42 protein-coding genes and 1 riboswitch (1 of these 43 cut by a window edge) are annotated in these 57,671 nt (G+C 74.3%); of the genes, 21 read left to right on the forward strand and 21 right to left on the reverse strand.

From position 1 onward, the window contains the following. Positions 1 to 735, reverse strand: partial view of a substrate-binding domain-containing protein gene (locus EV372_RS17195; RefSeq protein ID WP_130396795.1) — the start only. 1,032 nt of this gene lie to the left of the window's left edge; only the first 735 of its 1,767 coding nucleotides appear in the window; its start codon is at positions 733 to 735; the stop codon falls past the left edge of the window. Positions 736 to 1,150: 415 nt separating this feature from the next. Between EV372_RS17195 and EV372_RS17200 the strand changes: the two genes are divergently transcribed. From EV372_RS17200 to EV372_RS17220, 5 genes are all read left to right on the forward strand, one after another. Further along, positions 1,151 to 1,777 (forward strand): hypothetical protein, encoded by a 627-nt coding sequence (locus EV372_RS17200; RefSeq protein WP_486483991.1) that lies wholly within the window; start codon positions 1,151 to 1,153, stop codon positions 1,775 to 1,777. Between the two features lie 404 nt (positions 1,778 to 2,181). After that, positions 2,182 to 3,000, forward strand: a complete 819-nt coding sequence (locus EV372_RS17205) for a TrmH family RNA methyltransferase (RefSeq protein ID WP_130396797.1) — start codon at positions 2,182 to 2,184, stop codon at positions 2,998 to 3,000. Between the two features lie 227 nt (positions 3,001 to 3,227). Beyond that, positions 3,228 to 4,160: a 2-hydroxyacid dehydrogenase gene (locus EV372_RS17210; RefSeq protein ID WP_130396798.1), complete on the forward strand. Its 933-nt coding sequence runs from the start codon at positions 3,228 to 3,230 to the stop codon at positions 4,158 to 4,160. A gap of 168 nt (positions 4,161 to 4,328) precedes the next feature. Then, positions 4,329 to 6,005 carry a bifunctional 3'-5' exonuclease/DNA polymerase gene (locus EV372_RS17215; protein ID WP_130396799.1) on the forward strand — a complete coding sequence of 559 codons (1,677 nt, stop codon included), beginning with the start codon at positions 4,329 to 4,331 and terminating at the stop codon, positions 6,003 to 6,005. Between the two features lie 161 nt (positions 6,006 to 6,166). After that, the gene (locus EV372_RS17220; protein ID WP_197044273.1) at positions 6,167 to 7,333 is read left to right on the forward strand and encodes an NlpC/P60 family protein; all 1,167 of its coding nucleotides are present in this window, start codon (positions 6,167 to 6,169) and stop codon (positions 7,331 to 7,333) included. A 391-nt stretch (positions 7,334 to 7,724) separates the two neighbouring features. On the opposite strand, the gene EV372_RS17225 is transcribed toward EV372_RS17220, so the two are convergent. Further along, positions 7,725 to 9,530, reverse strand: coding sequence for a gamma-glutamyltransferase (locus EV372_RS17225; protein ID WP_130396801.1), 1,806 nt, complete (start codon positions 9,528 to 9,530; stop codon positions 7,725 to 7,727). Positions 9,531 to 9,991: 461 nt separating this feature from the next. Beyond that, positions 9,992 to 11,554 carry a hypothetical protein gene (locus EV372_RS17230; protein ID WP_130396802.1) on the reverse strand — a complete coding sequence of 521 codons (1,563 nt, stop codon included), beginning with the start codon at positions 11,552 to 11,554 and terminating at the stop codon, positions 9,992 to 9,994. Positions 11,555 to 11,809: 255 nt separating this feature from the next. Here EV372_RS17230 and EV372_RS17235 point away from each other — a divergent pair, with 255 nt between their 5' ends. Both EV372_RS17235 and EV372_RS17240 read left to right on the forward strand, forming a co-directional pair. Further along, a complete protein-coding gene (locus tag EV372_RS17235) occupies positions 11,810 to 12,772 on the forward strand; it encodes a glycerophosphodiester phosphodiesterase (protein ID WP_130396803.1) in 963 nt (320 codons plus the stop codon). A 192-nt stretch (positions 12,773 to 12,964) separates the two neighbouring features. After that, complete coding sequence (locus EV372_RS17240) at positions 12,965 to 14,218, forward strand: alanine racemase (protein ID WP_130396804.1); 1,254 nt, start codon at positions 12,965 to 12,967, stop codon at positions 14,216 to 14,218. A 150-nt stretch (positions 14,219 to 14,368) separates the two neighbouring features. On the opposite strand, the gene EV372_RS17245 is transcribed toward EV372_RS17240, so the two are convergent. Then, positions 14,369 to 15,949, reverse strand: a complete 1,581-nt coding sequence (locus EV372_RS17245; RefSeq protein ID WP_130396805.1) for a beta-N-acetylhexosaminidase — start codon at positions 15,947 to 15,949, stop codon at positions 14,369 to 14,371. A 285-nt stretch (positions 15,950 to 16,234) separates the two neighbouring features. On the opposite strand from EV372_RS17245, the gene EV372_RS17250 reads away from it, so the two are divergent. The 3 genes from EV372_RS17250 (at position 16,235) to EV372_RS17260 (ending at position 18,729) form a co-directional block, all read left to right on the forward strand. Beyond that, the gene (locus tag EV372_RS17250) at positions 16,235 to 17,101 is read left to right on the forward strand and encodes a DMT family transporter (RefSeq protein WP_197044274.1); all 867 of its coding nucleotides are present in this window, start codon (positions 16,235 to 16,237) and stop codon (positions 17,099 to 17,101) included. 12 nt (positions 17,102 to 17,113) lie between these two features. After that, on the forward strand, positions 17,114 to 18,313 hold the full coding sequence (locus EV372_RS17255) for a glycosyltransferase (RefSeq protein WP_130396807.1): 1,200 nt from the start codon (positions 17,114 to 17,116) through the stop codon (positions 18,311 to 18,313). A gap of 107 nt (positions 18,314 to 18,420) precedes the next feature. After that, a complete protein-coding gene (locus EV372_RS17260; RefSeq protein ID WP_013151635.1) occupies positions 18,421 to 18,729 on the forward strand; it encodes a hypothetical protein in 309 nt (102 codons plus the stop codon). A gap of 178 nt (positions 18,730 to 18,907) precedes the next feature. Here the strand turns inward: EV372_RS17260 and EV372_RS17265 are convergent, their stop codons facing one another. Beyond that, the gene (locus tag EV372_RS17265; RefSeq protein ID WP_130396808.1) at positions 18,908 to 19,846 is read right to left on the reverse strand and encodes a LysR family transcriptional regulator; all 939 of its coding nucleotides are present in this window, start codon (positions 19,844 to 19,846) and stop codon (positions 18,908 to 18,910) included. Positions 19,847 to 19,992: 146 nt separating this feature from the next. Between EV372_RS17265 and EV372_RS17270 the strand changes: the two genes are divergently transcribed. Further along, positions 19,993 to 21,321, forward strand: a complete 1,329-nt coding sequence (locus EV372_RS17270) for a pyridoxal phosphate-dependent aminotransferase (RefSeq protein ID WP_130396809.1) — start codon at positions 19,993 to 19,995, stop codon at positions 21,319 to 21,321. 235 nt (positions 21,322 to 21,556) lie between these two features. On the opposite strand, the gene EV372_RS17275 is transcribed toward EV372_RS17270, so the two are convergent. Continuing rightward, positions 21,557 to 22,696, reverse strand: a complete 1,140-nt coding sequence (locus EV372_RS17275) for a glycosyltransferase family 4 protein (RefSeq protein WP_486483992.1) — start codon at positions 22,694 to 22,696, stop codon at positions 21,557 to 21,559. 459 nt (positions 22,697 to 23,155) lie between these two features. Here EV372_RS17275 and EV372_RS17280 point away from each other — a divergent pair, with 459 nt between their 5' ends. Continuing rightward, entirely contained in the window at positions 23,156 to 23,410 is a 255-nt protein-coding gene (locus tag EV372_RS17280) for a DUF6457 domain-containing protein (RefSeq protein WP_013151639.1), read from the forward strand. 502 nt (positions 23,411 to 23,912) lie between these two features. Then, on the forward strand, positions 23,913 to 25,331 hold the full coding sequence (locus EV372_RS17285; RefSeq protein WP_130396811.1) for an alanine/glycine:cation symporter family protein: 1,419 nt from the start codon (positions 23,913 to 23,915) through the stop codon (positions 25,329 to 25,331). Positions 25,332 to 25,430: 99 nt separating this feature from the next. Here EV372_RS17285 and thiD read toward each other — a convergent pair whose 3' ends face one another. The 4 genes from thiD to EV372_RS17305 form a co-directional block, all read right to left on the reverse strand. Beyond that, positions 25,431 to 26,234 (reverse strand): bifunctional hydroxymethylpyrimidine kinase/phosphomethylpyrimidine kinase, encoded by an 804-nt coding sequence (gene thiD / locus EV372_RS17290; RefSeq protein WP_130396812.1) that lies wholly within the window; start codon positions 26,232 to 26,234, stop codon positions 25,431 to 25,433. Then, positions 26,222 to 26,320, reverse strand: a riboswitch (TPP riboswitch). (Overlaps the previous gene by 13 nt.) A gap of 141 nt (positions 26,321 to 26,461) precedes the next feature. Continuing rightward, entirely contained in the window at positions 26,462 to 27,157 is a 696-nt protein-coding gene (locus EV372_RS17295; protein WP_253797010.1) for a DedA family protein, read from the reverse strand. Between the two features lie 19 nt (positions 27,158 to 27,176). Continuing rightward, entirely contained in the window at positions 27,177 to 28,106 is a 930-nt protein-coding gene (locus EV372_RS17300) for a DUF368 domain-containing protein (protein WP_130396813.1), read from the reverse strand. Positions 28,107 to 28,587: 481 nt separating this feature from the next. Further along, positions 28,588 to 30,261, reverse strand: coding sequence for an acyl-CoA synthetase (locus EV372_RS17305; RefSeq protein ID WP_130396814.1), 1,674 nt, complete (start codon positions 30,259 to 30,261; stop codon positions 28,588 to 28,590). Positions 30,262 to 30,623: 362 nt separating this feature from the next. On the opposite strand from EV372_RS17305, the gene rocD reads away from it, so the two are divergent. Next, complete coding sequence (gene rocD / locus EV372_RS17310; RefSeq protein WP_019606821.1) at positions 30,624 to 31,898, forward strand: ornithine--oxo-acid transaminase; 1,275 nt, start codon at positions 30,624 to 30,626, stop codon at positions 31,896 to 31,898. Between the two features lie 30 nt (positions 31,899 to 31,928). Here rocD and EV372_RS17315 read toward each other — a convergent pair whose 3' ends face one another. Together EV372_RS17315 and EV372_RS17320 are read right to left on the reverse strand one after the other, a co-directional pair. Further along, positions 31,929 to 33,317 carry an SGNH/GDSL hydrolase family protein gene (locus EV372_RS17315; RefSeq protein ID WP_130396815.1) on the reverse strand — a complete coding sequence of 463 codons (1,389 nt, stop codon included), beginning with the start codon at positions 33,315 to 33,317 and terminating at the stop codon, positions 31,929 to 31,931. Between the two features lie 51 nt (positions 33,318 to 33,368). Then, on the reverse strand, positions 33,369 to 34,607 hold the full coding sequence (locus EV372_RS17320; RefSeq protein WP_130396816.1) for an 8-amino-7-oxononanoate synthase: 1,239 nt from the start codon (positions 34,605 to 34,607) through the stop codon (positions 33,369 to 33,371). A gap of 349 nt (positions 34,608 to 34,956) precedes the next feature. On the opposite strand from EV372_RS17320, the gene EV372_RS17325 reads away from it, so the two are divergent. Then, positions 34,957 to 36,309 carry an adenosylmethionine--8-amino-7-oxononanoate transaminase gene (locus EV372_RS17325; protein ID WP_130396817.1) on the forward strand — a complete coding sequence of 451 codons (1,353 nt, stop codon included), beginning with the start codon at positions 34,957 to 34,959 and terminating at the stop codon, positions 36,307 to 36,309. Further along, complete coding sequence (bioD, locus tag EV372_RS17330) at positions 36,306 to 37,043, forward strand: dethiobiotin synthase (RefSeq protein ID WP_130396818.1); 738 nt, start codon at positions 36,306 to 36,308, stop codon at positions 37,041 to 37,043. The genes EV372_RS17325 and bioD overlap by 4 nt, the downstream gene beginning before the upstream one ends. Here bioD and EV372_RS17335 read toward each other — a convergent pair. Beyond that, positions 37,009 to 37,494, reverse strand: coding sequence for a DUF3291 domain-containing protein (locus tag EV372_RS17335; protein WP_130396819.1), 486 nt, complete (start codon positions 37,492 to 37,494; stop codon positions 37,009 to 37,011). The two genes, bioD and EV372_RS17335, sit on opposite strands and share 35 nt — an antisense overlap. 119 nt (positions 37,495 to 37,613) lie before the next feature. Between EV372_RS17335 and EV372_RS17340 the strand changes: the two genes are divergently transcribed. Then, entirely contained in the window at positions 37,614 to 39,089 is a 1,476-nt protein-coding gene (locus EV372_RS17340) for an aminotransferase-like domain-containing protein (protein ID WP_130396820.1), read from the forward strand. A gap of 135 nt (positions 39,090 to 39,224) precedes the next feature. Here the strand turns inward: EV372_RS17340 and EV372_RS17345 are convergent, their stop codons facing one another. Then, positions 39,225 to 39,839, reverse strand: a complete 615-nt coding sequence (locus EV372_RS17345) for a superoxide dismutase (protein ID WP_013151670.1) — start codon at positions 39,837 to 39,839, stop codon at positions 39,225 to 39,227. A 777-nt stretch (positions 39,840 to 40,616) separates the two neighbouring features. Between EV372_RS17345 and EV372_RS17350 the strand changes: the two genes are divergently transcribed. The 3 genes from EV372_RS17350 to EV372_RS17360 all read left to right on the forward strand — a co-directional run bounded on the left by EV372_RS17350 (position 40,617) and on the right by EV372_RS17360 (position 45,401). Next, the gene (locus EV372_RS17350; protein WP_130396821.1) at positions 40,617 to 41,663 is read left to right on the forward strand and encodes a class I SAM-dependent methyltransferase; all 1,047 of its coding nucleotides are present in this window, start codon (positions 40,617 to 40,619) and stop codon (positions 41,661 to 41,663) included. 73 nt (positions 41,664 to 41,736) lie between these two features. Next, the gene (locus EV372_RS17355; RefSeq protein ID WP_130396822.1) at positions 41,737 to 43,749 is read left to right on the forward strand and encodes a glycosyltransferase family 2 protein; all 2,013 of its coding nucleotides are present in this window, start codon (positions 41,737 to 41,739) and stop codon (positions 43,747 to 43,749) included. Continuing rightward, on the forward strand, positions 43,746 to 45,401 hold the full coding sequence (locus tag EV372_RS17360) for a glycosyltransferase family 2 protein (protein WP_130396823.1): 1,656 nt from the start codon (positions 43,746 to 43,748) through the stop codon (positions 45,399 to 45,401). Before EV372_RS17355 ends, EV372_RS17360 begins: the two co-directional genes overlap by 4 nt. Before the next feature lie 88 nt (positions 45,402 to 45,489). Here the strand turns inward: EV372_RS17360 and EV372_RS17365 are convergent, their stop codons facing one another. The 4 genes from EV372_RS17365 to EV372_RS17385 all read right to left on the reverse strand — a co-directional run bounded on the left by EV372_RS17365 (position 45,490) and on the right by EV372_RS17385 (position 50,090). Next, on the reverse strand, positions 45,490 to 45,945 hold the full coding sequence (locus EV372_RS17365) for a MaoC family dehydratase (protein ID WP_013151674.1): 456 nt from the start codon (positions 45,943 to 45,945) through the stop codon (positions 45,490 to 45,492). 208 nt (positions 45,946 to 46,153) lie between these two features. Beyond that, entirely contained in the window at positions 46,154 to 47,311 is a 1,158-nt protein-coding gene (locus tag EV372_RS17375) for an enolase C-terminal domain-like protein (RefSeq protein ID WP_130396824.1), read from the reverse strand. 188 nt (positions 47,312 to 47,499) lie between these two features. Next, a complete protein-coding gene (gene ald / locus EV372_RS17380; RefSeq protein ID WP_130396825.1) occupies positions 47,500 to 48,621 on the reverse strand; it encodes an alanine dehydrogenase in 1,122 nt (373 codons plus the stop codon). A gap of 251 nt (positions 48,622 to 48,872) precedes the next feature. Then, positions 48,873 to 50,090 carry an amidohydrolase family protein gene (locus EV372_RS17385; protein ID WP_130396826.1) on the reverse strand — a complete coding sequence of 406 codons (1,218 nt, stop codon included), beginning with the start codon at positions 50,088 to 50,090 and terminating at the stop codon, positions 48,873 to 48,875. Between the two features lie 461 nt (positions 50,091 to 50,551). Between EV372_RS17385 and EV372_RS17390 the strand changes: the two genes are divergently transcribed. Then, the gene (locus EV372_RS17390; RefSeq protein WP_130396827.1) at positions 50,552 to 52,741 is read left to right on the forward strand and encodes a bifunctional copper resistance protein CopD/cytochrome c oxidase assembly protein; all 2,190 of its coding nucleotides are present in this window, start codon (positions 50,552 to 50,554) and stop codon (positions 52,739 to 52,741) included. A 218-nt stretch (positions 52,742 to 52,959) separates the two neighbouring features. On the opposite strand, the gene EV372_RS17395 is transcribed toward EV372_RS17390, so the two are convergent. The 3 genes from EV372_RS17395 to EV372_RS17405 are packed head-to-tail and all read right to left on the reverse strand — an operon-like array spanning position 52,960 to position 57,580. After that, positions 52,960 to 53,388, reverse strand: coding sequence for a hypothetical protein (locus tag EV372_RS17395; protein ID WP_130396828.1), 429 nt, complete (start codon positions 53,386 to 53,388; stop codon positions 52,960 to 52,962). A gap of 47 nt (positions 53,389 to 53,435) precedes the next feature. Beyond that, positions 53,436 to 56,423 carry an AAA family ATPase gene (locus EV372_RS17400; RefSeq protein WP_130396829.1) on the reverse strand — a complete coding sequence of 996 codons (2,988 nt, stop codon included), beginning with the start codon at positions 56,421 to 56,423 and terminating at the stop codon, positions 53,436 to 53,438. Beyond that, positions 56,423 to 57,580, reverse strand: coding sequence for an exonuclease SbcCD subunit D (locus EV372_RS17405; RefSeq protein WP_130396830.1), 1,158 nt, complete (start codon positions 57,578 to 57,580; stop codon positions 56,423 to 56,425). The genes EV372_RS17400 and EV372_RS17405 overlap by 1 nt, the downstream gene beginning before the upstream one ends. Positions 57,581 to 57,671 lie beyond the last annotated feature (91 nt).

A 57,671-nucleotide genomic window follows, 5' to 3' on the forward strand; every position in this document is an offset into this window, starting at 1 on the left:
GCTCCCGCCGCCGGTGCGTCCGGAGCTGTAGAAGGTGGCGAGGTCGATCTCGCCGAACGCGCTGTCGAGCTGCACGTCGCGCACGAAGTCGGTCATGGCGGTGTCGGCGCCGTCACCGGTGCCCAGGTGTCGGCGGACCGCGTGCATGACGGCCATACCGTCCGCGCCCCGGTTGGGGTCCACCATCACCAGGGGGCGTTCGCGTTCGTCGGGCAGGACCAGGGGCCACCCGGCCTCGTCGGGCTCGGGCAGGCCCTCGCCGCCCCGCGGCGCGGCCAGGACCACCGGTGAGCTGGCCAGCGAGGGCGGGTCGGTGTCGATGCGGTGCGTGCCGCTCCCGGAGACGCGGGTCAGTTCGACCCAGGCCGAGGACTCGGGCACCCACACGTGCGGGGCGATGGTGGAGTCGCCCGCCTGGCCGCCGGACAGGGCGGTCATGATGCGGTGCGGCGCGATCTCGTCCACCTGCGCGTACACGCACTCCCCGTCGTAACGGGGGCGCTCCTCGTTGAACTCGCCCGCGGCCTCGCGGAGCACGGGCGCGATGCTCTGGGTCGCCGACACGCGCAGGTAGCGGGTGTCGCCGCAGCCGAGCATGTCGAGTCCCACCGGAACCGCGACCGCGGCCACCGCGATCAGGGCGACGGCGATCGCGGTGATCCCCAACGGCGACGCGACCACCCTGCGGGTGTTCGCGGCGGTCGGTGAGGCCTGTCGGTGGCGTCCACTGGGCACGGGCACTCCGGGGGGTGAATACGGGGTCGACGCGGGCCCGCGGGGGCAGGGGTGGAGCAGGGCCCCCGCTGCGCCACGGCGCGGGCTCCGCGGAAGGAGGTGCGAACCCCCGCGCACCCGACGGCGTCACACGGTAGGGAGGACGAACAACCACACCATGAGGCGCGAACGACACTTTTCCAGGACCTTACTCGTTGGTAACGCACGAGAGGAAGCCCCTACCGACCCGACCGGGGTGATCGCTTTGTTACCGTGCCCGTCAAGGGTCACTCGGCGCTCCCCGCTAGGCTTAGGCCCCGCGTCCACACCCAGCCCACACTCCCCAGTGGACGTCCCGTGACACCGACCCCCGAGGGTTTTTGGCATGTCCCCATCGCATCGTGAACACCGGAGCCGAGGCACTCTCGGCACCGCCATGCTCGCTGGAGCGTGCTGCCTCGGCGCGGTCGCCTACGGGGCGATCGTCGGTCCGTCGATGCTGCCGCCGGACCAGCGGGACGTGCAGGCCACCACCGCGATGACCCCGGACCTGGCCCCCGACGCGGATGAGCCCGAGGAGGTCGTGGCGGAGGGGCCGAGCGGTCGGCTCCAGGTCCAGGTGAGCGACCGCGGACGCGCCTGGGTGCAGACGCTGATGTGCACCGGGAACCTGGAGGAGGACCCCGCCGCCTGCGCCGAGCTGGCCCGGGTCGCGGAGGAGTTCCACGCCGACACCGGCGAGCCGGTCACCGTCCAGGAGGAGTCGGTCGACGCCGAGGGCGGCGGTGAGGACGGCGGCGAGGACGGGGCCGGGACCGCGGAGGACGCCGAAGGCGTCGGGGACGAGGCCCAGCCGTCGGAGGCCGTCAACACGGGCAGCGCGCTGCTGTTCACCGAGGTCCGCGAGGGAACCGTGTGCACCGACAAGGTGTACGGCCCCCAGGAGGCCACCATCGTGGGCGTCTGGGAGGGCCAGGAGATCGAGACCACGCTCACCCGCAAGGGCTCCTGCGAGGAGGCGCGCTGGCAGCGCCTGCGCGCCCTCACCGAACAGATCAGCTGACGGACGCGCGGCCGGTCCCGTGACGCGGGACCCTTGTCCACAGGCAGCGATCGGGGCTTTCGGGCGCGTTGGCGCGAACGTAGGCTCGATGACGGGGGCGCCACGCGCCGCCGACGGCAGGGGGTGGTCCCCCCCGTTCTCCAGTGTCCCGCGCCGCCGACCGCGCCACCAGTCCTCCGCGGCCCCTGTGGACGGCCTCGGATCGGATCTCCCGTGAACGGTCTTGGATCGGATCTCCCGTGATCCCTGGGGAGGGCCTCGGGTCGGATCTCCCGTGATCCCTGGGGACGGCCCCGGGCCGGACCTCCCGTCAACCCCGAGGACGGCCCCGGGCCGGGGACCCCGGTGAACCCTGCGGACCGCCTTGGACCGGAACCCCCGCGGACCGGCGATAATCGTCCCCCATGGACGTCATCAAGGTCAGTGACCCCGCCGACCCGCGCCTGGCCGACTACACCCGCCTGCGCGACGTGAACCTGCGCCGCCACCTGGAGGCCGAGCACGGGCTGTTCATGGCCGAGGGCGACAAGGTCATCCGCCGGGCCGCCGCGGCCGGGTTCGAGCCCCGCAGCTTCCTGCTCACCGAACGCCGGGCCGAGGCGCTCGACGACGTGGTCGCCGCCTCCTCCGCGCCGCTGTACGTGGTCGCGGAGGACACCGCCGAGAAGCTCGTCGGCTTCGACCTGCACCGCGGCGCGCTGGCCGCCTTCCACCGCCGCGCCCTGCCCTCACTCGACGACGTCCTGGCCGGGGCGCGCACCATCGTGGTCCTGGAGGACCTGGTGGACCACACCAACGTGGGCGCCATCTTCCGCAGCGCCGCCGGTCTGGGCGTGGACGCGATCGTGCTCGCGCCCCGCTGCGCCGACCCCCTGTACCGGCGCGCGGTCAAGGTGTCCATGGGCGCGGTCTTCACCCTGCCCCACACCCGCCTGGACGACTGGTACGGCGGTCTGGACACCCTGCGCGCGGCGGGGTTCCACCTCATGGCGCTCACACCGGGGGAGGGCTCCCTGCCCCTGCGCGACGCCATGGCCGCCCTCGCGCCGGGCGACCGGGTCGGCCTCCTGCTCGGCACCGAGGGCGACGGGCTCTCCTCCCGCTGGCTGGAACGGGCCACCGCCCGGGTGCACATCCCCATGGCCGACCGCGACGTCGACTCCCTCAACGTCACCGCCGCGGCCGCCATCGCCTGCTACGAGCTCACCCGCTCCACCGGCTGAGCCGGTCGCGCCCCCGGGCGGACCGGTCCGCTCCCCAGACCGAGCCGACCCCTCAGGACGGGCCGCCCCCTCAGACCGGGCCGCCCCCTCAGGACGGGCCGCCCCCGCCCCAGCGGCCGAGCCGACACGCCTTCCGTTCCGCGCAGGTCAGGACCCGCGGCGGCGGCCTCCGCGGCCGTCCCGCTAGGGTGGCGCCTGAGACGGACCGAGGGGAAGGGCGGCGCGACATGGGCGGCCGAACGCTGGTGCAGTGGGAGCAGAACAGGGACAACGCCCCGGACTCCCTGACCGTGGACCTCTACGCGGGGGGAGCGGCGCCCGACAGCGGACTGGACGAGGTCACCTTCTACCAGGTGCCCTACACCCCCTCCACCCAGGGCGTCGACGCGCGGCTCGACATGATCGCGCGGATGCCGTCGCTGGAGGTCGTCCAGATCCTCTCCGCCGGGTACGAGCAGGTGCTCCCGCTGCTGCCGGACCACGTGACCCTGTGCAACGGGCGCGGCCTCCACGACGCCAGCACCGCCGAGCACGCCCTCGCGCTCATCCTGGCCGCCCAGCGGGACCTGCCCCGGTGGGCGCTCGCGCAGAGGGAGCACCACTGGGGCTCCGCCCAGCTGCGCTCCCTGGCCGACTCGCGCGTGGTGATCGTCGGCTACGGCAGCATCGGCCGGGCCGTCGAGAGCCGCCTGCTGCCCTTCGAGGCCGAGGTCGTGCGCGTGGCCAGCCGCGCCCGTCCGGACGAGGGCGTGCACGGCGTGGACGAGCTGCACGCCCTGCTGCCCGGGGCCGACATCGTCGTCCTGGTCACCCCGCTCACCGAGGCCACCCGCGGCCTGTTCGGCGCCCGCGAGTTCGCCCTGCTGCGCGACGACGCCCTCGTGGTCAACGTGGGCCGCGGCCCGGTCCTGGACACCGGCGCCCTGCTGGCGCAGAAGGGCCGGGTGCGGGCCGCCCTCGACGTCACCGACCCCGAGCCCCCGCCCGCGGACCACCCCCTGTGGAGCGCGCCCGGCGTGTTCCTCACCCCGCACGTCGCGGGGGGTTCGGCCGCGTTCTACCCGCGTGCCCGCGCCTTCGTGGACGCCCAGCTCGCCCGCTGGGCCGCCGGTGAGCCGCTGGCCAACGTGGTCCGCACCGGATCCGCCCGCGACCGCTGACACCGCGTCGGTGCGCTCGGCCCGGGCAGGGTGTCACCCGCCCGGGCCCGTACCGCGAGCCCCGGAAAGCAGGACCCGGGCGCCCGCCCCCGTCCTGACGGAACCGGGCAGGGTCTCCCGCGCGGCGCGTCCGCGAAACTGTCGCGGGCAGGCGGCACACTGGGGAGGATGCGGATCGCGGTGGTCGCCGACGGCGAGGGCGGCGGCTGGCTCCAGGAACTGGACGAGGCCCCCGGCCCGATCCGCCGCGTCGGCGACCTCGCCGCCGCCGTGCGCGAGGCCGAGCACGCCCGCCCCCAGCCGCCCCGCTGGGTGTGGTCGGCCGGTGAGGACGTCTACCCCGACCTCGTCCGCGCCGGGGTGCGGGTCTCGCGCTGCCACGACGCCGCGCTCACCGAGGCCCTGCTCCTGGGTTACCACGCCCGCCACGGCGAGGCCTCCTCGCTGGGCGCCGCCTGGGCCCGCCTGCACCGGCTGCCCGTCCCCGACGACCCCGTGCGCCCCCTCGGCGAGGGCGGCACCGCCCACGCCCAGCCCGCGCTCTTCGAGGCCGACCGCTCCACCCTGCCCCCGGGCACCGACCGCCTCGCCGCCCTGGTCGAGGTGCACGCCGACCAGCTGCGGCGCCTCGCGCAGCTCCCCGACCCCGCGCCCGGCCGCATGCGCCTGCTCGCCGCCGTGGAGTCGGCCGGGGGACTGGCCGCCGCGGAGATGAGCCACGACGGCCTGCCCTGGCGGCCCGACGTCCACGACGAAATCCTCACCGGCCTCCTCGGACAGCGGCCCCCCGCCGGGCAGCGCCCGCCCGTCCTCGCCGACCTCGCCGCCCGCATCGGCGAGGCCGTCGGCCGCGAGGTCAACCCCGACTCCCCGGCGCAGGTCCTGCGGGCCATGGCGTGGATCGGCCATCCCGTCGACTCCACCCGCTCCTGGGTCCTGGAGAGGATCGACCACCCCGTCGTCCCGCTCCTGCTGCGCTACAAGGAGCTCTCCCGCCTGCACTCCGCCAACGGCTGGGCGTGGCTGGACACCTGGGTGCGCAGGCGCCCCGGCCCGGACGGGACCACCCTCGGACGCTTCCACCCCGACTACGTGGTCGGCGGCGTGGTGTCGGGCCGCTGGGCCACCCGGGGCGGCGGCGCCCTCCAGATCCCCCGGTCGCTGCGCGGTGCGGTCCGCGCCGACCCGGGCTGGGTCCTCGTCCGCGCCGACGCCGGACAGCTCGAACCCCGCGTGCTCGCCGCCGTCTCCGGTGACGACTCCCTGGCGGCCGCGGCCGCGGAGGAGGACCTGTACGCGCGCCTGGCCGTGCACGTGGGCGGCGACCGCGACCGCGCCAAGATCGGCATGCTCTCGGCCATGTACGGCCAGACCTCCGGCGACGCCGCGCCCCTGCTGGCCACCATGCGCCGCCTCTACCCGCGGGCCCTGGAGTACGTGGACTCCGCCGCGCGCACCGGAGAGGGCGGCGGCATCGTCCGCTCCTGGCTGGGGCGCACCTCGCCCGCCCCCGCGGGGTGGGACGCCGCCGTCTCCGGGCCCGGCGGTGAGCGCCGCCGCCGCGCCCAGGGCCGGTTCACCCGCAACTTCGTCGTCCAGGCCACCGCCGCCGAGTGGGCCCTGGTCCTGCTCGCCTCGCTGCGCCAGCGCCTGCCGGACATGCCCGAGGGGGCGGGGATCGTCTTCTTCGTCCACGACGAGGTCGTGCTGCACGTGCCCGCCGACCTGGCGGAGGAGGCGGTGCGCGCGGTGGCCGAGGCCGAGGCCACGACCCGCGCCACCCTCTTCGGGGACACCCCGGTGCGCTTCCCGCTGACCCCCGTGGTGACGAGGAACATCGGGTGAGCACCGGGTGGCGGTCCGGTATCGGACGGCGTGGGCTTCTTGCAAACTCGTCCGGGTACGCCCATTCTTGGATCCGGAAAGTGCAAAACCGGCAACAGGCCGTACGCCGCAGGGGTCCCCCACCCCCGGTCGGCTCACTCGCAGAAAGGTGAGATCCCCCCGTGCGGAGCCGCTTGAGAACGTGTGCGGGAACCACGGCCGCCTTCGCCGTCGCCTTCACCGCCTTCGGGACCACCCCGGCCTGGGCGGAGCCGGTGGTCGAGGACCGTCCCCCCATCAGCGAACAGCTCTCCTCCGAGGCCTCCGGCGCCACCGCCCCCCGGCAGGAGACGTCCGAGCAGTCCCCCGAGGTCTCCGACTCCCAGTTGCGGCGCGACGCCCACGTCGCCCCCTTCCGCGAGGCCCGCAGCACCGAGTACTTCGCGGTAGCCCCCCGCGCCCTGCCGCGCGAGGCCGTCGAGGCGGTCCGCGGGATCGAGGGCGTCGAGAGCGTCCTGGCCGTGGACGCCGCCCGTGTCGAGATCGAGGGCGAACCCACCTCGGTGCTCGGCGTCAGCCCCTCCAGCTTCCGCAACCACGCCCCCGGGCCCTCGGCCGAGTCCGACGAGATCTGGCAGGGCGTCGCCGAGGGCCACGTCGCCCTGTCCAAGGACGTCGGCACCGAGCGCGGACTGGAGGTCGGCCGCGAGGTCACCGTCGCGGGCGGGCGCGGAGAGGTCCCCCTGGAGGTGTGGACGCACGCCACCTCCGGCATCGCCGGGATCGACGCGCTGGTCTCCCGCGAGCGCGCCGCCGAGCTGGGCATGCCCAGGGGCAACGCCCTGGTGGTCTCGGCGCCCGAGGCCGACCTGGCCGAGCTGCACGAGGCCCTGGCCGAGGCCCTCGGCGAGGACGTCTCCCTCCAGCTCGTCGCCGACTCGCCCGAACCGCTCGTCGAGGGCGAGGCCGTGACCCCCTCGGTCATCGAGCAGGTCATCGACCACGCCGAGAGCCAGCTGGGCGTCCCCTACGTCTGGGGCGGTGAGACCCCGGAGGGCGGTTTCGACTGCTCGGGCCTGCTCCAGTGGGCCTTCGCCCAGGCGGGCGTGTCCATCCCGCGGGTCACCCACGACCAGTGGAACGCCGGACAGCGCGTGGAGTTCGACGACCTCCAGCGCGGCGACCTGCTGTTCTGGCGCACGGACCCCACCGCGCCCGACTACATCTCGCACGTGGCCATCTACCTGGGCGAGGGCATGATGCTGGAGGCGCCGCGCACCGGGCTGGACGTGCGCGTCACCCCGGTGCGCACCGCCAACTACGCCGGAGCCGTGCGCGTCAACACCTGACGCCGCGCGGCCCGAACACGCACACGAAGCGGGCCTTGGCACCACCGCGCCGGTGGTGCCAAGGCCCGCTCGTTCTCCTTGTCCGAAAAACCCAGCCGGGAGGGGAGGGCAGGCCTCGGTCAGGAGGGGGAACAGGGCCGTCACTGAGGGAGGGGGAGACAGCGCACGAACCCTGATGCGGTGGTATTGAGTTCTGACGGAACGCGGTCGGGAGCTTTCCCGGAGTGCCGTCGCACAAGGTCTACATAAGCAGTGACCGGGCGATTTGGCAAGAGCCCAGATCAATGCAGGTAAGCGCTGTCAACCCCCCTGCGCCGCGCATCCCGGGCAGTGCCGCACCGCGTCGCGTGCCGTTTCGTCTTCCTCCGGTCCCCCGCGGTTCAGAGCCGGTTCAGCGGCCGACCGCGTACCCCTGCGAGGCCCGCGCGTCGGCGGCGGCGCGCAGCTCGCCGGTCTCCGGGTCGCGGGCCACGGCGGCCAGGCGCCCCAGGGTCCACTCCTGGGCTACCTGCACCCGGTGGCCGCGCCGACGGAGTTCCTCGACGGTCAGCGCCCCCACGCCCGGTTCCACGACCAGGCCGCCCGGAACCGTCTCGCGGGGGTGGAAGGAGCTGGGGAAGGCGGTGGTGTGGAACATCGGGGTGTCCAGGACCTCCTGGAGGTTCTCCACCCCGTTGAGGATCCGCAGCAGGGCGGTGAACGTCCACTGGTCCTGCTGGTCGCCGCCCGGGGTGCCGATCGCCAGCACGGCCTGGCCGTCCTCCCTGGTCACCAGGGTGGGGGACAGGGTGGTGCGGGGGCGCTTGCGGGGCGCCAGGGCGTTGGGGGAGGCCGGGTCGAGCCAGAACATCTGCGCCCGGGTGCCCAGCGGGAATCCGAGGGCGGGGATGACCGGCGAACTGCTGAGCCAGCCGCCGCTGGGGGTGGCCGAGACCATGTTGCCCCGCGCGTCCACGACGTCCACGTGGCAGGTGTCCCCGCGCAGGTCGGCGGGGTTGGCGACGGCGTCCTGGCGTACCGTGGGCTCGCCCGTGGTGCGGTCGCCGGGGGTGCGGCCCGGCACGTACAGCGGCGGTTCGAAGGGCGTGCGGCCGCCGACGGCGCCGGGGCGCTGCTCCATGCTGGCGCGCGCACCGTCGACCAGTGCCGCGCGGCGCGCGGTGTAGTCGGCGCCCAGCAGCTCCTTGAGGGGCACGTCCGTGAAGTCGGGGTCGCCGTACCAGGCCTCGCGGTCGGCGAAGGCGAGCTTGGCCGCCTCGGTCACCCCGTGCACGAAGTCGGCGCCGACCCCGTCGAGCACGTCGCGGCCGGTGCCCAGGGCCTCGGCCAGGCGCAGCTGCTGGAGCATGACGGGCCCCTGCCCCCACGGGCCGGTCTTGTGCACGGTGTGGGCGCCGTAGGCCGCGCTGGCGGGCTCCTCGTAGGAGGCGCTCCAGTCGGCCATGTCCTGTGCGGTGAGCAGGGCCCGCTGGGGTTCGCCCGTGCCGCTGGGGACGGGCGAGGACAGGAAGTCCCCGACCGCCTCCGCGACGAAGCCCTGCGACCAGGACCGCCGGGCCGCCTCGATCTGCGCCTCGCGGTCGCCTCCCGAAGCCTCGGCCTCGGCGACGATCCGCCGGTAGGCGGCGGCCAGGGCCGGGTTGCGCAGCCGGGAGCCGGGGCGGGGCGCGGCGCCGTGCGGGAGGTAGACGGCCGCCGAACCGGCCCAGTGGCGGGAGAAGACGGGGGAGAGCGCCTCGACGGCGGCGGCGATGCGGTCCAGGACGGGGTAGCCGCGCTCGGCCAGCCCGATGGCGTGGTCGAGGACGTCGCGGACGGTCATGGTGCCGTGGTCGCGCAGCAGCAGCATCCAGGCGTCGAAGGAGCCGGGGACGGTGGCGGCGAGCACGCCGCTGCCGGGGATGCGGTCCATGCCCGCGAAGGCGTCGACGGTCGCCGCGGCGGGGGAGACGCCCTGGCCGCACAGGACGCGGGGGGAGCTTCCGGCGGCCTGGAAGACGACGGGGACCTCCCCGCCGGGGCCGTTGAGGTGGGGCTCGACCACCTGGAGGGTGAACCCCGCGCCGACGGCGGCGTCGAAGGCGTTGCCGCCGCGTTCGAGCAGGGACATGCCGGTGGCGCTGGCCAGCCAGTGGGTGGAGGCGACCATGCCGAAGTCGCCGCGGAGCTGGGGGCGGGTGGTGAAACCGAGGGGCATCTGAGCGGGTCCTCCTCAGGGGGCGGTGGTGGCGGGTCGCCACCGCGGTCCGGTCCAGGCCTGCCCCCGGTGGGGGACGCGGAGGCCGGGAGGGTGACCACGGTCACCCGGACGCGGACTTGAGGTGACGTTACATCATGGGTTGTCCATATGAATGGGTTGATGTCTGGTTCGGGGGAGCGGCGTCCGGCGCCCTGGGAGGGACGGCCGAGCGGGACGCCGGCGGGACGGGTGTCCGCCCTGAGGAGGGCCGCGCCCGAGTGATCGGTGGGACCGCCGTGGGTTCTCCGGGGGGAGGGGCGGGCGCACGGCCGGGGCGGGCGCCGCGGAGTCGTCCACAGGAGGAACCCGGGGCTGGTGCGTGCGCCCGGCCCCGGGTTGACTGGATGCAGGGGGTCCTCAGGGCCCGCCCGCATCGTGCTGCCCGCCGACCGCCGCCTCGCGGCCGGAGGGCGCGGTGCTCAGGAGGTCCCGGTCGGGAAGCTCCACGGCACGGACTGCGCCAGCTCGGCCCACTCCTGGGCGCCGATCGGGTCCAGGACCTCGGCGGCGTCCACCTCCACGGGCAGGGTGGCGTTCACCTCCTCCAGCGTGCGCGCCACGTTCTCCTCGTGCGTGGCGTCGTGCTTCTCGGCCTCCTCCACGAGCACGGCGATCATCTCGCCGAGGTCGGAGATGAGCCCCTCCAGTTCGGTGCGCGACATCTGGACGTCCTCGGCGCAGTGTTCGACGGCGCCGGTCTTGACGCCCTCGTCGCCGTAGTACCAGACGGTGGCCAGCAGGCGGTCGAGGTCCCCGTCGCCGAGCCGTTCCGCGGCCACGGCCCGCTCCACGAACTCCGTGCTGGCCGGGGTCATCTCGCCCAGGCGGGTCTCTCCGGTCCCGAAGCTCACGAACCGGCTGACGACGCACTCCTTGGCCATCCGGACGCGGGTCGCCCCGGGACGCTCGGATCCCGCGGTCCCCCCGGTCTCCGCCGGTGCCTCCTGCGCGCCCTCCCCGGTGGCGGGCTGCTCCTGCGCTGTCTCTCCGCCCTGCTCGGACGGGCTCTCGGGGGTCTGTGAGGTCTCGGAGGTCTGGGCGGCCTCGGGGGTCTCCGGAGTCTCGGGCCGTCCGACCGGGGAGGTGCCCACCGGAGTCCCGTCGGCGGAGGAGGTGCTCTCGTCCGCACCGGCGGGTTCCTGCGACTCCTTCCCCCCGGTCGCCCCGGACGCCGCCTCCGCGGACTCCTGCGGGCTCTCCGCCCCGGCGGGCTCCTGCGCCGCCTCGGCACCGGCCTCGCCGCCGGAGTCACCGTCCGACGCGGCTCCGCCCGTCTCCCCGCCGGACCCCTCGGCGCCGTCCGCCTCGCCGCCGGACCCCTCCTGCGCGGGCTCCTGCGCGTCCGGCTCGTCCTGCGCGGGCTCCTCGGCCGCCGGCTCCTGCGACCCGGGCCCCTCAGGGGCGGGCTCCCCGTTCCCCTCCGCGGGAGCCTCCTCCTTCCTGGTCAGCGACTCCGCCATCCTGACCAGTTCACCGCTGCTCCACTTGTCCGGCTGGAGGTACAGGGCCACGGCCACCCCCGGCTCATCGAGCCAGAAGAGGTCGCCGGTCTCCGGCGACAGGTAGGCCTCACTGCGCAGCGCCTCACCCGAGTCCAGGCGCTCCAGCGTCCTCTCGGGAAGGTGGCCGTACCGGCGCTCGCGCAGGTCGTCGAGCTGCCGCATGCTGTCCGAGCGCAGGATCGAGACCCTGCCGAGCAGCTGGTCGGGTCCGCGCATCCAGGACAGCTGCGACTGCCTGTTGCCCAGCCGGTCGGTCGTGGTCGAGGCGTGTATCCCGTGCCGCTCCAGCTCGGCGGGCAGATAACCGATCTCGTAGCCGTCCAGGCTGTACGAGGAGACGCTCTGGCTGATCTCCGGCCACGCCAGTGTCCGCATGTCCTTCTCGTCGGCCGCCACCGCCCCCGGGAGACCGGCCAGTCCCGACGACGCGATCGCGGCGGCGCCGAGCAGCGCGACCCACCTCTTGTGGTGCTTGCGCATCAGTGTTCCTTCCCATCGACTACTCATAGTGATGTTCGCAGCCTCTGAGTAATCGCTCACGGGCTCGGGGGTCAAAAACCGTACATGAAGTGACCAAATGGATGCATTAAGTGAGAATGTCGTCGAACTGTCGGACACATCACCAGATGATGGGCGGCGGATCACCGGCTGCTCCGCAGACGGTAACCACGGGGTCACCATCCGCACCCAACCTGGGGAAGCAGCCGACAAGTTCACGCGCACTTGGGAGGTCCGGTGCAGCGCATCGGCATCGTCGTCGCAGCCGTGTCGTTCTTCGTCGTCACCGGCGCGAGCGCATCGTCCGCGACACAGGACGCCGACCCCCGGTGGTCGGACGTCACCAGATCCGCAGTCATCGAGTACACGACGACATCCGGACGCCCGCTGATCGCCGTCTCCCACCGCGGAGCCTCCGGTCACGCGCCCGAGAACACCCTGGCCGCCCTCGACGCGGCCGACCGGCTCGGAGCCGAGACCGTGGAGGTCGACGTCCAGCGCACGAAGGACGACGTCCTCGTGCTCATGCACGACACCACCCTCGAACGCACCACCGACGTCGAGGAGGTCTTCCCCGACCGCGGCTCCTACGAGGTCGGAGACTTCACCATGGAGGAGGTCCGCAGGCTCGACGCGGGCGCGTGGTTCGACTCCTCCTTCGACGGCGAGCCCGTCCCCACCTTCGCGGAGGGGCTCGACCGCATGGAGCAGCTGGACCTCAACCTCTTCCTGGAGCTCAAGGAGCCCGGACTCTACCCCGGCATCGAGCAGGAGATCGCCGACGAGCTGACCGAGCGCGGGACCTGGCTGGAACCCAACCCGGACGGTGAGCCCCGCCGCCTCGTCCTGCAGAGCTTCGACTGGGAGGCGGTGCGGCGCTCCAAGGACCTGCTCCCGTCCGTGCCGCACGCCCTGCTCGGGCGGGTCCCCGAGAGCAGCATCGACGAGCACGACTGGGCGCAGATGATCAACCCCAACCACACCACCATCGACGCCGCCTACGTGGAGCGGGTCCACGAGGCGGGGATGGAGATCATGCCCTACACCATCAACGAGCGCTCCCGGATGGACACCGTCCTGGGTTGGAAGGTCGACGGGTTCATCACCGACTACCCCGACGTCGGCCAGGAGGCCATCGCCGCCCAGGCCAAGCGGTCCCGGCCGGTGGTCAGGATCCCCACGCTGCCCCTGCCCCGCTGACCCGCGCCGGTCCGGGAACCGCGTCCGTCCCGCAGGGGGGCGGCGTCCCCGGACCGTGTCCGGAGCGCTCCCTGGCCCCGGGCGGTGTCAGGTGGGATGATCGGTCCGACCCACACGAGGACCCCGCTTCCGGGGAGGCCGCGCCGCGGTCTCCCCGGAAGCGGGGCGTTCGGACCAGGAGGCGGACACCACGTGAGCGATCGGCTGACCATCCCCCGGGAACACGTCGACTGGCGCACCAAGGGCCTGTGGTGGACAGACGCACCGATTCCCCTGGAGGAGTTCGCGGCCCGCCGCGACCACCTGTTCACCGGCCCCTTCACCTGGCCGCTGATGGTCCTGCGCGCCTCCGCGCTGGACCGCAACATCGCCGCGCTCGCCGACTTCGCCGAGCGCCACCGGCTGCTGTTCGCCCCGCACGGCAAGACCTCCATGGCTCCGGCCCTCATCCAGCGCCAGCTGGACGCGGGCGCCTGGGGGGTCTCCGCCGCCAGCGCCAACCAGGTCCTGGACTTCCGGCGGTTCGGCGTGCGCCGGATCCTGCTCGCCAACGAGCTGCTCGACGGCCGGGTGCTGCGCTGGGCGGCCGGTGAGCTGGACGAGGACCCCGACTTCGAGTTCCTCTTCTACGCCGACTCCGCCGAGGGGGTGGCGGTCGCCGCGGAGGCGGCCGCCGACCGGCCCGGGGGAGGCCCCGCAGGGCGGCCCCTGCGGGTGCTGGTCGAGCGGGGGGTCCCCGGCGGGCGCACCGGCTGCCGCACCCGGGAGGAACTGCGCGCGGTGGCCGAGGCCGTCGCCGGGGCGCCGGGCCTGGAACTGGCCGGGGTGGCGGGCTACGAGGGGTCGCTCGGCGACGCCGACGGTGTGCGCGGCTTCCTGCGCGACCTGGTCGGCGACGCCGCGGCGCTGGCCGCCCGGCACGGCCTGGAGAGGCCGGTGCTGTCGGTGGGCGGCAGCGCGTGGTTCGACCTGGTCGCCGAGGAGCTCGGCGGACGCGGGGACGTCCTGCCGATCCTGCGCAGCGGCGCCTACGTGGTCCACGACGACGGACTGTACCGGCGCACCACGCCCTACCGCCGCCTGCCGGAGGGCCCCGACGCGCTGGCCGGAGCCCTGGAGCTGTGGGCCCAGGTGACCTCCGTCCCGGAGGAGGGGCTGGCGATCGTCGGCATGGGGCGACGCGACGCCAACCACGACCAGGGGTTCCCCGTGCCGCGCCGCCTGCGCCGCGCGGACGGCGCCACCGTGGAGGCCGGGGGCACGGAGGTGACCGACCTCAACGACCACCACGCCTACCTGAGGGTCGCGCCGGGGCTGCGGGTCAGCCCCGGCGACCTGGTCTCCTTCGGGATCTCGCACCCGTGCACGGCCTTCGACCGCTGGCGGGTCCTGCCGGTGGTGGACGACGCCGACACCGTGGTGGAGATGGCGGCCACCTACTTCTGATCCCCGGGGACGGCCCCGGGCCCGCGGGGCCCGGTCGCCGCCCCTGTCCGGGGCCCGCAGGCGTCCTCCGCCGCAGGAGCCGGGCCTCCCCGGGCGTGCTCTCCGGGCTCCGGCGCCCCGGGAGCGCCTCCGGCTCCCGGGGCCGCGGGGTCACCCCCAGCCCACCACCCCCGGGCGGGTGTGCCACGGGCGCGGCCCGTCCAGCGGCCGGTACTCCACCCCGGCCGCGTCGAGCCGCTCCAGGTGCCGCCTCAGCCGGGGCTCGAACTCGGCGTAGTCGCGCTCACCGGACGACCACACCTGCTCGGCGAAGGCCGACAGCCTGGGGAAGACCATGTAGTCCAGCCTGCGCGGCGAGTCGATGTGCTCGGTCCACACGTTCACCTGCGCGCCCAGCACGTGCCGGGCCTCCTGCTCGGTCAGCCCCGAGGGGACCGGCTCGGCCAGGTAGACGTCCTCGGTCCGCAGCAGCGTGCCCACCGGGACGGGCTCGTCCCCGGACTCCGACTGCCGGTAGTCCAGGTAGGAGGTGCGGGTGGGGCTCATGACCACGTCGTGACCGGCCCGCGCGGCGGCGACACCGCCTTCCTCGCCGCGCCACGACATCACGGTCGCTCCGGGCGCGAGTCCTCCCTCCAGGATCTCGTCCCAGCCGAGCAGGCGGCGGCCGCGCGAGGTCAGGTGCTCGTCCAGCTGGCGGATGAACCAGCTCTGCAACTCGTCCTCGTCGGCCAGCCCCTCCTCCTTGATCCGCCGCTGGGCCGACGCGCTCGCCCGCCACTGGGTCTTGGGGCACTCGTCGCCGCCCACGTGCACGTACGTGCTCGGGAACAGCTCGATCAGCTCGTCCAGGACGTTCCGGTAGAACTCCAGGACGTTGTCGGTGACCGCGAGGACCTCCTCGAAGATCCCCCACTGGTCGCCGACCGGGATCGGTCCGCACTCGCCCAGCTCGGGGTAGGCGTGGATGGCGGCCTGCGAGTGGCCGGGCACGTCGATCTCGGGGACGACGGCCACGTGCCGGGCGTCGGCGTAGGCGACGATCTCGCGGATGTCGTCCTGGGTGAAGAAGCCGCCGTGCGGGCGCTCGTCGAACACCGGCGGCTTCGCGGCGCCCACCTGGCTCCGGGTCCGCCAGGAGCCCACCTCGGTCAGCTTCGGGTAGCGGCGGATCTCCACGCGCCACCCCTGGTCGTCGGTCAGGTGCAGGTGCAGGACGTTGAGCTTGTGCATGGCCAGCAGGTCGATGAACCGCAGTACCTCGCGCTTGGGCACGAAGTGCCGGGCCACGTCCAGCATCACGCCCCGCCAGCGAAAACGCGGCGCGTCGGTGACGCTCACGGCGGGCAGGGCCCACTCCGCGCCGCCCAGCGGGGCGTCCCGGTAGGCGTCGGCGGGCAGCAGCTGCCGCAGGGTCTGCGCACCGTAGAACACCCCGGCGGGGTCGTTGCCCACGATGATGGCTCCCTCGGCGTCCACGATCAGCCGGTAGCCCTCGCGGCCCAGGCCCGCCTCGGGGTCCACGCTCAGCCGGATCTGCGCGCTGGCCTCGTCGCCGGCGGCCAGGGGGAGGCCGGTGGCCGCTCCGAGTTCACGCTGGAGCCACGCGAGCGTGCCCCGGGCGTCGGGGTCGGCGGACACCCTGGTCGAGGCGGTCAGCGTGAGGCCCCCGGCGTCTCCCGGAGTCGAGGAGTGGGGACGGGGGACGAGGGAGGGGGAAGCGTCGGGCACGGTGAACCGCTCCTATCCGGTCTAGACCAATACCGGCCATAGTGTCACGTGGCTCCCCACGGGCACACCCCCCACGGACAAACGGTCACCCGTACCCCCAGGACGACGGGGTACCGAAATCGGGTCCGGGTAGGTGCGGACGTGGTGGGGTTACCACCACGACGGATGGGGGGCTGGCGTTATCGCCGTGACGCGGGGCCCGTCCGTACCGTTGCCGAGACGGCGGGACACAGGGGGTTCGGCGATGCTCAGGAGGCGGGGGACACCCGTGGGGCGGTGGCGCTGATGCTGGTGCCGATCCTCATCGCCGTGGCCGGGGCGTTCACCCTGGCACTGGGTTCGGCCCTCCAGGAGCGCGACGCCGTCCGCGCCCCCGGCGGCCGGGTGGCGAAGGCGGGGTTCCTGCTGCACCTGCTGCGCCAGCCCCGCTGGATGATCGGCAGCATGGCCGCCGTCCTCGGCGCGGGACTGCACCTGGTGGCCCTCAGCGGCGCGCCGCTGACCATCATCCAGCCGATCGGCGTGACCGGCCTGCTGTTCGCCATCGTGCTGTCGGCCCTGTTCAACCGCCGCCGGGTCAGCCCCTCCCAGATCATCGCCGGAATCGCCGTCATGGTGGGCCTCACCGGGGTGATCTCCCTGTTCCCGCACACCGCCGACAGCCCCGTCATGAGCACCGGCACGGCGCTGGCGCTCACCGGGGTCGTCCTCGGCGCGGGAGCCGTCGTCCACTTCACGGCGCACCGGATGAACAACGGGACCCGGGCCCTCCTGCTCGCCCTGGCGGGCGGGGCGGCCATGGGCACCACGTCCGGCCTGGCCCGCGTCCTGGCCGCCAACGCCGTCGGGGACTGGACCAGCCTGATCAGCTGGCTGGCCCCGCTCGCGGTCGCCGCGGCGGTCTTCGGCGCCCTCCTGATGCAGAACGCCTACCGCACCGGGCACTTCACGGCCGCCTACGCGACCCTCCTGATCACCGACCCCGTGGTCGGCGTGGCCATCGGCGCCCTCCTCCTGGGCGAGGGCGCGCCGCGGACCCTTCCCGCCCAGATCGGCGCGCTGGTCTTCGCCTGCCTCGCCGTCGCCGGGACCATCGCCCTCGCCCAGGCGCGCCACCGCAACCCCGAGGTCGTCGCCGACACCGAACGCTAAGGAGAGACCACCATGGCCGAACGCCCGCTGCGCGTCCTGATCGCCAGCGACACCTATCCCCCCGACGTCAACGGGGCCGGATACTTCACCCACCGCCTGGCCGAGGGGCTGGCCGGGCGGGGGCACCGGGTCCACGTGGTGTGCCCCTCCGAGCGGGGCGAACCCCACGTCGCGGTCAACGGCTCGGTGACCGAGCACCGTCTGCGCTCGGCCCCCATCCCCTTCATGCGCGCCGCCGTCCCGCTGGGGATGGGCGGGCACATCGCCAGGGTCATCGAGCGCCTGGACCCCGACGTCGTGCACGCGCAGAGCCACTTCCCGCTCAGCCGCTCGGCGATGCGCAGGGGCCGTGCCGCCGGTGTCCCCGTCGTGCTCACCAACCACTTCATGCCGGACAACCTGTACGCGCACGCCCGGATCCCCGCGCCGATGCAGGAACTCGCGGGCCTCCTGGCCTGGAGGGACATGGTCCGGGTGGCGGGGGAGGCCGACCACGTGACCACGCCGACCCCGCGGGCGGCCCGGCTCCTGCGGGAGAAGGGGTTCACGCGAGGGGTCGAGGCCATCTCGTGCGGGATCGACCTGGAGCGGTTCCGCCCCCACGAGGACCCCGCCGCGGCGCGGCGGCGGTTCGGTCTGCCAGACCGGGACACGATCGTGTTCGTGGGCAGGCTGGACGCGGAGAAGAGGATCGACGACACCATCCGGGCGCTCGCGCGGATCGTGCCCGAACGCGACGCCCAGCTGGCCCTGGCCGGGACCGGCCAGCGCGAGGAGGAGCTGCGCGCGCTGGCCGCGGAGCTGGGGGTGGCGGACCGGGTGTTCTTCCTGGGGTTCGTCCCGGACGAGGACCTGCCCCTGGTCTACGCGGCGGGGGACGCCTTCGCCATCGCGGGTGTGGCCGAGTTGCAGAGCATCGCCACCCTGGAGGCGATGTCCACCGGTCTGCCGGTGGTGGCCGCGGACGCGATGGCGCTGCCGCACCTGGTGGAGGAGGGGGGCAACGGGTTCCTCTTCCCGCCGGGCGACCCCGTGCGCCTGGCGGACCGGCTGCTCCTCGTGCTCGGTCCCCGTCGGCGCGCGCTGGGCGAGGCCAGCCGTGAACTCGCGCGGCGGCACGACCACCACCGGTCCCTGGAGCGGTTCGAGGAGGTCTACACCCGCCTGCGGGGCAGGGCTCCCGCGCGGGTGGAGGGGCTGGTCGCCGCCTGAGGTGTCCGAAAGAGCCGTTTGGTTGATGTTTCGATTCTTCTGCCACTTTCCGTATTCTTTGCGTAGCGACCGGTGATGTTGTCCCCGTGCGGGATACACAAGATGTTGTGTGGTTCGAAGGGATCAGTGCACAGACCGGCCGGGGCAACCCCACCGAGGGCCTCACCGATCGGCTCGTCAGCGCCGAGCGGGAGGCGGGGTTCCACGAGCGCGACATGTCGGTGTTCGAACGCGAGCGCATCGACCTGGAGCACCGGGTGAACCGGATGGAGGCCGAGCTGGAGGCACTGCGCAAAAGAAGACTGGAAGCCTACGCCCGATGGTGGAACGCCCGAGACGACCGTGACCGGGCACTCCACGTCTGCCGCAGACTGCGCCGCCGGATCGACCGGACACGCGGCAGGGAGAAAGAGTGAACGACGACGAACGTGGTCCGGCCCCGGGGGGTTCGGGCCACGCGTCGTTCCACGGCGGCCCCTCCCGGAGGGCTCGCTCCGGGGCCGGAACGGACCGTTGCGCCCCGCCGAAGGGGACCGGGCCCTCGGCGGAGTCCGGCCGCGTGACCGCGGAGTACGGACCGGTGGGAACCGGCGGTCAGGCCACCATGATCCCGGCGATCTCCCTGTTCACCTGCTGCGCGGCGTCCCTCAACGCCGCCAGCGTCACCTGCACCGCAGGCCGCCTCGCCGCCACCGACCGCACCACCGCGTACACGTGCCGCTCGGGCGCGGACACCGGCAGCTTCCGGTAGACGAGCCCCGCCGGGGCCCCCACCATCGCCAGGGCTGGGACCGCGGCGATCCCGATCCCGCGCGAGACCAGGCTCAGCACCGTTCCCAGTCCCTCGAACTCCCAGGCCGCGGAGGGCAGTCCGCCCACCTCGGACAGGAGCCGGTCCGTTCCGTAGCGCGAACGCTCGCTCTCGGGAGTCACGATCCACGACTCGTTCAGCAGTCCCTCCAGCGCCACCGGCGTCGAGGGATCGGCCAGCGCGTGCCCCCGGGGCACCGCCAGCACCATCGGGTCGCGCATCAGGTTGATGTGCCGCAGGCCGCCCTCCGGCCCGCGCCCGGGGTGCTGTCCGGACCAGTCGTCGACCAGGGCGATGTCCACCTCCCGTGAGCGCACCTGCTGGGTCCCCGTCGCCAGCAGGGTCTGGCGCAGCAGCAGCTGCATCCCCTCGTGACGGCGCAGCGGCGGCACCAACAGCGGCGCGAACGCCACGGCGGCGGTCGGGAACGCCGTGACGGTGACCACTCCCAGCGCCAGGTCGGACTGCTCGGCGAGCACCGACTCGGTCGCCTCCACCAGCGCCAGGATGTCCTCGGCTTGGGCCACCAGCAGCCGTCCGGCGTCCGTGAGCTCGGCGCCCCGCGCGGAGCGGTCCAGCAGCGCGACGCCGGTCTCCCGCTCCAGGGTGGCCAGTTGCTGGGACACGGCCGAGGGCGTGTAACCGAGGGCGGCGGCGGTGGCGGCGATGGTCCCCCGGGCGCTGAACTCGCGGAGGACGTGCAGGCGACGCAGATCGAGCATAAGAAGAGCTTACGCTCAGCATCGAAAAGACGTGCTTGTACTGATGCCCGAACCTGGGCAGTGTGTGGGGTGACGGGCCGTCTTCCCAGGTGGAGCGGCAGTCCACGCATCACCCGCATTCACGACAAACCGGAGATGAGTCCTCGATGACCGTCACTGTGTCCGCGACCCTCGCCGTCAACGAAGCGCTCGCCGAGAAGCGCCGCCAGGGAGTCCGCGTGCTCCCCCTGGGCTTCGGCGAGGCCGGACTCCCGGTCCACCCCGTCATGCGCGACCGGCTCACCGCGGGGAACGGCGCCAACGCCTACGGGCCCGTCGCCGGGTCCGCGGCCCTGCGCGAGGCCGCCGCCGGGTACTGGGAGCGCCGCGGGCTGCCCACCGATCCCGGTCTGGTCATCGCCGGGCCCGGCAGCAAGCCGCTCCTGTACAGCCTCCTGCTGGAGATCGGCGGCGACACCGCGATCGCCGCGCCCAGCTGGGTCAGCTACGCCGCGCAGAGCCGCCTGGTGGGGCAGCGGCCCGTCATGGTCCCCACCGCCACCGGCGAGGGGGGCGTACCCCAGCCGGACCTGCTGCACGCCGCCGTCACCGCCGCCCGTGAGCAGGGGCGCACGGTCAACGCCGTCATCGTCACCGTCCCCGACAACCCGACCGGCACCGTGGCCGGAGCCGACACCGTCCGGCGCCTGTGCGAGGTGGCCCGCGAACTCGACCTGATCGTCATCTCCGACGAGATCTACCGCGACCTCCTCCACCCCGCGGCCCCCGGCGAGGAGCCCGCCGAGGTGCACAGCCCCGCCGAGTACGCGCCCGAGCGCACCGTCATCTCCACCGGGCTGAGCAAGAACCTGGCCCTGGGCGGCTGGCGCATCGGCGTCGTACGCCTGCCCGACTCCGAGATCGGCCACCGCCTGCGCGGCGGGCTGCTCGGGGTGGCCAGCGAGATCTGGTCGAGCCCGGCCGCCCCCGTCCAGGAGGCCGCCGCGCACGCCTTCACCGAACCCGCCGAACTCCTCGACCACGTCGACCGCAGCCGCCGTCTGCACGGCATCGTCGCCGGGGCGGTCACGGGGGCCTTCGTCCGCGCGGGCGCGAGCGTGGCCGCACCCCGGGCGGCCTTCTACCTCTACCCCGACTTCGAGCCGGTCCGGGAGCGGCTGGCCGCCCTCCACGGTGTGGCCACCGGCCCGGACCTGACCGGGCTGCTGCTGGACCGCTTCGGGATGGGCGTGCTCCCCGCCGCGGAGTTCGGGGAGGGCACGGAGGCCCTACGCATGCGGGTCGCCACCAGCCTGCTCTACGGCGACACCGAGGAACGCCGCTACGCCGCCCTCGCCGCCACGGACCCGCTGGCGCTGCCCTGGATCCGCGCACACCTGGACCGCCTCGACGAGGTCCTGGGCGCGCTGCTCCCCACGGGCGCCGACGCCGGGGCCGTCCCGCCCCGGTCCGCCGAACCACAGGCGGTCAGCTGACCGCTCCCCGCGTCCGCCCCGTTGTAAGGGGGCGGGGCGGACGCACCGTCATCCGGCCTCCCCCGGCCGCTCCTTCCGGGGGAGGCCGGATCCCTGTCCGGCCCCGTGCGGCGGGATGCCGCGGCCCCTCCGCGGCACACCGCCCCCACACCGGCGGCACGTTCGCGCCCCGGCCCGCAGCCCCTCCGTGCTCCCGTCCGGTACGGTCACCGCGTGGGCGCCGCCGCTTCGGCGCTCACCTCGGACCCGACGGTGCGCCATCCACCCCCGCCTCGCGCGCGGCCAGTTCCGCGCTGGAGGCGATCACCGCCCGGTAGTGGTCGAGCAGCTGCTCACCGACCGCCTCCCACGTACGGTGCTCCACCGAGGGCCGTGCGCCCCGCGCCATCCGCTCCCGCACCTGGCGGTTGTGGGCCAGCCGCCCCACCGCCACCCGCAGTTCGCGCACCGAGTCCGGGGCGTACAGCAGCCCGTTGTGTTCGGGCACCACCAGGTCCAGCGGCCCGCCCGAGGCGGGGGCCACCACCGGCACCCCCGAGGCCAGCGCCTCCTGGACCGCCTGGCAGAACGTCTCGTCCGCCCCGGTGTGCACGAACACGTCCATGGACGCGTACAGGCGCGACAGGTCGCCGCCGGTGCGCTGCCCGGTGAACACCGCGTCGGGCAGGCGCCTGCGCAGGCGCGCGCGCTCGGGGCCGTCACCCACCACGACCAGCCTGATCCCGCGCAGGCGGGACACGTGTTCGAGCATCTCCACCCGCTTGTCCCTGGCCAGCCGTCCCACGTATCCCACGATCGTCTCCCCGTGGGGAGCGAGCACGCGCCGCAGTTCCTCGTCGCGGTGCGCGGGGGAGAAGCGCTGGGCGTCGACCCCGCGGCGCCACAGGTCCAGACGGGGGAACCCCCGCGCGGACAGCGCCTCCATGGTGGCCGAGGACGGCGCCAGCGTGCGGTCCACCGCGGCGTGCGTGCGCCGCAGCAGCGACCACAGGGCGTCCCCGCCGGGCAGGCGGTAGCGCCCGGCGAAGCCGGGGAGGTCGGTCTGGAACACCGCCACGGTCGGCAGCGCCCACCTGCGCGCGGTCTCCACGGCCGCCGCCCCGAGCAGGGCGGGCGAGGCCAGGTGCAGCACGTCGGGGGAGAAGGCGCGGATCGCCGCGGTCATCACCCGCCGCGCGGGCAGCCCCACGGAGAAGTCGCGGTAGAACGGCAGTGGTACGGAGGCGAGTCGGACCACCGGGAAACCCGCGTAGGAGGAGGGGCCGGGCCCGGGGGCCAGCACCAGGGCCTCGTGGCCGCGCGCGGCCAACAGGTCGGCGACCCTGCACACGGAGTTGGTCACCCCGTTGACCTGGGGGAGGAAGGACTCCGTCACGATCGCCACCCTCAGCGGGCCCCGGGCGTCGGCCGGGAGCACGCGGTCGAGCGGGGGCGTGTGGGCGGCTGGAGCCCGGTGCCCGGCAGCGGGAACGCGAGCGGACGCGTGGTCGGCCGCGGTTCGGGGCGCGGCCGGGGGCGCGGAGGGTACGCGTGCGGCCGGGGACGGGTGAGCGGCCGGGGACATGCGCGTGGCCGGAGACGTACGGTCGGTCGGGGACATGCGGGTGGCTCCCAACGCCGGGGGGACGGCTGCCTACGCCGGGGACGGCTGTCTCCGACGCTAGGCTCGTGGGATGAACCTCGGTTTGGGTGCGGGGGAACCGCGCCCGAAGACCAGGCGTGGGCAGTCCGAGCGGTCGGTGACCGTGCCCGTGTGCCCGTGTGTCCACCGGGTGACTCCCCGGTGGATATGATTGCTGAATGTAGCCAATATATTGCTCTAAGGAGTCATGCGGTGACCCTCGTGGAATGGGCCGAAGCAGTCCGAAGCGAACTGGGCCTGACCGGCACCGAACCCCTCCGCAAGGAGGACGTCGACCGGGTGCTCGACCTCGCCCGGGACGCCGCCCACTCCGTGGCCCGGCCCGCCGCGCCCCTCACCACCTACCTCCTGGGCGTGGCGGTGGGACAGGGCGCGGACCCCGACGAGGCCGCGGCGGCCCTCAGCAGACTCGCCCTGGCCCAGGCCGACGAGGAGGACCGCGCCTGACACCCCGCCGTCGTCCGCGCTGGTCGGGGCCCTCCCGTCCGTGCCGACGGCTCCTCCCGTCCGTCCCGGCCGTGCCGTCGCGGCCGCGTTCGTGAGGAACGCGGCGTCCGGAGTCCGACCCGGTCGCGGCGGATCGTCGTGGTCGTAGCGACCGGCCCTCCGTACCGACCGCACCCGACCGCCTCGCGCGGGCCGCACCGGCTCCACCGGTTCCTCCGGGGCCGCCGCCGTCCGGGCGGAGCCCCGGGACCGGGCCCCCGGCGAGCGCGGAAGCCTCCGGAGGACACCGCCCCACCCGAGCGGTACGCGGAAATGGAACCGGAGGTTCCCGAAGAAACAGGCATGTGGAACACATGTGATGTGTTCGTTACGCGTCGATGCGATTCTTTGCCGATATCGCGGGCCTCCACCAGTGCCGAAGCGATCGCGAGGGCGTCGGATCCCCCGTACTTCAGTACCGGCGGCCTTCGTCCCCACACACTCACCGATAGGGAGATCCCCTGTGGACCAACTGCTCGAAATGGCGAGCCTCGCCAGCAGCATCATCTGGGGGCCCTTCGTCCTCATCCCGCTGCTGTTCGGTGTCGGCCTGTTCCTCACCGTCCGTCTCCGGTTGCTCCAGCTCTTCCGCCTGCCGCACGCGCTGTGGCTCGCCATCGTCCGGCGCAAGGAGGACGACTCCGTCGAGGGCGACATCTCCCACTACCAGGCGCTGAGCACGGCCCTGGCCGCCACCGTCGGCGTCGGCAACATCGCCGGCGCCGCGCTCGCCATCGGCGTCGGCGGCCCCGGCGCGCTGTTCTGGATGTGGGTCGTCGGCTTCCTCGGTATGGCCACCAAGTACAGCGAGGCCCTCCTCGGCGTGAAGTTCCGCCGCACCGACGCCAAGGGCGAACAGAGCGGCGGCCCGATGTACTACCTCAAGTACGGGATCCCCGGCGGCCTGGGAACCACTCTGGGCGTGGCCTTCGCGGTCTTCGGCGCCATCGCCGCCTTCGGTATCGGCAACGGCACCCAGGCCAACGCCGTCTCGCAGCAGATCACCAGCGTCACGCCGCTGGAGCCGTGGATGGTGGGCCTGGCCCTCGTGGTCCTCGCGGGCGCCGTCATCCTCGGCGGCATCAAGAGCATCGGCCGCGTCGCCTCCGGCCTCGTGCCGATCATGATCGTCGGCTACGTGGGCATCTGCCTGGTCATCCTGGCCGTCAACTGGGCCGCGATCCTCCCCGCGCTCCAGCTCGTGGTGACCGACGCCTTCACCGGCACCGCGGCCACGGGCGGCTTCGCCGGTGCGAGCGTCATGCTCGCCATCCAGCTGGGCTTCGCCCGCGGCATCTTCTCCAACGAGTCGGGCCTGGGCACCGGGGCCATCGCCGCCGCCGCGGCCAAGACCAAGCAGCCGGTCCGCCAGGCCATGGTCTCGATGACCCAGACCTTCATCGACACCATCATCGTGGTCACCATGACCTGCCTGGTCATCATCACCACCGGCGTCTGGGACGACGGTGAGGCGGACGGCTCCCTGATGACCAGCAACGCGGTCTCCGAGGGCCTGGGGTCGATCAGCCCCGTGCTCGCCCCGGCCGGCGCCGTCATCGTGGCCGTCGCGGTGGCCGTGTTCGCCTTCACCACCCTGCTCGGGTGGTCCTACTACGGCGAGCGCTGCATGGTGTTCCTGGGCGGACGCCGTCTGGTCCTGCCCTACCGCCTGGTGTTCATCGCCGTCATCTACGTGGGCGCGGTCGCCAGCCTGGACTCGGTCTGGCTGTTCAGCGACATCGCCAACGGCCTGATGGCCCTGCCCAACCTCATCGGGCTCCTGCTGCTGTCCCCGGTCATCGTGGCTGAGACGCGCAAGTTCTTCGCCCACCCCGACTGGAGGGACCCGGACAAGGTCATGGAGGACGTGACCAAGGTCTGACCCGGTAGGGGCCGCGCCTCCACCGGAGGTCGGAACGAGGAAGGGGGGACCGGCGCGGAGCCGGTCCCCCCTCGGCGTTCCCTCCTCCGGACGCCGCTGCTACCACCAGGCGTGGAAGTGGTGCACCGGGCCCTGTCCGCCGCCCGCGTCGATCTCGTCGGCGCGCCGGATGGCCTCGGTCAGGTAGTCCTTGGCGTCGCCCACCGCGGCGGCCACGTCCGGACGCTGCGGCAGCAGGGCCGCGATCGAGGAGGAGAGCGTGCACCCGGTGCCGTGCGTGTTGCGGGTGGCCACCCTCGGGGCGCGGAGCTCGACCGGGTCGGTGTCCCGGCCGACCAGGACGTCGACGCTCTCCCCGCCGGGCAGGTGGCCGCCTTTGAGCAGGACCCGGCGCGGGCCGAGCTCCAGCAGCCGCCAGGCCTGGGCGCGCATCGACGCCAGGTCGGTCGCCTCGGGCTCCTCCAGCAGGTCCGCGGCCTCGGGCAGGTTCGGGGTGACCAGGTCCGCGCGGGGCAGGAGCTTGGTGCGCAACGCGTCGACGGCCGAGGCCTCCAGCAGCCGGTCCCCGCTCTTGGCGACCATCACCGGGTCCACCACCACGTTCGGCAGCGCGTGGCGGTCGATCGCCTCGGCCACGGCCTCGGTGACCTCCGAGGTGCCCAGCATGCCCACCTTGACCGCGTGCACGTCGGCGTCGGCGAAGAGGGTGTCCATCTGGTGGGCGACGAACCGCGCCGGGATCGGGTGGACCCCGGTGACGCCGCGCGTGGACTGGGCGGTCAGCGCGGTGATCACCGTCATCCCGAAGGTCCCGTGCGCGGAGAAGGCCTTGAGGTCGGCCTGGACGCCCGCGCCCCCGCTGGGGTCGCTGCCGGCGATGGACACGATGTTGTACGCGCTCATGGCGTTCCTTCGCTAGTGCTAACTAGGGCAGGTTCGACGGGTGTGCTCTCAGCCGGGAACGTGTCCCGGCACCCCGCGCCTGGGCGGGGCCGCGTCGGCGGCCCCGGCCGTTGTGTGGTTGTCGGTGCGTTCCGGGCAGGATACCCACACAAGCGCGAAGGGGCCCGCCCGGGGATGCGGGCGGACCCCTGGAGGGGTTCACGGGGGGAGCCCCGGGGGAAGGCGCCTCAGGCGGAGGTGCCCTCGATCCGGCGGGCCTTGGTCCGCTTGTAGACGCGGGCCAGGATGAACCACAGCACCAGCAGGCCGATGATCACGACCACGATGTTGCTGATCACGCCGCTCCACTGGGCGAGGATGGGCTCGATGGCCGGGCCGAAGACGTAGCCGAGGCCGATCCAGATCGTGTTCCACACCGCGGAGCCGATGACCGTGTACAGCGAGAACTTGAACAGGGGCATCCGCTCGATCCCGGCGGGCACCGAGATGAAGCTGCGGACCAGGGGCACGCACCGGCCCAGCAGGACGGCGACGCCGCCGAAGCGGGTGAAGAAGCGCTCGGCCTTGTAGAAGTCCTCGATCTCCAGCAGCGGGGTCTTCTCGACCAGCCAGGCCGTGCGCTCGCGGCCCAGGAGCGCGCCGATCGCGTAGAAGCCCCACGCGCCGACCAGGCAGCCGATCGTCGCCCACAGGATGGCGAGCCACACGTTCATGTGTCCGGCGTAGGCGAGGAACCCGGCGCCGGGCAGGACCGCCTCACTGGGCATCGGCGGGAAGAAGGTCTCGATGAACAGCGCCACGCCGACACCGGGTTCGCCCAGGGTCGTCATCAGGCTCAGGACCCACCCGATGAATCCCTCGTACTCGTGGGCGACGCCGACGTCCGTCGTCGAGGCCGCGGTCAACAGCGGATTCGTTGTCATGCGGTTGTCGTTCCCGTTCTCAGGCGTGGGTGGGGGCCCGGTGGAGTTCGGCCTCCTCCATCCGGAGGCGCTTGCGGCGCTCCCAGACGATGGCCGCCGCCACGATCGCGAAGCCGACCGCCATCAGGGCGACCGTCAGCGGGACGTCGGTGGGAACCAGGAATGTGCGGTCCTCGTCCTGCCAGGGCCACAGGGCGCGCAGGGAACCGGCCATCAGGCCGGTGAGGACCACCAGGGTCATGTGGTGGAAGTTCTCCAGCAGGTGCTGGAGCAGCTTCACGAACAGCGACAGGCCGGTGAGCATACCGAGAGCGAACACCGACAGGTAGGCGATGTCCATGTCCCCGACCGCGCTGATCGTGGGCTCGTACAGGCCCAGAGTGAGCAGGATGAAGGATCCGGACAGCCCGGGCAGCACCAGGGCGCAGACGGCCACCGCCGCGGCGAGGAAGACGACGACCGGGTGGGTGGGCAGGTTGGCGCCGGGCAGGCCGGTGAGGAAGAACGCGCCCGCGGCGAAGACCAGGGCGACGAGGTAGTGCCAGGCCCGCCACTTCTGGCCCGCGCCGGTGTAGGGGATCCACAGGCAGGCCAGGACCAGGCCGAAGAACAGCGCGTACGCGTACTGGGTGTGGGCCTCGACCAGCGGGGCGAGGATCACGGCCGCCATACCGAGGAAGGCCACCATGCCGACGAGCGCGGGGACCAGCACGCTCCAGTCCACCTGGCGGAACTGCTCCTGGGCGCGTTCCCTCCCGCGTCCGCGCGGGACGTCGGTGACGTAGCGCTTGACACCGCTGACCATGTGGCCGGCGCCGCCGATGAGCTTGTCGTAGAGGCCGACGATGAGGGCGACCGTGCCGCCGCTGATACCGGGAAGGGCCTCCGAGGCGCCCACGGCGCCGCCGCGCACCGCGTTGAAGATGTAGCTGCCTACTGAGTTGGGCATCTGGGTTCTTGGGCGCGCTCCGGGCGGGGCCCGGGGAGGCGCGCCGTCCTCCGTCCTAGTGGTGTCACCGCACGCGCACCGTGTGCACGGGTGGAGGGGTGGGTCAAGGTGGTCCTCGCGGTCCACGGCTTCGACCGGAGGCGAGGTGGGCCGGTCGGCCCCGGCCGGGAGTGTGCGATCCGGTCGGAGCGGGGGAGGGAAACCGTGGGGCCCGGAACCAGGCGACGCCAGTCTAGCGGTGGCGGAGCGGTCGGAGAGCGGTGGGAAACATGCGCAACCCCTGTTTCGGCTGGGTAAGTCCGTATTGACCCTGTGCCCGAAATGAAGGGTCCCGTACCGCCCCGGTGCGGAGTTCCGCAGCGGGCGGCCGTGGAACCCGGGAGCCCGGCCGCGAGCGCCGCCTCGCACACGGACCCGCCTCCGGAGTCCGGCTCCGGGCCCGTCGCGGAGCCCGGCGGGGGTCCTGGAACCCGGACCGGGCTCAGGGAAGGTTCGGAACGGCCGGAGCGGGCGCACCGGCCCCGGTGACCGACGCCGCCCACCGGTAGTCCTGCTTGCCGACCGCCGTACGCCGCACCCGGTCCACGAAGTGCACGGTGCGCGGCACCTTGAACCCCGCCAGCCGCACACGGCAGTACGCGCGCAGCTCGGCCTCCTCCAGACGGGCGTTCGCGGCCAGCGAGACCAGCGCGGTCACCCGCTGCCCGAGGTACTCGTCGGGCGAGGGCACCACGATGGCGTCCTCCACCGAGGGGTGCGCCTTGAGCGCGGCCTCCACCTCCTCGGGGTAGACCTTCTCCCCGGCGGTGTTGATCACCGCGCTGCCGCGTCCCAGCAGCGCGATCGAGCCGTCGGCGTCCCACGTCCCGAAGTCGCCCGACAGCGCCCACCGGCGTCCCTCGGCGTCGGTGGGGAAGGTGCGCGCGGTCGCCAGGGGGTCGTTGTAGTAGCCCAGCGGGATCCGTCCGGTGCGCGCGATCCGCCCCACCTCCCGCGAACCCGGGGGCAGCGGGCGCAGGGACGCGTCCAGCACCGCGATGCTGCCGCCCATGGTGAAGCTGCGGCTGCCCGCGGGCCCGGCCCCGGACGGGGCCTCCGCCGGACCGGCCGGTTCGGCGCCGGTCGCCGACCCGCACACGCCCGTCTCCGAGCCACCGTAGGCGTCGGAGAGGGACACGTCCTCGCGCCAGGCGTGCCACAGGGCGCGCACCGCCGGGGTGAGCGGGGTGCCGCCGGAGCGGATCGAGGCCAGGTCCGGGCACAGTCCCGGTTCGGTGAGCAGGTGGCGGGCCAGCGGGCGGGCCATGGCGTCGCCCACCAGTTGGAGCACGTGCACGCCCTCCCGGTGCGCCGTCTCCAGCACCCGGTCCGGACGGAAGCTGCGGTCGGTGGACAGCACCACCCGCTTGCCGCACAGCAGCATGCTCAGCGCGTTCCACTGTCCGGCCGCGTGCATGAGCGGGCCGAGGACCAGCATGCGCTGCTCGAAGCAGCGCGCGGCGCGCTCGGCCACCTCCTGCGGGGTCCGGGCGCTGGGCGTGCCCGGAGCGCGGCGCTCCAGGGCCGCGCGGAAGATGTCCGCCTGCCGCCACAGCACGCCCTTGGGGTAGCCCGTCGTGCCGCCGGTGTAGAGCAGGTAGTGGTCCTCGCCGCTGGTCGGGGGCAGGACCGCGTCGTCGGGCGCCGAGGCCAGCGCCTCCTCGTAGTCGCGGCCCCGCGTCCCGCGCGCGGAGCCGTCCGCGACGAGCAGGACGTGGCGCAGCCGGGGCAGGTCGGAGCGGACCGTGGCCACCGCCCCGGCCAGCGAGTCCTCCGCGATCAGCGCGACCGCGTGCGAGTCGGCCAGGACGTGGCGCAGCTCGCCCGCGACGTAGCGGTAGTTGACGTTGACCGGGACCGCTCCCGCGCGCAGGACGCCGAGGAAGGACTCCACCCACTCGGCGCGGTTGAACGCCAGGACGGCGACGTGCTCGCCGGGGCGCACGCCCGCGCCGACCAGGTGGCGGGCCAGCCGCAGCGAGCGCTCGTGCAGGGCGCGGTAGGTGAGCCGCCGGGGACCGGCGACCAGGGCGGTCCGGCCGGGCACGGCCTCGGCGACCGCCGCGAACAGGCGGGAGAGGGAGAAGGGGGCGTCCGGGGACGCGGAGGTGGGCACGCCTGACCTCCCGGGCACGGTCGACGGGGCCGTCCACGGCTCGGGGCTCGCGGCGGCTGAGTGGCTGTTGGTGCGACCGTACCCCTCGGGGGAGGGCTCGACCGCCGTCGGGGCTGTGGAGCGCGTCACCAGGGGCGTTATCGCAGGTCACCATGGATGTGACGACCCCGCTCAGAGGGTGTGCGCGGCGTTTCGCGGACGGGTTTTCGGGCATCGCCTCCCAGCTGTGATCTCCCCCACCCCTTGTGGGCTCACCGGATCATCTGCTCAACTCTTGGGGACCTCCCGCCGCAGGGGCGCGATCCGGCCCGACGGTGGGTATCAACTGTCTGACATCGGTCAATGGTGATCGGAGCGGCTAGATGGGCAACACCCAGAACCTGGGACAGCGGGACTCCGCCGGGAACCCCGGTGGAGAGGCACTCTCCGGCGCGGACCACATCGCGCTCGCACGCGCGCGGTCGGCGCACAACTACTCACCCCTTCCCGTCGTGATCGCCGAGGGCCGTGGCGCCTGGGTGACCGACGTCGAGGGCAGAAGGTACCTGGACTGCCTGGCCGGGTACTCCGCCATGAACTTCGGCCACCACAACCCCGACCTGCTCGCGGCGGCGCACCGGCAGATCGACCGGGTGACCCTCACGAGCCGGGCCTTCTACAACGACCAGTTCGGCCCGTGGGTCAGCGCCCTCGCCGACATGGTCGGCAAGGAGAAGGTCCTGCCGATGAACACCGGCGCCGAGGCGGTGGAGACCGGCATCAAGGTGGCCCGCAAGTGGGCCTACGAGGTCAAGGGCGTGCCCGAGAACGAGGCGACCATCGTCGTGGCGGGCGCCAACTTCCACGGCCGCACCACCACCATCGTCTCCTTCTCGTCGGACCCGGAGGCCAGGACGGGTTTCGGGCCCTACACGCCGGGTTTCCGGTCCGTGCCCTACGGTGACGCCGAGGCCATCGAGGCCGCCATCGACTCCACGACCGCGGCGGTCCTCATCGAACCCGTGCAGGGCGAGGCGGGGGTGATCGTGCCGCCGGCGGACTTCCTGCCCCGGGTCAGGGAGATCTGCGACCGCGAGCGGGTGCTGTTCATCGCCGACGAGGTGCAGTCGGGCCTGGGCCGCACCGGGACGATCCGGGCCTGCGAGCACAGCGGGGTGGTCCCCGACGCCTACCTGTTCGGCAAGGCGCTGGGCGGCGGCATCCTGCCGGTGTCGGCGATGGTCGCCGACGAGGACGTGCTCGGCGTCATCCAGCCCGGCCAGCACGGCAGCACGTTCGGCGGCAACCCGCTGGCCGGGGCGGTCGGGAGCACGGTCGTGCGGATGCTCACCGAGGGGCCCTACCTGGAGAACACGCGCCGTCTGGGCGAGGTGCTCAAGCGCCGCCTCAAGGAGTTCGTCGGCGACGGGGTGGTGTCCGCGCGCAGCATCGGGCTGTGGGCGGGCATCGACGTCGACCCGTCGCTGGCCTCGGGCCGGGAGCTGTGCGAGCGCCTCGCCGACCACGGGGTCCTGGTCAAGGACACCCACGGCTCGACCGTGCGGATGTCGCCGCCCCTGGTGATCAGCGAGGAGGACCTCAACTGGGGTCTGGACCGCTTCGCCGAGGTGATCAAGGAGCTCCAGGCGGGCCGGTAGCGGCGACGCGGGGCCGGCGCTCCCCCCGGGTCAGGGGGCGTCGGCCTCGTTGCCGGGCGCCTCGGTGGCGAACTCCGGGTCCAGCGGCCCGCCCAGTTCCGACCTCAGCTGCTCGGGATCGACCTTGTCCAGGGTCTCCCGGGCCACGTAGACCTCCCGCTCGGGGCCCTCCACGATCTGCAGGCGCACCCGCTCGGCGATGGACAGCTGCCCCTGCGCGGTGGGGTGGAAGCTCGCCCGGTCCACGCGCAGGCCCTCGCCCAGCTGCCCGAGCACGATCCCGTTCAGCCAGGCCGCATCGGCGCTCACCTCGTGCCCGCTCAGGGCGGAGAAGGTGTTCACGTACTCCACGCTGCCGGTCCCGCGCCCGCCGTAGACGTCGCCGTCCACCCGGTAGACCGTGTCGCGGATGAGTTCGTTGAACCGCTGGGCCAGACCGTTCAGCCACAGCTGGTCGCTCCTGGTCAGCGTGTAGTACATGCCCGGGGGGTCCTCCGGGAACAGCCGCGGGTAGCCCAGCACCAGGACGCGGGCGTCGGGCGCGCGGTCGCGGACCTCCCCGAGGATCTCGGTCAGGGTCTCCTCGAAGGTCCTCATCCGCCTGTCGACCTCCTCCTCCTGCTCGACGCAGACGCTGCTCTCCAGGAGCGGCATCCGCACCATGCAGGTGCGCAGGACGGGGATGAACCCCAGGTCGTTGCCGCCGATGCCCAGGGTCACCAGGGACGTGTTCTCGGTGACCCGGTCGATCTGCGACTCGGAGGTGCCGATCTGCTCGATCATCTCCGAGCCCTTGTGGCTGCTGCACGCGTAGAAGGCCAGCGAACCGGTGAAGTCGAACTCCTCGGCGACCACCCGGGGGTAGGCGTTCTCCGAACGCCAGCAGCCGCCCGCCTCGGCGGTGTCGGGGGCGTAGTCGCCCGCGCCGTCACCGGAGGAGTAGGAGTCGCCCAGGGCCACGTAGTTGCCCCACAGCGCGGCCTCCTCGGGCTCCATCCGGACCCGCCAGTCGGTCTGCTCCTCCTCGGTGATCGGGGGGAGCTCCTCGGCCGGGCACACGCCGTCGGTGGTCTCGCACCACAGGGCGACCAGGCCCTCGCGGGTGGCGGGCAGCGCCAGGACGGCCACCATGACCAGGATCAGCGTGACCGAGACGGCGACGGCCACGCGGGACCGCCGACGCCGTCGGCGCGGGCGCCCGTCCCCGCCCTCTCCTCCGGAGTCGTCCCCGCCGCCGTCGGCCCCGTCGCCGGAACCGGCGCCGCCGTCCGAGCCGCCGGTGCCGCCCGGTCCCGCGCCGGTCGCGCCGTCGTCGGATCCAGCGGTGTCCGCCGGATCGCCGGTGCCGTTCGCGTCCTCGCCGCAGGGGTCCGCGGGGACCGGCTCCGGCGCCTCGGGGCCCTCACCACGTGCTGACACGGCCGCTATCGCCTCCCCGGGTCCCGGCGGACTGTCGTCACCTCCGCAAGACTATCCGGGACGGTTCGCCGCGATGACGTCCACGACCCGGTCGAGGTCGGCCCCGCCCAGCGTCGCCCGGGCGGTCAGCCGCAGCCGGGACCGGCCGTCGGGGACCGAGGGCGGGCGGAAGCAGCCCACGCGCACGCCCGCGGCCAGACAGGCGTCGCGCCAGGCCAGAGCGGCCTCGGGGGAGGGCGCCAGCACCGACACCACGGCGGCGTCCGGGGTGCTCGCGGGCAGTCCGCGCCCGCGCAGCCCCTCCGCCAGCCGCCGCGCGCGGTCGCGCACCGCTTCGGCCAACCAGGGCTGGGCGCGCAGCACGCGCAGCGCGGCCAGGGCCGCGCCCGCCGAGGCCGGAGCCAGGCCGGTGTCGAAGACGAACGTGCGCGCGGTCTCGGTCAGGTGGCGGACCACCCGGTGCGAGCCCAGCACCGCGCCGCCCTGGGAGCCCAGCGACTTGGACAGGGTCACCGACACCGCGACGTCGTCCGCGCCGCGCAGTCCGGCGGCGGTCGCCGTCCCGCTCCCGCCGGGCCCCACCACGCCCAGGCCGTGCGCGTCGTCCAGCAGCAGGGCGGCGCCGTGCCCGCGGGCCGCGCGCGCCAGGGCGGCCGCGTCGGTGAGGTCGCCGTCCACGGAGAACACGGTGTCGCTCAGCAGCAGGGCCCGTCCCCCGGCGGTCGCGAGCGCCTCGGCGGCCCGGTCGGCGTCGGCGTGGTCGTAGAGGGCCACGCGCGCCCCCGAGGCCCGGGCCAGCCGGGTCGCGTCGATGAGGGAGGCGTGGTTGTGCCGGTCGCACACCAGCAGGGGAGGGGCGCCGCCGTCCGGCGCGGCCAGCGCGGTGACCATCGCCAGGTTCGCCGCGTACCCGGACGAGAACACCAGCGCGGACTCGGTGCCGTGGAAGTCGGCGAGCTCGCGCTCCAGCTCCCGGTGCAGGCCGGTGTCCCCGGTGACCAGCCTCGATCCGCCCGCGCCCGCGCCCCACACGCGGGCGGCGTCCCCGGCGGCGGCCACCACGTCCGGGTGGCGCAGCAGCCCGAGGTAGTCGTTGCCCGCCAGGTCCAGCGGGCCGTCGGCCGCGGTCCGGGGCGTGGCGTGCCGCGTCAGCCCGGCCTCGGCGCGTGCGCGGGCGGCGCCGTCCAACCACGCGAAGGGGTGTCCCGGCGGCAGCGCCCGGGCGCGGCGCGCCCGGGCCGTGGCGCGCAGGGGCCACGGGCGGCGGGTGGGGGCGGCGGTGCTCGGCATACGCGGGACGGCCTCCTGGGTCGTGGGCGCGGTCGTGGTGGGGCGCACTCCGGTCGGATCGCGACGGGGGTCAGCGGCGCGCGGGGCGGGCGAGCCGCAGCGCGTCCGGCCCGGGCGGCTCCGTCGCCGCGGGTTCGGTCCGGGAGGCGGGGGCGCGTCCCCGGCGGGGACCGACCCAGCGGCGGCCAATCCCGCTGGGGCGGTCCGGTCCTTCGTGCCAGGGAGGCGTCTACGACTCTGCCCTCCCGCGCACCCGCGCGTCATTCGCCGAAGCCCACAAAGATCCGCCCGGATTCCTGGTGGGACCGCACGGGGGCGCGCACGGGCGCGGGGTGAACAATGGAGCCCCATGACGCCGACGTCCCCCGCGGTCCCCGGAGCCCGGGCGCCCGCGGACCGCTCCGCCCGGATCCGCGCCGCGGACACCGCCCACCTGTGGCACCCCTACACCACCGTTCCCGCCGCGGAACGGCCGTACGTGGTCACCGGGGCCGAGGGGGCGACGCTGACCCTGTGGTCGGAGGAGGGCGAGCGCCGCGTGGTGGACGCGATGTCGTCCTGGTGGTCGGCGGTGCACGGCTACCGCCACCCGGTGCTCGACGCCGCGGTGCGGCGGCAGGCCGACGCGTTCAGCCACGTCATGTTCGGCGGGCTCACCCACGGGCCCGCCGCCGACCTGGCCGAGGCCCTGGTGGCGATCACCCCGCAGCCGCTGGAGCACGTCTTCCTCGCCGACTCCGGCTCCGTGGCGGTGGAGGTCGCCATGAAGATGTGCATGCAGTACCACCGCTCCACCGGTCGGCCCCAGCGGCGCCGCTTCCTCACCTGGCGGGGCGGCTACCACGGCGACACCTTCCACGCGATGAGCGTGTGCGACCCCGACGGCGGCATGCACTCCCTGTGGGGCGACGTGCTGCCCGCCCAGGTGCACGCGCCCGCGCCGCCCTCCGGGTTCGGCGCCGAACCGGACCCCGGCTACGTGGCCGCCTTCGAGCGCCTGGCGGCCGAGCACGCCGACGAGTTGGCCGCGGTCATCGTCGAACCCGTGGTGCAGGGCGCGGGCGGCATGCGCTTCCACCACCCGGGCTACCTGCGGGAGCTGCGGCGGATCGCCGACGAGTACGGGCTGCTGCTCGTATTCGACGAGATCGCCACCGGCTTCGGCCGCACCGGCGAGCTCTTCGCCGCCGACCACGCCGGGGTCGCCCCCGACGTCATGTGCCTGGGCAAGGCGCTGACCGGCGGCTACCTGACCCTCGCCGCGACGCTGTGCACCGCGCGGGTGGCCCGCGGCATCGCCGGGGGCGAGGTGCCGGTGCTCGCCCACGGGCCCACCTTCATGGGCAACCCTCTGGCCTGCGCGACCGCGCTGGCCTCGGTGGACCTGCTGACCGGCGGAGACTGGAGGGGTGACGTGGCGCGGATCGGGACGGGCCTGCGCGAGGGCCTGGCACCGCTGGAGGGGCTGCCGGGCGTGCGCGAGGTGCGGGTGCTCGGCGCGATCGGGGTGGTGGAGCTGGAGGAGCCGGTGCGCACGGCCGAGGCGACGCGGGCGGCGGTGGAGGCGGGGGTGTGGCTGCGGCCCTTCCGCGAGCACGTGTACGCGATGCCGCCCTACGTGTGCACCTCGCAGGAGGTGGCCGCCGTCGCCGACGGGATGGCCGCCGCGGTGCGGGCCTGCCTGGGGGAGGAGCGCCGATGAGCGTCCTGGTGGTGACGGGGACCTGCACCGAGGTCGGCAAGACGGTGGTCACCGCGGCGGTGGCCGCGCTGGCGGTCGCGGCGGGACGGCGGGTGGCCGTGCTCAAACCCGCCCAGACCGGGGTGGGGCCCGGCGAACCCGGCGACGCCGACACCGTGGCCGCACTCGTCCCGGGCGTGACGACAGTGGAACTGGTCCGCTACCCCGAACCGCTGGCCCCCGCCACGGCCGCCGCCCGCAGCGGGGCCGAACCCGTGCGGGCCGAGGCGGTGGCCGAGGCCGTGTGGCGCCTGGCGGGCGCACACGACCTGGTGCTGGTCGAGGGGGCGGGCGGGCTGCTGGTGCGGCTCAACGCCGAGGGGCAGACCCTGGCCGACGTCGCCGTGCTGCTGTCCGCGCCGGTCCTGGTGGTGGCCCGGCCCGACCTGGGCACCCTGAACGCCACCGCGCTGACCGCCGAGGCGCTGCGCACCCGCGGCCTGTCCCCGGCCGGGGTGGTGGTGGGGTCCTGGCCGGACCGCCCGGACCTGGCCATGCGCTGCAACCTCACCGACCTGTCCGCCATGGGGGCGGGTCCCCTGGCGGGCGCCGTGCCGCGGGGCAGCGGGGCGCTGGGCCCGCGCGCGTTCGCGGACGTGGCCCGCCGCTCCCTGGCGCCCCGCCTCGGCGGGGTCTGGCGGGTCGGCGCCGGGGCCGGGGTCAGGCCGGAGGGGGAACCGGCGAGGACAGGGTGAACGCCCGCGCGCCCGGACCGTGCGCGCGCAGCCACGCCGCGCGCTCCCCGGCCTCCTCCGGCGACACCGGGGTCCCCGCCGCCGACCACCACAGAGTGCGCTCCACCTCCGGGAAGGCGCCGCTGGCCGCGCGGAAGGCCAGCACGTCCCGGTGCGCCGCCTCCACGAAGGACCGCAGGTCGCCGGGGGAGCGCCACAGCGAGACGAGGCGGACGCGGCCCCCCTCGTCGAGGAAGTGGACCTCCTCCAGGTGGCCGGGGTCCCGCCGGGCCCGTTCGCGCAGGGCGGCGGCGAACGCGCCGAGGTGACGGCGGTCGCCCCGCAGGACGCGCGCCTCCACGAGCACCGGCCAGCCGGTGTGGAGCGCGCGACCGCGCTCACCGACGGGGTTCGGACGGCGGCGGGGCGTGCGGCGGACGGTGTCGTGTCGGCGCTGGGCGAGGAATGGCATGACCGCTCCCGGGGATTGGACTGCTGATGTGGGGTCCACTTCGGCTCTGGTGGTATCCCCTCTGGCGATGCCAGTATGGAATCCGGGGACCACTCCCCACAGATCCAATGGAGGGGAAAATGGACTCTTCCCGGAGTTCCGCCGAACTCGCCGACCTCCTCGGCGCCTGGCCACGGGGCGGCGGGCCCCTCTACCGGCGCCTCGCCGACACCCTGCGCCAGCTGGTCGACCAGGGCAGCCTCACCCCCGGTGAGCGCCTGCCCTCCGAACGCTCCCTCGCCGCCAGCCTCCGGGTGAGCCGCACCACCGTGGTCTCCGCCTACGACGCCCTGCGCGCGGACGGCATCCTCGACAGCAGGCAGGGCAGCGGCACCCGTGTCAGCAGCCGGGTCGCGCCCGTGCGCTCGGACGGCTGGACCGCCAACGGCACGGGCAACCCCATGTACCGCAACCTCTTCCAGCACGAGGAGGGGCTCATCTCGGCCGCCTGCCTGACCACCCCCGCGCTCCCCGGTGTGGAGGAGGCCATCCGCCGGGTCGTGGCCGAGGACCTGCCCGCGCTCATGGCCGAGGGCAGCTACCACCCCAGCGGCCTGCCCGCGCTGCGCCGGGCCGTCGCCGACCACTACACCGCCCGGGGCCTGCCGACCACCGCCGACCAGATCGTCGTCACCACCGGCGCCCACCAGGCCGTCAACCTGGTCGCCCAGCTCTACCTGCGCAACGGCTCGCCCGTCGTGGTGGAGGACCCCAGCTTCGCGGGCTGCCTGGACCTGATGGGCGACCGGGGCGCCCGCTTCCTGCCCGTGCCCCTGGACGAACAGGGCCTGGACGCCAACGGCGTGCGCCGCGCCGTGGCCGAGCACGCGCCCCACCTCGTCTACACGATGCCCTCGTACCACAACCCCACCGGCACGATGATGTCCGCGGCGCGCCGCCGCGAGCTGGGCGAGCTGTCCGCCCGTCACGGCGTTCCGGTGCTGGAGGACCACGCCTACACCGGCCTGCGCGCCCCCGACGAGCCCCCGCCGCTGGCCGCGTTCGCCCCGCGCGGGGCCGAGGTCATCACCGTGGAGTCGCTGTCCAAGGTCGGCTGGGCCGGGCTCCGGCTGGGCTGGCTGCGCGCGCCCGCCGAGATGGCCCTGCGCCTGAGCCGCCGCAAGGTCCTCGCCGACCTGGCCAGCCCTCTGCTCGACCAGGCGGTGACCGTGCGCCTCCTGGAGCGCTACGACGAGCTGTCCCGGCAGCGCTCCGCGCTGATGCGCGAGGCCCTCGACCACATGGAGGAGCTGCTGCGCGGGGCCCTGCCCTCCTGGGAGTGGCGGCGCCCCGACGGCGGGGCGGCGCTGTGGGTGCGCCTGCCCGGGGTGGAGGCCCGCGCCTACGTGCAGGTCGCGCTCTGCCACGACGTGGAGCTGGTCCCGGGCTCGGTGATGTCGGCCTCCGGAGGGGAGCGCCACGCCGAGTGGTTCCGGCTGCCCTTCGCCTACGACGCCCCCACCCGCGAGGAACTGGTCTGGCGGCTGGCGCGGGCCTGGCGCGAACTCGACCGCCACGGGCCGGTGGAGGCCGATCCGGTCCGCCTCGTGGTCTGACCCGCCGGGGCGGGGCGGGGCTCGGCGTGAACGGGGTCGGGGAGAGGCGGACCCGTACACGCGCGAGGGCGGCATCACCGGTGGGTGGTGCCGCCCTCCGCCGTGTCCGGCGACGAGCCGGACGGGGGACCGGGACTAGCCGATCTTGACCCCGCGGGCGTTGGTGAAGCGCTCCTGGACGTCGGCCCAGTTGACCACGTTCCAGAACGCCTTGGCGTACTCGGCCTTCACGTTCTTGTACTGGAGGTAGAAGGCGTGCTCCCACATGTCCAGCATCAGCAGCGGAACGGAGCTGAGGGCGGTGTTGCCCTGCTGGTCGTAGAGCTGCTCGATGACCAGGCGCTGACCCAGCGCGTCCCAGGCCAGGATCGCCCAGCCCGAGCCCTGGATGGTGGTGGCCACGGCGGTGAAGTGCGCGCGGAAGGCGTCGAAGGAGCCGAACTGGTCGTCGATGGCCGCGCCCAGCTCGCCCTCGGGCTTGTCACCGCCCTCGGGGGACAGGTTCTTCCAGAAGACGGAGTGGTTGACGTGGCCGCCCAGGTTGAAGGCCAGGTTCTTCTCCAGCATCGGGATGGTGCCGAAGTCGCCGGTCTCCCGGGCCTCCGCCATCTTCTCCAGAGCCGTGTTGGCACCGGCGACGTAGGTCGCGTGGTGCTTGTCGTGGTGCAGCTCCATGATCTGACCGGAGATCCACGGCTCCAGGGCCGCGTAGTCGTAGGGCAGTTCGGGAAGCGAGTACGGCGCAGACATCTCTGACGCACCTTTCCAATGACGCGGTTCGTCGTGTTCACCAGCGATGGGATCGCCTAGGCAGCAAGCTATCAGTCGGGCGGCGGCTCACCCGATGTCAGGCTCTTTACACTCCGGCTCGGGAATAAACCGGGGCCGCCGACCCCGGTCAGGAGCGCCCGGACCCGTGCCCGCGGCCGCCGCCCCTCGGTGGAGCGGTCCCCGCGCGGACGGTCCGCGCGCTCGGTCCTACCGCCGCCTCCTCCCCGCACTGCCCGGCACGGCCGATCCCAATCCTGGCTTTCGCGGTGAAATCGCCGGGGTCGCGGACGCGATCACGGCGGACTCCGCGGAAAACATCGGCCGGTGTCCGCCGTGATCGCGCCGAATTCGCAGGTGGGTGAGGAAGAATTGGCCGTCGTGCTCCAAACGCCACACGCCCGTCCGAGCCCGGGCCCCCGCGCCGCCGCGCGGGAGGTCCCGCGGGAGGCCAGCGGGCGGTGGGGGCGGGTCCGCCGACGCTCCGGGAAAACCCCGGATGCGCGCACATGAGAAGCGCGTGATGCGCGGGTGAACGGAAGGCGAATTGCGTGTAATCCAGGTTTCGATTCCCCTTCGGGGGCGTCCGTTATTTCCTCGAAGGGCTAAGGTCGAAACCGTCTGAGCAGATTGCCGTCCTCCCCGAAACACCGGGCGAAGCGGCAGTTCAGTGCCGGGAAACCAGCCCTTCCCCTCTCGTCCCCCCCGCGGCCCGCGCCCGGCGGAACCGTGTCGAAACTCCCGTGGAGGTATCCGCCCATGCGGTCGCTTCGCAGCCGTCTCCGTCCACTCCTGGTCACCGGCGCGGTGGTCGGCGCCGCCGTGCTCTGCGTGCCAGCCGCCCTGGGGATCGCGGGCCTGATCGGCTGGACGGACGTGCTCATCCTCACCTTCCTCGGCCTGCTCGCCGGTGCCGTGGGCGTGCTCGGGCTGGGCACGCTGCTCCTGTCCCGCAGGGTGGGCGCCCTCTCCAGGAGCGTGTCCACCTCGATGGAGGCCCACAGCCGCAGCGTCGCCGAGACGCTGGGGCGCGACCGTCTGGAGGCCGCCCTGGCCATGGACGGCGTCCGCGAACGCGTCGCCCACCTCCAGGACCACGCGCTCCCCAAGGTCAGCCGCGAGATCAGGAACGTGGTCACCGCGCGGGGCCGCGACGACTACGAGCAGCAGGTCGCCTGGACCGAGCTGCGCGAGTACCTGGACACCGCCGCGTTCATGCCGCCCCTGCGCGGCTGGGCCGCCTCCCCCGACGTGCTCCGCATCCTGGTCCGCCAGATCGACCGGCTGCGCCCCGGCCTGGTCGTGGAGTGCGGCAGCGGCGCCTCCAGCGTCTGGATCGGCTACGCCCTGCGCCGCGCGGGCACCGGCAGACTCGTCGCCGTCGAGCACGACGCCCGCTACGCCGAGCTCAGCCGCGAACTGGTGGCCGCGCACGGCCTCGACGACATCGTCGAGGTCCGGCACGCCCCGCTGGTCCAGACCCCGAACACCACGGTCACCGTCAACGGCGAGGAACTGCCCACCGCCGACCGCTGGTACGACACCTCGGTCTTCGCCGACCTGGAGGGCGTCGGCCTGGTGTTCGTCGACGGCCCGCCCCAGGCCACCGGCCTCCAGGCCCGCTACCCCGCGCTGCCGGTCCTGCTGCCGCGCTGCACCGAGGACGCCGTCATCGTCCTGGACGACGCCGCGCGCGTGGACGAGCGCGCCATCGGTGACCGCTGGCTGGCCGAGCACCCCGAACTCCAGCGCGTCGAGGAGGCCGCCGAGAAGGGCGCCCACGTCTTCAGCCGCAAGGGCGTCTAGCCAACGCCGCGTTCCCACGCACCGCCTGACGGGCTCCCCGCCGAGCCCCGACCGACACACCCGAGGTCACCCGATGATTACCACCGCCCTGCGGCAGGCGCTGCGCGCCCGTGGCACCGAGGCCGCCGTGCTCTGCCACGCGGGTGCCGACACCCGCTCCGTCCTGGCCGAGCTGCCGCTACGCCCCGACGACATCCTGGTGGACCTGGACGCCCACCCCCTGGGCCAGCCCCTGGAGCTTCCGCGCGCCTGGATACGGGACGAGGAGCCCGAGGTCGGTCTGGTCGCGGTCGTGGCCGCCACGACCACCGACCTGCACCGCGCCCTCACCGTCTCCACACACCTTCCCAGAGCCGTGCACATCGTGGTCGCCATGGTCGCCACGTCCGGCCACCAGGAGCCCCCGATCCCGGCCTCCCCGGGCATGGGCCAGTGGCGCGAGCTCCAGGAGGTGCGGGTCCGCCGCGTCAACAGGAACGGCTGGCTGTGCGAGCTGTTCTTCCCCAACGGGATGGACACCGTCCAGGTGGTCGACGCCGTCGTGCACGGCACCCGGGGCCGGCGCCGGGGACCGGCCACCGCTCCGCTGGCCGTCCTCAACGGGCCCGAGGCCGCCCTGTGGCGGCCGGGCGACACCGGCGTGCGGGGCGTGGAGGCCCAGGGGCCCGTCCCGCTGCGCCGGGTGACCCCCGTGGGGGACCTGGCGCTGCGCGTGTCCGACGACGTCGCGCGGCCCGAGTGGACCGACCCGGTCGTCCCCGTCCTGGACCGCGCCACCACCGCCGCCGGCTCCTGGGCCCGGATCTGCGGGCCGGACGGGCACGTCCGGGCCCACGAGGCGGTGCCGGACACCGCGCACGCGGTCGCGCCCGTGGACGAGCTCACCGTCAACCCCACCGGGTTCACCAGGGTCAAGGACGGGAACCTGGCCGACCTGACCGTCCACGGCCCCCACGCCGTGGTCAGGGAGGGCGGCAAGGACCTGGTCACCGTCGCCGCGGACGGCACGGTCACCGACGTCGACCTGGCACGCCTGCGCCACCTGCGCGGGATCAGGGTGGACTGGTCCGGGCACACCGGACCCAGCGCCGCCGTACGCGCGGTCGCCTCCCTGGCCGCCGGCGGGGTACCTCTGCTCAGCGGCGAGGTGCCCGCCTGGGCGTCGGGCCTGGGCACGCCGCTCACGGACCTGATCACCGGCGCCCGCGACGAGGACCTGCGCGACCAGCTGCGCCGTGAGGAGTACAGCGTCCGCCTGCGCCGCACGGCCCTGCGCGCCCACGGCCAGCGCTCCCGCTGGCGGGCCCTGGGGGCGGAGGCCGGGATCCCCCTGCCCAGGGAGCCCCGGGTGTCGGTGATCCTGTGCACGCGCCGCCCCGAGATGGTCGGGTTCGCGCTCGCCCAGATCGCCCGGCAGCGCGACGTGGAACTGGAGGTGGTCCTCACCCTTCACGGGTTCACGGCGGACCTGCCCGAGGTGCGCCCGGCGATCGACGCGTTCCGGGAGACGGGGCTGCCGCTGGTCCTGCACGAGGCCGACGCGGGCCAGATCTTCGGCTCGGTGCTCAACGACTCCGTCGACCGCGCCTCCGGAGACCTGATCTCCAAGTGGGACGACGACGACTGGTACGGCCCCGACCACCTGGCCGACCTGCTGATGGCGCGGACCTACTCCGGCGCCGAGCTCGTGGGCACCGGACAGGACTTCATCTACCTCCAGGAGGTGGACCTGACCGTCTGGCGTAACCGCAGGTCGGAGGCGGCGACCCGGTTCATCGCCGGGGGCACGATCCTCACCGACCGCGTGGTGATGGAGGAGATCGGCGGCTTCCGGCCGCTGCCCCGCGCCATCGACACCCAGCTGCTCCTCGCCGTCATCCGGGGCGGCGGCCGCATCTACCGCGCCCATGGACTCGGCTACGTGCTCCGCCGCACCGGCGGCGGGCACACCTGGTCCGAGGACATGGCCTTCTTCCTGCACAACCACACCCAGCAGTGGTTCGGCTGGCGTCCGAGCGCCATCGTGGAGGGCGAGCCCTCGCCCCTCGGCCAGCCCGCCACCGAGTACACGGGGGAGATCCGTTGACCACGCTTGACATGACTCCGGAACCGGTCTCCGGCGACCGCGCGTCCGCTCCGCTCCTGCCCCGCGCGGAGATCGACTACCGCGACCAGCCCCGCGCGCGGCGCAACGACTACTCCGTGCTCCAGCCGCCCGCGATCGGCGAGTGGACCCCGACCCTGTCGGTGTCGGTGGTCATCCCCGCCCACGGGCACCAGGAAAAGCTCGATCTCGTCCTGGCCTCCCTGTCCGCGCAGAGCTACCCCGCGCACCTGATGGAGGTGATCGTGGTGGACGACGGCACGCCCGAACCGCTCAGGCTCCCACCGGTGCGTCCGGAGAACACCCGGCTGATCACCTCGGCCCCCGGCGGCTGGGGCTCGGCGCACGCCGTCAACAGCGGCGTGGCCGTCTCCTCCGGCCAGGTGGTCCTGCGCCTGGACGCGGACATGCTGGTCTACCGCGACCACGTCGAGTCGCAGATGCGCTGGCACCACCTGGTCGACTACGGGGTCGCCCTGGGCCACAAGTTGTTCGTGGACTTCGACCCGAAGGCCATGACCGCCGAGTACGTGGCCGCCGAGGTGCGCGAGGGGCGCGCCGACCAGCTGTTCGACCGCGAGAGCGCCGACCCGCACTGGGTGGAGCAGACCATCGACGGCAAGGACAAGCTGCGGACCGCCGACCGCCTGGCCTACAAGGTGTTCATCGGCGCCACCGGCTCCCTGCACCGCACCCTGTTCGACGCCGCGGGCGGCCTGAACGGGGAGCTGGTCCTGGGCGGCGACAGCGAGTTCGCCTACCGGGTCTCCCAGCAGGGCGCCCTGTTCGTCCCCGACCTGGACACCAGCAGCTGGCACCTGGGCCGCACCCAGATGCAGACCCGCCGCGACGCGGGCACCCGCTACCGCGCCCCCTTCGTGGCCAACCGGGTGCCCGACTTCCACCTGCGACGCAAGCGCCCCGACCGGCAGTGGGAGGTCCCGCTGGTCGACGTGGTCATGGACGTGGACGGCGCCACCCTGGAGGACGTGGACACCACCGCGTCCGCACTGCTGTCCGGTACGACTCCCGACATCCGGTTGTGGCTGGTCGGCCCCTGGGACGTGCTGGACGAGGGGCGGCGCTCCCCGCTGGACGAGGAGCGGCTCGACCTGCGGCTGATCCGGGAGACCTTCCGGGGCGACCCCCGGGTGCGCCTGGTGGAGGACGCGCCGGGCCACGACCCGCTCGTCAACTTCCAGCTGCGTGTGCCCGCCGGTCCGGCCCTGAGGGAGCGTGCGGTCGTCGAGCTGGTCGACATGGCCAACAAGAACAAGGCCGGGCTGCTGTGCTCTCCCGTGCCCGGCGCCACACGCGGTGACGGCGTCATGCGCCTGGAGCGGATCGCCGCCTACGCCAGGGCCCGCCACCTGTGGCCCGAGGCGACCTCCGAGGAGCTGGACCGCCGGGTGGAGGAGGTCTACGGCACCCACTGGGTCCCCGGGACGGACTTCGTGTTCCCTGAGGAGGGGGAGCGGACCAAGCCCGAGAACCCCGAGACGCTGCGGCGCAAGCTCGACCAGGCGCTCGCCGAGGTGGAGCGCCTGCGCGCCCGGGCCAGGCGCGCCGAGCGCAAGCTGCGCTGGTTCACCCCGGGGCTCACCCGCAGGGCGCTGCGCAAGCTGGCGCGCTGAGACACGGCCCCGGCCGGCGGGAGGACCGCCCGGCCGGGGCCGCGCCCGCACTCCCGGGGCGTCCCGGGCCTTCGCGGGAACGAGGGCCTCAGGGCACCCAGAGGCCGAGCGACTCGGCCACCAGGGCGGGCCGCTCCTGGCCCTCGATCTCCACGGTGTGGGTCGTGGTGACCAGGTAGCCCTTGGGAGTCTCCTGGACCGAGCTGAGCTCGACGCCGTCGCGGATGCGCGAGCCGGACACGACCGGCTGGAGGAAGCGCACCTTGTTGAGCCCGTAGTTGATGGACATGCTCGGCTTCCTCGTCACCGAGATCACCGACTGGGAGAAGTGGGCCAGCATCGACAGGGTGAGGAACCCGTGCGCGATGGTGCCCCCGAAGGGGCCCGCGGCCGCCCTCTCCGGTTCGGTGTGGATCCACTGGTGGTCCTGCGTCGCGTCGGCGAACAGGGAGATCCGGTCCTGGTCGATGGTCACCCAGTCGGTGTGGCCCAGGTGTTCGCCCTGGGATGCGAGCACCTCTTGGATATCGGCGAATACGCGCACCGCGCCTCCACGGTCGTCGGGTCCGGAAACGGGGGCCGGACGGTGCCGCAACTCTACCTAACGCTGTTCGGTTAGGGGAGGAGGGAACCCGGTCGGGCGCGGCGGAGTTCCACTGCGGTTGCTGCGGTTGCTGCGGTTGCTGCGGTTGCTGCGGTTGCTGCGGTTGCTGCGGTTGCTGCGGTCGCTGCGGTCGCGCGGGACTCTCCGGTCAGCGCCGCCGTCGGGCGCCGTTGGCGCGCCCGCGCTCCACGTGGGCCTCACGCGGGCCGTCGGCGTCCACGACCAGGGCCCGGGCGGTGCGCTCGGCCACCGCCGCGCGGTCCACCGTGTGCCCCAGGCCGCTCTCGGTCAGCGGAACCGGCACCACCCCGTCGTGCGCGCGCACGGGCGGGAGCACCAGGTCGCGGCCCCGGCTCCCGGCTCCGGGCATCTCCACCGGCAGCGATGCCCCCGACAGCGAGCCCAGCGCGACCGTCGCGGCGCGGCCGATCCCCGTCACCGCCGACGAACCGCACCACACCCGCCAGCCGGCGTCCACGGCGCGGTCCACCGCCCGGCGGGCCGCCGTGAGGCCGCCCATACGGGCCGGGTCCACGTTCACCGCGCCGCCCGCCTCGGCCCGGATCGCCTCGGTGAGGTCGTCCACCGACTCCAGGGACCGTCCCAGCGCCACCGGCGTGCGCAGTTCCGCGGCCAGCCGGGCGTGCGCGGCCAGGTCGCCCGGGGCGAAGGGGTCCTCGACCGCCAGCAGACCGAGCCCGTCCAGGACGCGCAGCGCGTCCAGGTCGGCGGGGGACTCGGTGTAGCGGCAGCCCGCGTCCGCCTGGAGGACCAGGAACGGGAAGCTCGACTGCACCGCGCGCACCACGTCCGCGTCCCAGCCCGGGGCGATCTCCAGCCGGATCCGCCGGAACCCCGCCCCCACCTGGCGGTTCACCTCCGTGACCACCGACTCCACGGCCACCTGGCGGGGCAGCGTCACCCCGGCGGTGAGCGCGGTGCGCTCCCCGCCCAGGGCGTGCGAGAGCGGGGTGTCGCGCTGGCGGCTCCACAGGTCCCAGCACGCGGTGTCCAGGGCCCCGGCCACCGCCGGGTCCCAGGGCAGATCGGCCCAGGCCTCGCCCGCCTCGGTCGGACGCCGCCAGGAGTGGCCGAGCAGGGCGGGGGCGAAGGCACGGGTCAGGGCGTCCCACTGGGCTCCGCTGGCCTCCGGCAGCTCTCCCCAGCCGCTCACGCCGGCACCGTCGGCCACCCGGACCAGGACGGGGCCGTCGGTGCCGGGGCCCCGGCCGCCGGCCGGGGGCCGCAGCCGGATCAGCTCGAGTTCGACGATCCGGGTCGCGGTCGCCGAGCCGGTGTGTGCCACGCTGTCCCACCTCGGTACTCGTCCTCCCGCGCCCGGCCGCAGAGCCGGACGCGCGGGCTTTCCCCTCGACCGTACCCCCGGCCGACCTGCGCGACCACCCCGAACGGTGCGGTCCGCGCCACCCGTGCGGCCGGGCGGCGCGGACCCCCGGACGGGCTCCGCCCGCGTTCTGCGGGCCGTACCCCCTCCTAGCCCTGGACCAGCACCTCGTCCAGCGGGCGGTGCTTGACCCCGTGCGCCTCGGCGACCGGGGCGGAGACCACGTCGCCGTCGAAGGTGTTCAGGCCCCCGGCCAGCGCCTCGTCCTCGTTCATGGCGCGCCGCCAGCCCTTCTCCGCCAACGCCACCGCGTACCGCAGGGTGTCCTTGGTGAGGGCGTGCGTGGAGGTGTTGGGCACCGCGCCCGGCATGTTCGCCACGCAGTAGAACACCGTGTCGTGCACGTGGAAGGTGGGGTCGGCGTGCGTGGTGGGGCGCGAGTCCTCGAAGCACCCGCCCTGGTCGATCGCGATGTCCACCAGCACCGCGCCCGGCCGCATCCGCGACACCAGCTCGTTGGTCACCAGCTTGGGCGCCCTGGCCCCCGGCACCAGCACCGCGCCGATCACCATGTCCGACTCCAGCACCGACAGCTCCAGCTCGAAGGCGTTGGACACCACCGTCTTGACCCGGCCCTGGTAGAGGGAGTCCACGTGCCGCAGCTTGTTCACGTTCAGGTCCAGCACGGTCACCTCCGCGCCCATGCCCACCGCGATCTGCGTCGCGTTCAGGCCGGAGACGCCCGCGCCGATCACGGTCACGCGCGCCGGGCGCACGCCCGGCACCCCGCCCATCAGCACGCCGCGCCCGCCGCTGGGCCGCTGGAGGGTCACCGCGCCCATCTGCGGGGCCAGGCGGCCCGCGACCTCCGACATCGGGGCCAGCAGGGGCAGGGAGCCGTCCGGCAGCTGCACGGTCTCGTAGGCGATGCCGGTCACCCGCCGCTCCAGCAGGGCTTCGGTGCACTCGCGGGAGGCGGCCAGGTGCAGGTAGGTGAAGAGGGTCTGCCCCTCCCGCATACGGTGGTACTCGGCCGCGACCGGCTCCTTGACCTTCAGGACCAGCTCACCGGCGGCCCACACCTCGTCGGGGGAGTCCAGGACGCGCGCGCCCGCCGCCTCGTACTCGGCGTTGGGGATGGAGGAGCCCAGACCCGCGTCGCGCTCGACGACCACCTCGTGGCCGCGTCGGACCAGTTCGTGGACCCCGGCGGGGGTGATGGCCACCCGGTACTCGTGGTTCTTGATCTCGCGGGGCACGCCGATGCGCACGGTTCCTCCTACGGCTGTCTCCGTTGATACCCCCACTGTGAACTGCGGGGGTGCCCTGGCGCCATCGCCAACATGCATCGCTGTCGGCGATCTTGTTGACAGGGTGTAAGGGCGATGTGTGGTCTGGGACACGGGTACCTGCCCCTGACGCGCGGGCTCAACCCCTCGGGGCCCGACGCCCTGGAAGCCGCCGCCCGGGCGCTCGCGGTCCGGGCGCCGCGCCACGAGACGTCGCGGGTCGAGTCGCCGTCCTAACGGACGCCGTCCGCCGGGCGGCCCGAGATCCACACCCGCCGCACCCGGCCGGTCAGCTCCCGGCCCGCGTAGGGGCTCGGGTCCGCCGGGGGGACCGCCACCCGCGCGCCGGGGTCGAAGGCGACCAGGTCGGCGTCGAACCCCGCCGCGATCCGGCCCTTGCCCACCAGTCCCAGCAGTTCCGCCGGGGCCCGCGCCGTCCACCGTGCGAGGTCGGCCAGCCCCAGGCCGCGCCGGTGCGCCGCCGTCCACAGCGCCGACAGGCTCCACTCCAGCGTGTACAGGCCGTGGGCGGGCAGGTGCCCCGACCCCACGGTGGTGATCGCCGAGTCCCGCGCCAGCAGTGCGCTCCACAGCGCCTTGCGGTTGGCGTCCGAGCGCAGCGGCGGCCGACAGGCGTGCGCGGGCGACTCCGGCCCCAGCGACTCCGAGGGCAGGCACAGGTAGTGCGGGCAGGTGTGCGCCGTCAGCGCCACCCCCACCGTTCCCGCCGCCGCCAGCAGCGCCGCGCACTCGGCCGCGGTGAACGACCCCACGTGCGTGCGCGTCCCCACCGCGCGGGCCGCCGCGATCACCCGCTCCAGCCCGCGCCGCTCCGCCCGGGGCGGCCGGTGCTCCGCCGCCGTCGGCGGGGTCCCCAGCTCGGCCGCGTCCTCGGCGTGCACCAGCAGCACGCTGTCCAGCGCCGCGAGTTCGGCCATCGCCTTGCGCAGCTGGGCGTCGTTGAGCGCCGCGATGTCCGGGGCGCCCCCGTCCGACAGCGAGCAGTGGAAGGCCACCGCCCCGGCGGCCTGGAGGTCGGCCAGGTCCAGCGGGCCGGTTCCCGGGGCCACCCCGCCCAGGAACAGCACCGGCACGGGGGACAGGGCCGCCGCGCGCTGGTGCGCCCCGAGGGCGTCCGCGCAGGTGAGGGCGGGCCGTACCGGGGCGGGGGAGGCCACCACGCAGGTCACACCGCCGCGCAGGGCGGCCGTCCCCGTCCGGCGGTAGGACTCGGCCAGGTCCTGCCCGGGCACGTGCGCGCCGGTGCCGACGTCCACCGCGCCGGGCAGCAGGGCCACGTCGCCGAGGTCGGTCGTCTCGTGGGCGGGCATGCGCGCGCCGTGGGCGCCCACGGCCTCGACCCGCCCGTCGCGCACCCCGACCGAGGCGGGCCGGACCCCCTCGGGGAGGACCACGCGCGTGGACCTGACCACACTGTCGTACACGGCCATCCGCCGTCCCCTTCGCTGCGCTCGCTGGAGGATGTGCTGAGAGGCGCCGCGGGCGACCGCGGCACGGGAGGGGAGGCCGGACGCCGAAGGCGGGGAAACCGTCGTCTCGACCGGATACGAGCGTATCGCGAAGAGCCCCTCCGCAAGGGGGGAATCCGACATCCCGGCCCCGGCACCGCCGCCCCGCCGGACGGGCGAGGGGCGCCGCCGCCCGCCTCCCGTGACCGCCCTCCCGACCGCCCCGGCACGGCCCGCCCCCACCTGCGAGGGCGCCCCGGATCCGCCAGCGGGGGTGTACGGGGACGCCCGAGTCCGACACTGTGTAGTAGACGGACTAACCTTGGTCGAGGTGTTCCTCCGTGCGCGGCCCCTGCCGGAAAAGTCCCGGACAGCGGCGAGGCGGTCACACGGCCAAGGGCGCTGACCAGCCAGTTGCAACGAGACCGACGACGGAGTGGCGCGTGGCTCCTCCCGCACAGAACCAGAAGTCCCCCCTCAAGGAACACCATGACGACGCCCCGGGCACGGGACGGGCGCCCCTCTTCGCCGCCGCGGCCGCCGCCCTGTGCCTGACCGGCCTGAGCCTGACCCTGGTCCTCGGCGGAGCCGCCTTCCCCGAGGTCATCCCGGGGCTGCCCGACGCCGGTGAGGCGGTCCGCTGGGGCCTTCCGCTGGCCAAGGTCACCATGGACGCCTCCGCGGTCGTGGCGATCGGCCTGCTGCTGCTCGCCGCCGTCCTGCTGCCCTCCCACAAGGGCAGGCTCTCCCCGCAGGCGACCTCCTACGTGCGCGCGGCCAGCTGGGCGGGCCTGGTCTGGGCCCTCGCCGCCGTGTTCACCCTGTACTTCCAGGCCGCGGAGTTCCTGGCCCGCAAGGTCGGCCAGATCAGCGTCGACGAGGTCACGGCCTACGCCGGGTCGGTCTCGGGCGGCATCGCGCTGATGTTCGTCGTCCTGCTCACGACCGGCATCGCCCTGTTCGGCCGCACGGCCACCACCGCCACCGGCGGCCTGTGGCTGCTCGTCCTGGCCCTGGCCGCCACCACGCCTCCCGCGCTGACCGGCCACTCGGCCTCCTCCGGTTCGCACGAGCTGGCCGTGACCGGGCTGGCCCTGCACGTGATCTCCATCAGCGTGTGGGTGGGCGGCGTGGCCGCGCTGACCTACCACGCGCTGCGCCGCGACGCCCAGGACCCGTCGGTGGCCGCCAACCGCTTCAGCCGCCTGGCCCTGTGGGCCTACGTCGGCGTGGCCGTCAGCGGCGCGGCCAGCGCGCTGGCCCGCCTGTACTCGATCGGGGACCTCGTCGCCACCGAGTACGGCCTGATCATCCTGGTCAAGGTCATCCTGTTCGGGGTCCTGGGCGCGTTCGGCTACATGCACCGCGAGTTCGTCTTCAAACGCCTGGACGACTCCCCGCAGGGACCGGCGGGCGAGGCCTTCCGGCGCCCGCTGTTCCTGCGCGCGGCGCTGGCCGAGGTGCTCATCATGGCCACCGTCATCGGCGTGTCCGTCGGCCTGGGGCGCACCGCGCCGCCCCCGCCGCTGGAGGGCACCGTGGACCCGGCCGCCGCCATCCTCGGCTTCCCCGTTCCGCCGCCCATGACCGCCCAGACCCTGCTCACCCTGTGGCGCCCCGACCTGTTCTTCATCATGATCGTGGTCGTCGCGGGCGGGCTGTACGCGGGCGCCGTGGTCCGGCTGGTGCGCCGGGGCGACTCCTGGCCCGTGGGGCGGACGGTGGCCTTCGCGGCCGGGCTGCTCACGATCGTGGTCACGCAGCTCACCGGGTTCGCGACCTACTCCATGGTGCTGTTCTCGACGCACATGATCCAGCACATGGTGCTGTCGATGCTCACCCCGATCCTGCTGGTGCTGGGCGCACCGATCACCCTGGCCCTGCGGGCGCTCAAGCCCGCCGCGCGGCGCGGGGACCGGGGGCCGCGCGAGTGGCTCAACCTGTTCCTGAACAGCCGCTTCTCCAAGGCGGTCACGCACCCGGCGATCGCCGCCCCGCTGTTCGTGTTCGGCCCCTACGCGCTGTACTTCACGCCGCTGTTCGGCACGCTGATGAACGACCACCTGGGCCACCTGTTCATGGGCGTGCACTTCCTGCTGGTGGGCTTCCTCTTCTACTGGATCATCGTGGGCGTGGACCCGGCGCCGAGGAAGGTGCCCTTCCTGCTGCGCATCCTGCTGCTGCTGGTGGTGATGGGCTTCCACGCCTTCTTCGGCATCACGATCATGATGCAGTCCGAACCCCTGGCGATGGACTACTACGGCCAGTTCGACATCCCGTGGCTGGAGGACCAGGCCGCAGACCAGTACGCGGGCGGCGGCGTCGCCTGGGCGCTGGGCGAGATCCCCACCGCGCTGGTCATGATCGCGCTGGTCCGGCAGTGGTCGCGCGACGACGAGAAGCAGGAGCGCCGCCGGGAGCGCCACAGCCGCCGGGACGGCTCCGACGACGCCGACATGGACGCCTACAACGCCTACCTGGCCGAGCTCGAACGCCGCTCGCGGGGCGGGACGGCGGCCGCGGCCACCAAGGCCCCGGAGGCGCCGCCGCGCACCGGTGAGGAGCCGCAGGCGCGGAGCGCGCCGGCGGCCGGGGACGACGACCCCGACCCCGCCGCCGGCAAGGGCGGCTGAACCCGCACGCGGGGGCGCACCGGCCGGTGCGCCCCCGCCGTCGTCGCGGGCCCGACCGGAGCACGCCGCCCCCTGGCGCCGGGGCGCACGGCGGTGCCGGCCCGGCCCCGTGAGGAGGTTCCGCCTCGGAGCCGACATGCTCGCGGACGAGCCCGGGGCCGGGCCGAGGTCCGCCGCGCCGTCGAGGCACGGGGCGCGCGGAGACAGGGGGTACGGGGTCAGACGACCAGGGCGGCCACGGAGGCCCCCACCAGTCCCAGGGCCAGGCAGACCAGCAGGGCCGCGGCCACCAGCGGCAGGGAGGGCCGCAGCGCGGACACCGCGGACTGGCCGCCCCCCGAGGACTGGCGGCGCGCCACCATCGGCAGCATGACCACGTTCACCGCGGACACGACGGCCGCGACGCAGGCGGACGCGGCGAACCCCGCCCAGAAACCGGACCCGGCGGCCAGCGCGTTGGCCGCGGCCAGCGTCGGCAGCGCCACCAGCACCACCACGGAGGCGATCCCGAACGCGGCCCGCGACCGGGGCGAGGCCCCGCGCGAGCTCCCGGAGACGACGAGGAGCAGACCGAGCAGGGCCGCCATCAGGATGGCGCCCACGACTCCGAACACGGCGATGTTGACCAGCGAACTCACGCTCGCCATTGTCGCACCGAACCGCGGACGCCCGGATCCGGGGTGGACGTGCGCGCTCAGCCGGTGTGCTCCACCCGCGAGCCCGCCGCCGTCTTGACCACCCTCAGGCGGGTGGACACCCTCTGCCGCAGGTCGGCGACGTGGCTCACCACGCCCACCGCCCGGCCGCCGTCCCGCAGCCGGTCCAGGACGTCCAGCACCTCCTCCAGGGTGTCCTCGTCCAGCGTGCCGAACCCCTCGTCCACGAACAGCGTGTCGATGTCGGCGCCGCCCGCCTCGGCACTGGCCACGTCGCCCAGCCCCAGGGCCAGCGCCAGCGAGCTGAAGAACGTCTCCCCGCCCGAGAGCGTGGCCGGGTCGCGCTCCACACCCGTCCAGGCATCGACCACCCGCATGCCCAGGCCGCCGGCCGAACGCGCCCGCCCGTCCCCGGCGGCCTTGTCCACCGTGTACCGCAGCTCGTACCGGCCGTCCGACATCGTCACCAGGCGGTCGTTGGCGGCGGCCACCACCTGCTCCAGGCGGGCCGCCAGCACGTACGCCGACAGGCGCACGTTGTCGGCGTTGTCGGAGGAGGTCCCGGCGGTCAGGCCGCGCAGCCCCTCGGCCACCGCGTAGCGGCGCAGCGCCGGTTCGCAGTCCCTCAGCCGCAGGTCCAGCTCCCCGCGCAGGGAGGCGAGCCGACGCGCCCGCTCCTCCAGCATGCTCCGCCAGGCCACCGCGCGGTCGGCGGCCTCCGACGCGGTCCGCGCTGCGCGGGCCAGCTCCTCAAGGTCGGGGACGGGCAGCTCCCCGGCCGCGGTCAGCTCCGGGTCGGCCAGCGACGCCTCGACCGCGGCCAGGGCGTCGTCGAAGGAGCGGGCGCGCTCGCGCAGCGCGCGGCGCCGCTCCTCGTCCAGCGCGGCCTCCCACACCCCGGCCTCGTCGGCGAAGCGGGCGTCGGCCCGCTGCCGCTCGGCCTCGGCGACGGCGGCGCGCAGTTCGTCGGCCGCGCGGTCGCGGTTGACGGCCGCCTCGGCCGCCGCGCGCAGCAGGTCGGCCTCGCCGCCCAGCCTGGCGATCCGCTCGTCCAGCCCGGCGTCGTCCCCGCGCGCCCGGTCCAGCAGCGCGGTCAGCCTCCCGTGCTCGCGGACGGCGTTGTCCCGGTCGGCCCCGACCTGGGCCTCCTGCCGGACCAGCTCGCCCTCGCGGGTGCGGGCGCGCTCCAGGTCGCCGGTGGTGCGCTCCAGCTCCTCCTCCACCCGCCGGGCCTCACCGGCGGCGGCCCGGGCCTCCGCCAGCGCCGCGGTGTGCGCCTCCACCTCCTGGCGGGCGGTGTCGGCGGTGGCGTCCTCGGCGCGCTCCCGCGCGGCGGTGCGCCGCTCCCGCAGGGCCACCGCGGCGCTCTCGGCCTCCGTGCGGCGCGAGGCCGCGGCGTCGGCGGCCGCCTGGGCCCGCCGCTCCTCCTCGGCCGAGACCAGGCCCTCGCCGGAGGGCAGGGCGGGGGAGGGGTGCTCCACCGACCCGCACACCGCGCACGGCTCCCCGTCGGCCAGGCCGGACGCCAGTTCGGCGGCCATGTGGGTGATCCGGCGCTCGCGCAGGTCGAGGGCGCGGTCGCGGGCGGCCTGGGCCCCGTCCACGGCCTCCCGGTGGCGCTCCTGAGCCTCCGAGAGCTCCCGGCCCAGGCGCTCGTACTCGGCGGCGGCGTCGAGGCGCCTGCGGGCGGCGGCCAGGGCGGTCTCGGCGGCCCCCTCCTGCCCGGCCTGGTCGTGGAGGCGCCGCAGCTCGGCGGTGAGCGCCTCCACCCGCGTGGGGAGGGAGGCGGCCAGCGCGCGCTGGCGCTCCAGCTGCGCGGCGATCTCGTCCAGGCGCCCCGTGAACGCGGTGACGGAGCGGCCCAGGGACCGGCGGCGCTCGGCGTCCGCGCGCAGCGCGTCCAGACGGGCCAGCTCGTCCCGGCGCTCCCGCTCGGCGGCGCCCAGTTCCTCGCGGGGCACCGCCTCGTCGGACCGCGCGGAGAAGCCGGGCAGCCCGCCCACCAGCGCCAGGTGGTCGGCGACGGCGAGTTCTGCCTTGTCCAGCTCGGTGCGGCGGTTGTCGCGGGCGCGCAGGAAGGGCAGCACGGACTCGGCGCGCTCGGCGTCGTCCAGCTGGGCGTCGAGCGCGGCCCGCCACGCGGTGTGCTCGGCCAGCTGGGCGCGGCGCCCGCGGGCGGCGGCCAGCCGCTCCTGGAGCGCGCGCAGCTCACGCCCCTCGGACAGGGCGCGTTGGGCCTCCTCCCGGGCCCCGGTGAACTCCCCGGCCACCCGCCCGGCGTCGTGCGCGGTCGCGGCGGTGACGCAGGCCAGCTCCGCGGCCCAGGCCGACAGCTCCTCGGGCGGTTCGGGGGCCCGGGACCCGCCGACCTCGGCGATCCGGTCCGCGACCGCGCGCACCTGGGCGTTGGCCGTCCGGACCTCGTGTTCGAGCCGTTTGGCGTGCGCCCCCAGCCACGTCTCCACGTCCCGGAACAGCCGGGTGTTGAAGATGCGCTCCAGGGACTCGCGGCGCTCCTCGGACTTGGCGCGCAGGAACCGCGCGAAGTCGCCCTGGGGGAGCATGACGGTCTGGCAGAACTGCGCGAGGGTCAGGCCCAGCAGGTCGCCGACGAACTGCCCCGCCTCGTCGGGGCGGGTGGTGACGCCCTCCCACCTGCCGCCGGTGAACTCCTTGACGACGACCTTGGTGTTCTGCGACACCGTGCCGGTGCCCCGCTTCTTGGGGCGGTCCCAGCGCGGCTTGCGCTCGATCCAGATGCGGCGCCCCTGGACCGTGAACTCCAGGACCACCCTGGGCTCGGCGTCCAGCGGGGCGTGGTCGCTCTTGGGTGAGCGGTCCTTGCCGCGGGCGCCCGGCACGTTGCCGTACAGCGCGAAGCACACCGCGTCCAGCACGGTGGTCTTGCCCGCGCCGGTGGGGCCGTGGATGAGGAAGAGCCCGCCCGCGCTGAGGCGGTCGAAGTCCACCTTCTCTGTGCCCGCGAACGGGCCGAACGCCTGGACGGTGAGGGTGTGCAGCCGCATCAGCGCGTCCCCTCCTGGAGCCGGACCTGCTCGACGGCGGTGTTCACGAGGGCCTCCTCCTCGGGGGTGGCGGGGGTGCCGCGGGCCCACTCCACGAAGTCGCCGACCACCTGGCGCTCGCTGCGGTCGGCGACGGAGGCGGCGATCGGACGGGCGTCGGGGGCGCCGCCCTCGGGGGCGAAGTCCAGGACCAGGACGTGCGGGAAGCGTTCGCGCAGCCGGTCCATGGGGTGGGCGGGGCGGCGCGGGTCGGTCAGGGTGATCTGGAGCCAGTGGCCGGTGCGGGACTCCCACTCCGGACGGGTGAGCAGGTCCTCGATCCGGCCGCGGACACGGGCCAGGGGGCGGGGGACGGGCGCCGCGGCGAACTCGGCGCCCGCGAGGCCGTCGGCGTCCAGGTCCACCAGCCAGTAGCCCTTGACGTGGTGCTCCTCGGAGAAGGAGTAGGCCAGCGGGCTGCCCGAGTAGCGCACGGACGGGGTGATGGTCTGCCGCCCGTGCAGGTGGCCCAGGGCCACGTAGTCGACCCCGTCGTAGACCGGGACCGGCACGTGCGAGGCGCCGCCCACCGAGATGTCGCGTTCGCTGTCGGAGGGCTCGCCGCCGGTCACGAACGCGTGCGACAGGACCACCGACCGGGTGCCGGGCCGCTCGGCGAGGTCGGCGCGCACCAGGTCCATGGCGTGCCCGAGCGCCGCCGCGTGCCCCCGCTCGGGCAGGTCCCAGTGGTGGCGCGCGATCTCCGGTTCCAGGTAGGGGATGCCGTAGAAGGCCACGGGCCCGTGCTCGTCCTCGATGACCACGGGCGTGCCGACGCCGTCCAGGGAGCTGCGCAGGTGGACGCCGGAGGCGTCGATGAGGCCGGTGGCGAAGGACATCCGCGCCATGGAGTCGTGGTTGCCGCTGATGAGGACGGCCCGGGCCCCGGTCTCGCGGATCCGGCCCAGGGCGCGGTCGAAGAGCCGGACCGCGTCCACCGACGGCAGGGCGCGGTCGTAGAGGTCCCCGGCCACGACCACCACGTCGACCCGGTGTTCGCGGATGGTGTCGACGAGGTGGTCCAGGAAGGCCGCCTGGGCGTCGATGAGGTTCTCCCGGTGGAAGGAGCGGCCCAGGTGCCAGTCCGAGGTGTGCAGCAGGCGCATGGCACTGGACATTACCGAAGCCCGGCCCTCGGCGTGCGGGACGAGAGCCGTCCTGTGGACAACCTCGGGGGCCGGCGCCCTCCGCGGCGCGTCGGTGCTTCGG

Source organism: Nocardiopsis sp. CNZ308, assembly GCF_004217075.1.

Excerpts from the sequence above, each read along its gene's own strand:
- EV372_RS17200 (WP_486483991.1), top strand. The coding sequence starts at position 1,151 with ATGCTCGCTGGAGCGTGCTGCCTCGGCGCGGTCGCCTACGGGGCGATC.
- EV372_RS17205 (WP_130396797.1), top strand. The coding sequence starts at position 2,182 with ATGGACGTCATCAAGGTCAGTGACCCCGCCGACCCGCGCCTGGCCGAC.
- EV372_RS17210 (WP_130396798.1), top strand. The coding sequence starts at position 3,228 with ATGGGCGGCCGAACGCTGGTGCAGTGGGAGCAGAACAGGGACAACGCC.
- EV372_RS17215 (WP_130396799.1), top strand. The coding sequence starts at position 4,329 with ATGCGGATCGCGGTGGTCGCCGACGGCGAGGGCGGCGGCTGGCTCCAG.
- EV372_RS17225 (WP_130396801.1), bottom strand. The coding sequence starts at position 9,530 with ATGCCCCTCGGTTTCACCACCCGCCCCCAGCTCCGCGGCGACTTCGGC.
- EV372_RS17230 (WP_130396802.1), bottom strand. The coding sequence starts at position 11,554 with ATGCGCAAGCACCACAAGAGGTGGGTCGCGCTGCTCGGCGCCGCCGCG.
- EV372_RS17250 (WP_197044274.1), top strand. The coding sequence starts at position 16,235 with ATGCTGGTGCCGATCCTCATCGCCGTGGCCGGGGCGTTCACCCTGGCA.
- EV372_RS17255 (WP_130396807.1), top strand. The coding sequence starts at position 17,114 with ATGGCCGAACGCCCGCTGCGCGTCCTGATCGCCAGCGACACCTATCCC.
- EV372_RS17265 (WP_130396808.1), bottom strand. The coding sequence starts at position 19,846 with ATGCTCGATCTGCGTCGCCTGCACGTCCTCCGCGAGTTCAGCGCCCGG.
- EV372_RS17270 (WP_130396809.1), top strand. The coding sequence starts at position 19,993 with ATGACCGTCACTGTGTCCGCGACCCTCGCCGTCAACGAAGCGCTCGCC.
- thiD (WP_130396812.1), bottom strand. The coding sequence starts at position 26,234 with ATGAGCGCGTACAACATCGTGTCCATCGCCGGCAGCGACCCCAGCGGG.
- EV372_RS17295 (WP_253797010.1), bottom strand. The coding sequence starts at position 27,157 with ATGACAACGAATCCGCTGTTGACCGCGGCCTCGACGACGGACGTCGGC.
- EV372_RS17300 (WP_130396813.1), bottom strand. The coding sequence starts at position 28,106 with ATGCCCAACTCAGTAGGCAGCTACATCTTCAACGCGGTGCGCGGCGGC.
- rocD (WP_019606821.1), top strand. The coding sequence starts at position 30,624 with ATGGGCAACACCCAGAACCTGGGACAGCGGGACTCCGCCGGGAACCCC.
- EV372_RS17320 (WP_130396816.1), bottom strand. The coding sequence starts at position 34,607 with ATGCCGAGCACCGCCGCCCCCACCCGCCGCCCGTGGCCCCTGCGCGCC.
- EV372_RS17325 (WP_130396817.1), top strand. The coding sequence starts at position 34,957 with ATGACGCCGACGTCCCCCGCGGTCCCCGGAGCCCGGGCGCCCGCGGAC.
- bioD (WP_130396818.1), top strand. The coding sequence starts at position 36,306 with ATGAGCGTCCTGGTGGTGACGGGGACCTGCACCGAGGTCGGCAAGACG.
- EV372_RS17335 (WP_130396819.1), bottom strand. The coding sequence starts at position 37,494 with ATGCCATTCCTCGCCCAGCGCCGACACGACACCGTCCGCCGCACGCCC.
- EV372_RS17340 (WP_130396820.1), top strand. The coding sequence starts at position 37,614 with ATGGACTCTTCCCGGAGTTCCGCCGAACTCGCCGACCTCCTCGGCGCC.
- EV372_RS17345 (WP_013151670.1), bottom strand. The coding sequence starts at position 39,839 with ATGTCTGCGCCGTACTCGCTTCCCGAACTGCCCTACGACTACGCGGCC.
- EV372_RS17350 (WP_130396821.1), top strand. The coding sequence starts at position 40,617 with ATGCGGTCGCTTCGCAGCCGTCTCCGTCCACTCCTGGTCACCGGCGCG.
- EV372_RS17355 (WP_130396822.1), top strand. The coding sequence starts at position 41,737 with ATGATTACCACCGCCCTGCGGCAGGCGCTGCGCGCCCGTGGCACCGAG.
- EV372_RS17385 (WP_130396826.1), bottom strand. The coding sequence starts at position 50,090 with ATGGCCGTGTACGACAGTGTGGTCAGGTCCACGCGCGTGGTCCTCCCC.
- EV372_RS17395 (WP_130396828.1), bottom strand. The coding sequence starts at position 53,388 with ATGGCGAGCGTGAGTTCGCTGGTCAACATCGCCGTGTTCGGAGTCGTG.
- EV372_RS17400 (WP_130396829.1), bottom strand. The coding sequence starts at position 56,423 with ATGCGGCTGCACACCCTCACCGTCCAGGCGTTCGGCCCGTTCGCGGGC.
- EV372_RS17405 (WP_130396830.1), bottom strand. The coding sequence starts at position 57,580 with ATGTCCAGTGCCATGCGCCTGCTGCACACCTCGGACTGGCACCTGGGC.